Annotated in this window: 50 protein-coding genes (1 of these 50 only partly in view); 30 read left to right on the top strand and 20 right to left on the bottom strand. The window is 70.8% G+C overall.

Translation table 11 applies throughout. The features are described 5' to 3' along the window. A protein-coding gene (locus tag ACLBXX_RS00795) for a pyridoxamine 5'-phosphate oxidase family protein (RefSeq protein WP_447656410.1) crosses the window boundary here: on the top strand, nucleotides 1-226 show its 3' portion. The gene continues 374 nt to the left of window position 1, outside the view; only the last 226 of its 600 coding nucleotides appear in the window; its start codon lies beyond the left edge, outside the window; it ends in the stop codon at nucleotides 224-226. A gap of 27 nt (nucleotides 227-253) precedes the next feature. On the opposite strand, the gene ACLBXX_RS00800 is transcribed toward ACLBXX_RS00795, so the two are convergent. Continuing rightward, nucleotides 254-772: an adenine phosphoribosyltransferase gene (locus tag ACLBXX_RS00800; RefSeq protein ID WP_387142821.1), complete on the bottom strand. Its 519-nt coding sequence runs from the start codon at nucleotides 770-772 to the stop codon at nucleotides 254-256. A 74-nt stretch (nucleotides 773-846) separates the two neighbouring features. Here ACLBXX_RS00800 and ACLBXX_RS00805 point away from each other — a divergent pair, with 74 nt between their 5' ends. The 5 genes from ACLBXX_RS00805 (at nucleotide 847) to ACLBXX_RS00825 (ending at nucleotide 6,675) form a co-directional block, all read left to right on the top strand. Next, nucleotides 847-2,529: a glycoside hydrolase family 13 protein gene (locus ACLBXX_RS00805; RefSeq protein ID WP_447656411.1), complete on the top strand. Its 1,683-nt coding sequence runs from the start codon at nucleotides 847-849 to the stop codon at nucleotides 2,527-2,529. Between the two features lie 36 nt (nucleotides 2,530-2,565). Next, the gene (locus ACLBXX_RS00810) at nucleotides 2,566-3,585 is read left to right on the top strand and encodes a LacI family DNA-binding transcriptional regulator (protein WP_387142815.1); all 1,020 of its coding nucleotides are present in this window, start codon (nucleotides 2,566-2,568) and stop codon (nucleotides 3,583-3,585) included. A 154-nt stretch (nucleotides 3,586-3,739) separates the two neighbouring features. Continuing rightward, a complete protein-coding gene (locus ACLBXX_RS00815; protein ID WP_447656412.1) occupies nucleotides 3,740-4,123 on the top strand; it encodes a YciI family protein in 384 nt (127 codons plus the stop codon). Further along, nucleotides 4,120-5,364 carry an RNA polymerase sigma factor gene (locus tag ACLBXX_RS00820; RefSeq protein WP_447656413.1) on the top strand — a complete coding sequence of 415 codons (1,245 nt, stop codon included), beginning with the start codon at nucleotides 4,120-4,122 and terminating at the stop codon, nucleotides 5,362-5,364. Before ACLBXX_RS00815 ends, ACLBXX_RS00820 begins: the two co-directional genes overlap by 4 nt. An 84-nt stretch (nucleotides 5,365-5,448) precedes the next feature. Continuing rightward, nucleotides 5,449-6,675 (top strand): amidohydrolase, encoded by a 1,227-nt coding sequence (locus ACLBXX_RS00825; protein WP_447656414.1) that lies wholly within the window; start codon nucleotides 5,449-5,451, stop codon nucleotides 6,673-6,675. A gap of 61 nt (nucleotides 6,676-6,736) precedes the next feature. Here the strand turns inward: ACLBXX_RS00825 and ACLBXX_RS00830 are convergent, their stop codons facing one another. From ACLBXX_RS00830 to ACLBXX_RS00840, 3 genes are all read right to left on the bottom strand, one after another. After that, nucleotides 6,737-7,195 carry an SRPBCC family protein gene (locus ACLBXX_RS00830; protein WP_447656415.1) on the bottom strand — a complete coding sequence of 153 codons (459 nt, stop codon included), beginning with the start codon at nucleotides 7,193-7,195 and terminating at the stop codon, nucleotides 6,737-6,739. 17 nt (nucleotides 7,196-7,212) lie between these two features. Then, on the bottom strand, nucleotides 7,213-7,947 hold the full coding sequence (locus ACLBXX_RS00835; RefSeq protein ID WP_447656416.1) for a hemerythrin domain-containing protein: 735 nt from the start codon (nucleotides 7,945-7,947) through the stop codon (nucleotides 7,213-7,215). Between the two features lie 114 nt (nucleotides 7,948-8,061). Continuing rightward, nucleotides 8,062-9,162: a VanZ family protein gene (locus ACLBXX_RS00840; protein ID WP_447656417.1), complete on the bottom strand. Its 1,101-nt coding sequence runs from the start codon at nucleotides 9,160-9,162 to the stop codon at nucleotides 8,062-8,064. A 95-nt stretch (nucleotides 9,163-9,257) separates the two neighbouring features. Here ACLBXX_RS00840 and ACLBXX_RS00845 point away from each other — a divergent pair, with 95 nt between their 5' ends. From ACLBXX_RS00845 to sufU, 3 genes are all read left to right on the top strand, one after another. Further along, nucleotides 9,258-11,384, top strand: coding sequence for an APC family permease (locus ACLBXX_RS00845; protein ID WP_447656418.1), 2,127 nt, complete (start codon nucleotides 9,258-9,260; stop codon nucleotides 11,382-11,384). A 71-nt stretch (nucleotides 11,385-11,455) separates the two neighbouring features. Next, nucleotides 11,456-12,757, top strand: coding sequence for a cysteine desulfurase (locus tag ACLBXX_RS00850; protein ID WP_447656419.1), 1,302 nt, complete (start codon nucleotides 11,456-11,458; stop codon nucleotides 12,755-12,757). Beyond that, nucleotides 12,754-13,206 carry a Fe-S cluster assembly sulfur transfer protein SufU gene (gene sufU, locus ACLBXX_RS00855; RefSeq protein WP_387142794.1) on the top strand — a complete coding sequence of 151 codons (453 nt, stop codon included), beginning with the start codon at nucleotides 12,754-12,756 and terminating at the stop codon, nucleotides 13,204-13,206. The genes ACLBXX_RS00850 and sufU overlap by 4 nt, the downstream gene beginning before the upstream one ends. 1 nt (nucleotide 13,207) lies before the next feature. Here the strand turns inward: sufU and ACLBXX_RS00860 are convergent, their stop codons facing one another. Further along, nucleotides 13,208-14,068 carry a DUF4097 family beta strand repeat-containing protein gene (locus ACLBXX_RS00860; protein WP_447656420.1) on the bottom strand — a complete coding sequence of 287 codons (861 nt, stop codon included), beginning with the start codon at nucleotides 14,066-14,068 and terminating at the stop codon, nucleotides 13,208-13,210. Then, nucleotides 14,068-14,562, bottom strand: a complete 495-nt coding sequence (locus ACLBXX_RS00865; RefSeq protein ID WP_447656421.1) for a toxin-antitoxin system HicB family antitoxin — start codon at nucleotides 14,560-14,562, stop codon at nucleotides 14,068-14,070. Before ACLBXX_RS00865 ends, ACLBXX_RS00860 begins: the two co-directional genes overlap by 1 nt. 160 nt (nucleotides 14,563-14,722) lie before the next feature. Between ACLBXX_RS00865 and ACLBXX_RS00870 the strand changes: the two genes are divergently transcribed. From ACLBXX_RS00870 to ACLBXX_RS00905, 8 genes are all read left to right on the top strand, one after another. Continuing rightward, nucleotides 14,723-14,863: a hypothetical protein gene (locus ACLBXX_RS00870; protein ID WP_157005676.1), complete on the top strand. Its 141-nt coding sequence runs from the start codon at nucleotides 14,723-14,725 to the stop codon at nucleotides 14,861-14,863. Beyond that, nucleotides 14,860-14,949, top strand: a complete 90-nt coding sequence (locus ACLBXX_RS00875; protein ID WP_045302164.1) for a potassium-transporting ATPase subunit F — start codon at nucleotides 14,860-14,862, stop codon at nucleotides 14,947-14,949. The genes ACLBXX_RS00870 and ACLBXX_RS00875 overlap by 4 nt, the downstream gene beginning before the upstream one ends. Continuing rightward, nucleotides 14,949-16,631 (top strand): potassium-transporting ATPase subunit KdpA, encoded by a 1,683-nt coding sequence (gene kdpA / locus ACLBXX_RS00880; RefSeq protein WP_447656422.1) that lies wholly within the window; start codon nucleotides 14,949-14,951, stop codon nucleotides 16,629-16,631. The genes ACLBXX_RS00875 and kdpA overlap by 1 nt, the downstream gene beginning before the upstream one ends. Nucleotide 16,632: 1 nt before the next feature. Further along, nucleotides 16,633-18,837, top strand: coding sequence for a potassium-transporting ATPase subunit KdpB (kdpB, locus tag ACLBXX_RS00885; RefSeq protein WP_447656423.1), 2,205 nt, complete (start codon nucleotides 16,633-16,635; stop codon nucleotides 18,835-18,837). A gap of 18 nt (nucleotides 18,838-18,855) precedes the next feature. Then, nucleotides 18,856-19,464 carry a potassium-transporting ATPase subunit KdpC gene (gene kdpC / locus ACLBXX_RS00890; protein WP_447656424.1) on the top strand — a complete coding sequence of 203 codons (609 nt, stop codon included), beginning with the start codon at nucleotides 18,856-18,858 and terminating at the stop codon, nucleotides 19,462-19,464. A 71-nt stretch (nucleotides 19,465-19,535) separates the two neighbouring features. Beyond that, nucleotides 19,536-22,061: a DUF4118 domain-containing protein gene (locus ACLBXX_RS00895; RefSeq protein WP_447656425.1), complete on the top strand. Its 2,526-nt coding sequence runs from the start codon at nucleotides 19,536-19,538 to the stop codon at nucleotides 22,059-22,061. Further along, complete coding sequence (locus ACLBXX_RS00900) at nucleotides 22,058-22,738, top strand: response regulator (RefSeq protein WP_310287032.1); 681 nt, start codon at nucleotides 22,058-22,060, stop codon at nucleotides 22,736-22,738. Before ACLBXX_RS00895 ends, ACLBXX_RS00900 begins: the two co-directional genes overlap by 4 nt. A 187-nt stretch (nucleotides 22,739-22,925) precedes the next feature. Continuing rightward, nucleotides 22,926-23,888 (top strand): hypothetical protein, encoded by a 963-nt coding sequence (locus ACLBXX_RS00905; protein WP_447656426.1) that lies wholly within the window; start codon nucleotides 22,926-22,928, stop codon nucleotides 23,886-23,888. A gap of 130 nt (nucleotides 23,889-24,018) precedes the next feature. Here ACLBXX_RS00905 and ACLBXX_RS00910 read toward each other — a convergent pair whose 3' ends face one another. Next, on the bottom strand, nucleotides 24,019-24,921 hold the full coding sequence (locus tag ACLBXX_RS00910; RefSeq protein ID WP_387142770.1) for a TerC family protein: 903 nt from the start codon (nucleotides 24,919-24,921) through the stop codon (nucleotides 24,019-24,021). Between the two features lie 121 nt (nucleotides 24,922-25,042). Between ACLBXX_RS00910 and ACLBXX_RS00915 the strand changes: the two genes are divergently transcribed. Next, nucleotides 25,043-25,717: a GAP family protein gene (locus tag ACLBXX_RS00915; protein WP_447656427.1), complete on the top strand. Its 675-nt coding sequence runs from the start codon at nucleotides 25,043-25,045 to the stop codon at nucleotides 25,715-25,717. Nucleotides 25,718-25,772: 55 nt separating this feature from the next. Here the strand turns inward: ACLBXX_RS00915 and ACLBXX_RS00920 are convergent, their stop codons facing one another. Genes ACLBXX_RS00920 through ACLBXX_RS00930 form a run of 3 tightly spaced genes read right to left on the bottom strand, consistent with a single transcriptional unit; the run spans nucleotide 25,773 to nucleotide 28,048 of the window. Next, complete coding sequence (locus tag ACLBXX_RS00920) at nucleotides 25,773-26,651, bottom strand: alpha/beta fold hydrolase (RefSeq protein WP_447656428.1); 879 nt, start codon at nucleotides 26,649-26,651, stop codon at nucleotides 25,773-25,775. An 18-nt stretch (nucleotides 26,652-26,669) separates the two neighbouring features. Beyond that, nucleotides 26,670-27,650 (bottom strand): SRPBCC family protein, encoded by a 981-nt coding sequence (locus ACLBXX_RS00925; RefSeq protein ID WP_447656429.1) that lies wholly within the window; start codon nucleotides 27,648-27,650, stop codon nucleotides 26,670-26,672. Between the two features lie 2 nt (nucleotides 27,651-27,652). After that, nucleotides 27,653-28,048: an ArsR/SmtB family transcription factor gene (locus ACLBXX_RS00930; RefSeq protein WP_447656456.1), complete on the bottom strand. Its 396-nt coding sequence runs from the start codon at nucleotides 28,046-28,048 to the stop codon at nucleotides 27,653-27,655. Nucleotides 28,049-28,192: 144 nt separating this feature from the next. Between ACLBXX_RS00930 and purL the strand changes: the two genes are divergently transcribed. From purL to ACLBXX_RS00950, 4 genes are all read left to right on the top strand, one after another. Further along, nucleotides 28,193-30,526, top strand: coding sequence for a phosphoribosylformylglycinamidine synthase subunit PurL (purL, locus tag ACLBXX_RS00935; protein ID WP_447656430.1), 2,334 nt, complete (start codon nucleotides 28,193-28,195; stop codon nucleotides 30,524-30,526). A gap of 33 nt (nucleotides 30,527-30,559) precedes the next feature. Further along, nucleotides 30,560-30,697, top strand: coding sequence for a hypothetical protein (locus ACLBXX_RS00940; RefSeq protein ID WP_181911767.1), 138 nt, complete (start codon nucleotides 30,560-30,562; stop codon nucleotides 30,695-30,697). A gap of 73 nt (nucleotides 30,698-30,770) precedes the next feature. Beyond that, nucleotides 30,771-31,577 carry a hypothetical protein gene (locus ACLBXX_RS00945; protein ID WP_447656431.1) on the top strand — a complete coding sequence of 269 codons (807 nt, stop codon included), beginning with the start codon at nucleotides 30,771-30,773 and terminating at the stop codon, nucleotides 31,575-31,577. Between the two features lie 39 nt (nucleotides 31,578-31,616). Then, on the top strand, nucleotides 31,617-32,579 hold the full coding sequence (locus ACLBXX_RS00950; protein ID WP_447656432.1) for a hypothetical protein: 963 nt from the start codon (nucleotides 31,617-31,619) through the stop codon (nucleotides 32,577-32,579). Between the two features lie 14 nt (nucleotides 32,580-32,593). Here ACLBXX_RS00950 and ACLBXX_RS00955 read toward each other — a convergent pair whose 3' ends face one another. The 5 genes from ACLBXX_RS00955 to ACLBXX_RS00975 all read right to left on the bottom strand — a co-directional run bounded on the left by ACLBXX_RS00955 (nucleotide 32,594) and on the right by ACLBXX_RS00975 (nucleotide 37,874). Beyond that, nucleotides 32,594-33,661 (bottom strand): 1-acyl-sn-glycerol-3-phosphate acyltransferase, encoded by a 1,068-nt coding sequence (locus ACLBXX_RS00955; protein ID WP_447656433.1) that lies wholly within the window; start codon nucleotides 33,659-33,661, stop codon nucleotides 32,594-32,596. Next, nucleotides 33,661-34,506, bottom strand: a complete 846-nt coding sequence (locus tag ACLBXX_RS00960) for a patatin-like phospholipase family protein (protein WP_447656434.1) — start codon at nucleotides 34,504-34,506, stop codon at nucleotides 33,661-33,663. Before ACLBXX_RS00960 ends, ACLBXX_RS00955 begins: the two co-directional genes overlap by 1 nt. A 140-nt stretch (nucleotides 34,507-34,646) precedes the next feature. Beyond that, nucleotides 34,647-35,534, bottom strand: a complete 888-nt coding sequence (locus tag ACLBXX_RS00965) for a glycine betaine ABC transporter substrate-binding protein (RefSeq protein ID WP_447656435.1) — start codon at nucleotides 35,532-35,534, stop codon at nucleotides 34,647-34,649. 16 nt (nucleotides 35,535-35,550) lie between these two features. Next, a complete protein-coding gene (locus ACLBXX_RS00970; RefSeq protein WP_447656436.1) occupies nucleotides 35,551-36,525 on the bottom strand; it encodes an ABC transporter permease in 975 nt (324 codons plus the stop codon). Beyond that, nucleotides 36,522-37,874, bottom strand: coding sequence for a quaternary amine ABC transporter ATP-binding protein (locus ACLBXX_RS00975; protein WP_447656437.1), 1,353 nt, complete (start codon nucleotides 37,872-37,874; stop codon nucleotides 36,522-36,524). The genes ACLBXX_RS00970 and ACLBXX_RS00975 overlap by 4 nt, the downstream gene beginning before the upstream one ends. Nucleotides 37,875-38,203: 329 nt before the next feature. Between ACLBXX_RS00975 and ACLBXX_RS00980 the strand changes: the two genes are divergently transcribed. Continuing rightward, the gene (locus ACLBXX_RS00980; RefSeq protein WP_447656438.1) at nucleotides 38,204-40,234 is read left to right on the top strand and encodes a LuxR C-terminal-related transcriptional regulator; all 2,031 of its coding nucleotides are present in this window, start codon (nucleotides 38,204-38,206) and stop codon (nucleotides 40,232-40,234) included. A 65-nt stretch (nucleotides 40,235-40,299) separates the two neighbouring features. Here the strand turns inward: ACLBXX_RS00980 and ACLBXX_RS00985 are convergent, their stop codons facing one another. Together ACLBXX_RS00985 and ACLBXX_RS00990 are read right to left on the bottom strand one after the other, a co-directional pair. Continuing rightward, the gene (locus tag ACLBXX_RS00985; RefSeq protein ID WP_447656439.1) at nucleotides 40,300-42,696 is read right to left on the bottom strand and encodes an arylsulfatase; all 2,397 of its coding nucleotides are present in this window, start codon (nucleotides 42,694-42,696) and stop codon (nucleotides 40,300-40,302) included. 11 nt (nucleotides 42,697-42,707) lie between these two features. Next, nucleotides 42,708-43,835: an AI-2E family transporter gene (locus ACLBXX_RS00990; protein WP_447656440.1), complete on the bottom strand. Its 1,128-nt coding sequence runs from the start codon at nucleotides 43,833-43,835 to the stop codon at nucleotides 42,708-42,710. 173 nt (nucleotides 43,836-44,008) lie between these two features. Here ACLBXX_RS00990 and ACLBXX_RS00995 point away from each other — a divergent pair, with 173 nt between their 5' ends. From ACLBXX_RS00995 to ACLBXX_RS01005, 3 genes are read left to right on the top strand one after another with little or no spacing between them, the layout of a single operon-like run. Then, complete coding sequence (locus tag ACLBXX_RS00995) at nucleotides 44,009-44,401, top strand: GntR family transcriptional regulator (RefSeq protein WP_310286994.1); 393 nt, start codon at nucleotides 44,009-44,011, stop codon at nucleotides 44,399-44,401. Further along, entirely contained in the window at nucleotides 44,398-45,312 is a 915-nt protein-coding gene (locus ACLBXX_RS01000; RefSeq protein WP_447656441.1) for an ABC transporter ATP-binding protein, read from the top strand. Before ACLBXX_RS00995 ends, ACLBXX_RS01000 begins: the two co-directional genes overlap by 4 nt. After that, nucleotides 45,309-46,004, top strand: coding sequence for a hypothetical protein (locus ACLBXX_RS01005; protein ID WP_447656442.1), 696 nt, complete (start codon nucleotides 45,309-45,311; stop codon nucleotides 46,002-46,004). The genes ACLBXX_RS01000 and ACLBXX_RS01005 overlap by 4 nt, the downstream gene beginning before the upstream one ends. A gap of 79 nt (nucleotides 46,005-46,083) precedes the next feature. Here ACLBXX_RS01005 and ACLBXX_RS01010 read toward each other — a convergent pair whose 3' ends face one another. Further along, complete coding sequence (locus tag ACLBXX_RS01010) at nucleotides 46,084-46,377, bottom strand: chorismate mutase (RefSeq protein ID WP_045302127.1); 294 nt, start codon at nucleotides 46,375-46,377, stop codon at nucleotides 46,084-46,086. Nucleotides 46,378-46,511: 134 nt separating this feature from the next. On the opposite strand from ACLBXX_RS01010, the gene ACLBXX_RS01015 reads away from it, so the two are divergent. The 3 genes from ACLBXX_RS01015 (at nucleotide 46,512) to ACLBXX_RS01025 (ending at nucleotide 50,794) form a co-directional block, all read left to right on the top strand. Continuing rightward, nucleotides 46,512-47,747, top strand: a complete 1,236-nt coding sequence (locus tag ACLBXX_RS01015; protein ID WP_447656443.1) for an AI-2E family transporter — start codon at nucleotides 46,512-46,514, stop codon at nucleotides 47,745-47,747. 138 nt (nucleotides 47,748-47,885) lie between these two features. Then, nucleotides 47,886-49,493, top strand: coding sequence for a LuxR C-terminal-related transcriptional regulator (locus tag ACLBXX_RS01020; protein ID WP_447656444.1), 1,608 nt, complete (start codon nucleotides 47,886-47,888; stop codon nucleotides 49,491-49,493). A gap of 209 nt (nucleotides 49,494-49,702) precedes the next feature. Further along, nucleotides 49,703-50,794, top strand: a complete 1,092-nt coding sequence (locus ACLBXX_RS01025; RefSeq protein ID WP_447656445.1) for a flavin-containing monooxygenase — start codon at nucleotides 49,703-49,705, stop codon at nucleotides 50,792-50,794. A gap of 148 nt (nucleotides 50,795-50,942) precedes the next feature. On the opposite strand, the gene ACLBXX_RS01030 is transcribed toward ACLBXX_RS01025, so the two are convergent. Next, nucleotides 50,943-52,139, bottom strand: a complete 1,197-nt coding sequence (locus ACLBXX_RS01030) for a lactonase family protein (RefSeq protein WP_447656446.1) — start codon at nucleotides 52,137-52,139, stop codon at nucleotides 50,943-50,945. Between the two features lies 1 nt (nucleotide 52,140). Beyond that, a complete protein-coding gene (locus ACLBXX_RS01035; protein WP_447656447.1) occupies nucleotides 52,141-53,427 on the bottom strand; it encodes an adenylosuccinate synthase in 1,287 nt (428 codons plus the stop codon). A 166-nt stretch (nucleotides 53,428-53,593) separates the two neighbouring features. Here ACLBXX_RS01035 and ACLBXX_RS01040 point away from each other — a divergent pair. Continuing rightward, nucleotides 53,594-54,070, top strand: a 477-nt coding sequence (locus ACLBXX_RS01040) for an LLM class flavin-dependent oxidoreductase (protein ID WP_447656448.1), incomplete at its 3' end; no start/stop codon positions are given.

Genomic DNA, 54,070 nt, shown 5'->3' on the forward strand with positions numbered 1-54,070 from the left:
GAAGTTCTTCGTCATGAAGGTCGTCGCGAACAGCGTGACCGGGCGGCGGTTCCCCCAGCACGCGAGCCGCAGGGATCCGCTCATGCCGTTCGAGGGCGACGCCACGCTCCCGGCTCCACCCGAACCGCCGCGGCAGCCGCGCGCCGAACGCCCCGCACCGATCCCGCACTTCGGGCCGCGCACGGGTCCGCAGGACACGCTCCCGGAGCCCGGCTCCGACGGGTGACCGGCGATGCCGATCACGGACGCGACGTCAGGCGGTGAAGACCGTGTGCACGTCGCCGACGACCTCGCGGCCGCCGAGCGCCGTCAGCTCCATGAGCACCGCGGTGCCCACCACCACGCCACCCAGCGTCTCGACGAGCTCGTGCGCCGCGACGAGCGTGCCGCCGGTCGCGAGGACGTCGTCGACGAGCAACACCCGCACGCCCCCGGCGATGTCGTCGTGCGCCTCGATCGTGGCGGTGCCGTACTCGAGCGCGTAGGAGACGGATGCTGCGGGCAGAGGCAGCTTGCCCGCCTTGCGGATCGGCACCAGGCCCACGCCGGCCTCCATCGCGACGGCGCCCGCGAGCAGGAACCCGCGCGCCTCGACCCCGGCGACGACGTCGAACGACCCCTCGAACGGGGCGATCATCGCGTGGATGACGGTGCGAAGGGCCGAGGCATCCGCCAGCAGAGGCGTGATGTCGCGGAACTGCACCCCCGGCTCCGGGTAGTCGGGGATCGTGCGGATGAGGGATTCGGCGCGCGTGAGGGCTTCGGACAGCACCCGCCAACCCTACGCCCGGCCCCTGTGCGTCTTTCGTTACGAGGGAGTGTAAGCGCTTGCAGTATGCTGGCCGGATGACTTCCGCAGAGACCATCGAGCGCACGGACGCGTTCCTCACCACCGTCGGCGGCGAGTGGTGGCGCACCGCCGTCATCTACCAGATCTACCCGCGCTCCTTCGCAGACGCGTCGGGCGACGGCATCGGCGACCTCCCGGGCATCACCGCGCACCTCGACGACCTCGCGCACCTCGGCATCGACGCCATCTGGCTGAGCCCGTTCCAGCGCTCGCCCCAGAAGGACGCCGGCTACGACGTCAGCGACTACTGCGACGTCGACCCGCTCTTCGGCACCCTGGCCGACTTCGACGACATGCTGGCCGCGGCGCATGAGCGCAGCATCCGTGTCATCGTCGATCTCGTCCCGAACCACTCGTCCGACCAGCACGAGTGGTTCCAGCAGGCCCTCGCCGCTGCTCCCCACAGCACCGAGCGCGCGCGCTACATGTTCCGCGACGGCAAGGGCGAGAACGGCGAGCTGCCGCCCAACAACTGGGAGTCCGTCTTCGGCGGCCCGGCGTGGACGCGCGTGGTCGAGCCCGACGGCCGGCCCGGCCAGTGGTACCTGCACCTCTTCGACTCGTCGCAGCCCGACTTCGACTGGTCGAACGAGGAGGTGCGCGAGGAGTTCCGCCGCATCCTGCGCTTCTGGCTCGACCGCGGCGTCGACGGCTTCCGCGTGGACGTCGCCCACGGCCTGGTGAAGGCCGAGGGACTGCCGGACTACATCCCGAACCCCGAGGCCGGCTCGATGGGCGGCGAAGCGGAGAACGTGCCCTACTGGGGCCAGGACGCCGTGCACGAGGTCTACCGCGACTGGCGCAAGATCCTCGAGGAGTACCAGGGCGACCGGGCCCTCGCCGCCGAGGCGTGGCTGCCCACCGCCGCGCGCACCGCCGAGTGGGTGCGCTCGGACGAGATGCACCAGGCCTTCAACTTCCCGTACCTCGAGACGAAGTGGAACGCCGCCGACCTCCGCGAGGTCATCGACGTGTCGCTCGACGCGTTCCCGGGCGTCGGCGCTCCCTCGACGTGGGTCCTCTCGAACCACGACGTCGTTCGCCACGCGTCGCGTCTCGCCCTCACGGCCGAGAACCCCCAGGGTCACGGCATCGGCCCGGACTCCCCCGGTCAGCCGATCCGCGAGGTCGGACTCGCCCGCGCCCGCGCCGCCACGACCCTCATGCTCGCGCTCCCGGGCTCCGCCTACCTCTACCAGGGCGAGGAGCTCGGGCTGCCCGAGGTCATCGACATCCCGGGGGACGCCCGTCAGGACCCGACGTGGTTCCGCACGAACGGCGAGCGGTACGGCCGCGACGGCTGCCGCGTTCCGATCCCGTGGAACGCGGATGCCCCGGCCTACGGCTTCAACGAGTCCGGAGCGTCGTGGCTGCCCCAGCCCACCGAGTGGGCGACGCTCGCACGCGACGCGCAGACCGGCGTCGAGGGCTCGACCCTCGAGCTCTACCGCACGCTGCTCGCCGAGCGCCGGGCACGGTCGCTGGGTGCGGGTTCGCTCGAGTGGATCGACGGATACGGCACGGATGCTGTCGCATTCCGCAACGGGAATGTCACCGTCATCGCGAACACCGGTTCCACGCCGATCGCGCTGCCGGGCGGTATCGTGATCGCGTCCAGCGGTCCCGTCGCGGACGGCGAGCTCCCGGGCGACACGACGGTCTGGATCGAGACCGCCTGACACCCGCGCTGGTCTACGAGAAGGTACGGTGACGACGTGGTCAGCATCGACGAGGTCGCCCGCGCGGCGGGGGTCTCGACGGCGACCGTCTCGCGCGCGCTGAGCGGGCGCGGGCACGTCTCGGCGGGCGCGAAGGCGAAGGTCGAGGAAGCCGCCAAGAGCCTCGGTTACGTGGTGTCGGCGTCCGCGTCGAGCCTCGCCTCGGGGCGCACGCGCAACATCGGCGTGCTGGTGCCGTTCCTCGACCGCTGGTTCTTCTCGACCGTGCTGAGCGGGATCGCCTCGGCGCTCATGCGCCGCGGCTACGACATCACGCTCTACAGCCTCACCGCCGACCGCGGCGAGCGGCACGACATCTTCGACACGTTCCTGCGGCGCCAGCGCGTGGACGGGGTCATCGCGATCTCGCTCGAGCTCGGTCAGGAGGAGACCGAGCGTCTCGTCGAGCTCGACCTGCCGGTGATCGCGATCGGCGGACCCAATCCGCTGCTCACGACCCTCACGGTCGACGATGTCGCCGTGGCGCGGCTGGCCACCGAGCACCTGCTCGCGCTCGGCCATCGGCGGATCGCGCACATCGGCGCGAGCCCCGAGTTCGACATCGACTTCCACATCCCGACGCAGCGCCGGCAGGGGTTCGAACTGGCGCTGGCCGACGCCGGCATCGAGGTCAGCCCGTCCCTGTTCGAGCCCGCCGACTTCACCATCGAGGGCGGCTTCCGCGCCGCGAAGCAGCTGCTGGGCAAGCCCGGGAGCCGGCCGACCGCGATCTTCGCGGCATCCGATGAGATGGCGATCGGGGCGCTCCTCGCGGCCCGCGAGCTCGGCTATCGGGTTCCCGAGGACCTGTCGGTCATCGGCATCGACGGCCACGAGCTCGGCGAGTTCTTCCGCCTCACGACGGTCGACCAGTTCCCCCTCGGCCAGGGCGAGCGCGCCGCCGACGCCATCCTCGAGGCGCTGGAGTCGACCGATGCCGAGACTCCGACACACCGGCCGGGCGAGCTGCCCTTCGAGCTCATCGTGCGAGGATCCACGGCGCGCCTGCCGCAGTGACCACGTCGCGGTCTCCTCATCGACCTCGGGATCGATCTCGGGAATAGTGTCGTATCCGAGCCTCACCGTTCGTGGATCAGGTATGCGGGCCCTTTCGGGCACCGCGACGGAGGATCCATGACGGGGTCCTCGTCCCGATGAAGAGGAGACGACAATGCCGAAGTACCTGATCGCATTCAACGACGAGTGGGTGCCCCTGCACACGGCCGACCAGCTGCGGAGCAAGAGCGAGGCGTCGCGGGCGCTGCTGGAGGAGATGACGAGCGCGGGCGTCTTCCTCTTCGCGGAGGGGGGCATCGACGCCTCGACCGCGGTCTGCAGCGTCGTCAGCGAGAACGGCGAGCCGGTCTTCACCGACGGGCCGTTCGCCGAGACGAAGGAGCATCTCGGCGGCTTCACCGCGATCAACGTGCCCGACGACGAGGCTGCCCGCTACTGGGCGGGACGACTGGCCGTCGCCCTGGACTGGCCGCAGGAAGTGCACCGCTTCCCCTCCGACATGACGGAGATCGTGGAGCGGCACGCGTCCGATTCGTGACCAGCCCCGCCGTCGCTGAGGCGATCACCCGCGCCCACCGCGAGGAGTGGGCGCGGGTGGTGGCGGGCCTGGCCCGCCGCTTCGGCGACCTCGACCTCGCCGAGGACGCCGCCGCGGAGGCGTTCACGGTCGCCGTGGAGCGCTGGCCGCGTGACGGCGTGCCCCCGAACCCGGGTGCGTGGCTCACCACCACCGCGACGCGCAAGGCGATCGACCGGCTGAGACGTGAGTCGCGCCGCGACGACAAGCACAAGGCGGCGCAGATGCTGTCCGACGACTCTCCTCCCGAGCCGACGGGACCGGTCGACGACGACCGGCTCCGGCTGATCTTCACCTGCTGTCATCCCGTCCTCGGCATGCAGGCCAGGGTCGCGCTGACGCTGCGGCTGCTGGGCGGACTCACGGTCGCCGAGATCGCCCGCGCCTTCTTCGTCCCGGAGACCACGATGGCGCGACGGATCACCCGCGCGAAGGCGAAGATCGCGGCGGCACACGTCCCGTACCGGGTGCCGTCGGCGACCGATCTCCGCGAGCGGCTCGCCGGCGTGCTCGCGGTGGTCTACCTCATCTTCAACGAGGGCTACCTGGCGACCGGTGGCGACGACCCGATGCGGGCGGACCTGAGCGACGAGGCCATCCGCCTGGGCCGGCTGCTGCGCGCTCTTCTTCCCGATGAGGGCGAGGTGACCGGACTCCTCGCGCTGATGCTGCTGATCGACGCACGGCGGACCGCACGCGTGTCCCGCACGGGCGAACTCGTGACCTTGGAAGAGCAGGATCGCGGAGCGTGGAGCCGCGATCTGATCGTCGAGGGCCACGCGCTGGTCCGGGAGCGGATCGCCGCGGTCGCCGCCGGCGGCGATCCGCCGGGGCGCTACCAGCTGCTCGCCGCGATCAACGCGGTGCACACCGCCGCCCCGTCCGCCCGCGACACCGACTGGTCGCAGATCGTGACTCTCTACGACCGCCTGCTCGGCGCCGATCCGTCCGCCATCGTGCGACTCAACCGTGCCATCGCGGTCGCCGAGATCGACGGTCCCGACGTCGCACTCGCCGAGCTCGACCGGCTCGGCGGACCTCTCGACGGGTATCACGCCTTCCACGCCGCGCGCGCCGACCTCCTCCGCCGGCTCGGGCGGAGCGAGGAGGCGCGGTCGGCCTACGACCGTGCCGTGGATCTCGCCGGCAACCCCGCCGAACGCGCGTACCTCATCAGGCGCCGCGACCAGCTGGTGTGGTGATCCCGGCCCGCCCCGCCTCGCCCGGACACGATGCGGGGCGGCACCGATCCGAGGGGCCGGCACCCCGGGGATAGGCTCGACCGCATGACCCTCGACCTCGAAGCGATCTACGTCGATCTGCACCGGCATCCGGAACTGTCCTTCCAGGAGACCCGCACGGCGGGGGTGATCGCACAGCACCTGACCGGTCTCGGCGTCGAGTTCGAGGAGGGGATCGGCAAGACCGGCGTCGCCGGGGTGATCCGCAACGGCGAAGGTCCCGTCGTGTGGCTGCGGGCCGACATGGACGCGCTGCCGGTGCCCGAGCAGACCGGTCTCGACTACGCGAGCACCGCCCGCGGCACCGATCCGGCCGGCAACGACGTGCCGGTCATGCACGCGTGCGGACACGACATGCACGTCACCGCGCTGCTCGGCGCCCTCGAGCGCCTGGTCGCCACGAAGGACGAGTGGTCGGGCACGATCGTCGCCGTCTTCCAGCCCGCCGAGGAGTACGGCGCCGGCTCGCAGGCGATGATCGCCGACGGCGTGCTCGAGAGGTTCCCGAAGCCCGACATCGTGCTCGGTCAGCACGTCACCCCGCTCCCCGCCGGCACCATCGGCGTGCGCAGCGGCACGCAGATGGCGGCGTCCGACGGCCTCACGGTCACGCTGCTGGGCCGCGGCGGCCACGGCTCGCGCCCGCAGGCGACGATCGACCCCGTGGTCATGGCGGCGGCCACCGTCATGCGGCTGCAGACGATCGTGTCGCGCGAGGTCGACCCGCGCGACGTCGCAGTCGTCACGGTCGGGTCGATCCACGCGGGCCTCAAGAACAACATCATCCCGGCCGAGGCGAAGCTCGAGCTGAGCCTGCGCTACCCCGACGACGAGGCCCGTGCCCGCGTGCTCGAGAAGGTGGAGCGCATCGTCCGCGCCGAGGCGCAGGCCTCGGGCGCGGAGGAACCCCCCGTCATCGTCACCGACCACACGCTCCCCCCGACCATCAACGACGCCGACGCGACCGCGCGCCTGACCGCCGCGTTCGACGGGGCGTTCGGCGACGGCACCGTCATCGACCCGGGCATGTTCACCGGCAGCGAGGACGTCTCGTGGTTCGCCCGCGAGGCCGGCGTGCCGCTGGTGTTCTGGTTCTGGGGCGGCGTCGACCCGGCGAAGTTCGCCGAAGCCACCGCCGCCGGCACGGTCGAGCGCGACATCCCGACCAACCACTCGCCCTTCTTCGCCCCGGTGCTCCAGCCCACGCTGAGCCGCGGCGTCGACGCGCTCGTGGTCGCCGCGCGCGAGTTCCTCGGCACGCCGACGGCGTAGACGGCGGACGGATGCTGCGGGCCGCAGCATCCGTTCCCTCCGGCCCTTCTCGCGGAGCACGTCAGGCGGGTTCGGCGACGGCTCCGGCGCGGGCATCCTCGGCGTCGAGCAGTCGCTGGAGACCGCGGAAGTCGCGCATGAGGATGCGGGCAAGGACGAACGTGGGGAGCAGCGCAACCAGCCGCAGCCACCCCGCCACGTCGCCCCCGTAGTCGGCGCGCACGCGCGTGCCGCGATCCTCGGCAGTGCAGGCGTACTCGACGCGCGAGTTCCACGGCGAGGTGGAGTGCCACACGACCCGCTCGTCGGCCTCGACGACCTCGAGCACGTCCTCGAAGTGGACGCGGAACGGGCCGATGATGTGGTCGACCGCCGTCCAGCGGCTGCCCACGCTCGCCGGCCCGTCGCCGACGCGCCGGCGGAGCTCGACCGCGGGCGCCCAGTCGTGCCACGTGCCGGGGTCGGCGAAGTACGGGAACACGCGAGCGGGCGGGTGGTCGAGATGCACGTCCAGCGTCACGCGTCTCCACATGGCCGTCACACCATCGCGGGAACCGGGCGGTCGGGGTAGAGCTCCCGCATCGCCCTGTCGTACTGCCGCTTCATCAGCAGCTGGTACAGCAGCCGGATCGGCGCGGGGACGTTCGCGCGCATCCATTCGTCGCGCTCGGCCTCAGGCACGCTGGCCACCAGCAGTCCGAGCTGGAGCGACATGATGTCCTTGCCGAGCTCCTTCCGGTGCGCCATGAGCTCGGCCCGCGTGTGCTCCTCCATCCAGTCCCACTCCTGCTGGGAGAGGACGGCGCCGGCCACCGGCATGATGTCGTCCTCCTCCTGCCCCAGATGCACCACGAGGGTGTCGCGCAGATGCTCGATGTCGACGGCGAACGCGTCGCGGAGCGTGGCATCCGCCGTCCGGAGCCACGGCTCGAGCTGCGGCTCGATCCGGGCGAGCTGGGACGCGACCTCGGCGTGCTGCGCGCGCATCTGGTCGACGTGCAGCGCGCACCCGGGGTCACGTGAGACCAGCCTGTCCCACAGCGCCGTGTCCTCGGTCTCGTGGTGCATGTGCAGCGCGTAGAAGTCGAGGTGGGCGTACCGGCCGACGATCGCGGCCCGTTCGACATCTCCGGGTGGCACGCCGCGCACGAGCTGTGGCAGCTCGCGGTAGAGCCAGCGGAAGATCCTGTGGACCAGGATCAGGCCGGACGTGTCGCAGCCGGGTTCCTGCCCCTCCGGCATGGCTCCGGAGGAGGGCAGCTTGGTCGCCATATCGCACCCCCGATCCCCGCAGCTCGTCGACGTTGACGGCCCCAGGCGGTGATCAGCCGGATTCTACTCTCGCGCCGCGGGTCGCCCCAGGCCTGCGCGCGCCCGCCCCCGGTCTCAGCGGCCGGGGGCCGTCGCGGAACCGGGAGGCGCAGCATCCGGTTCCTCCAGCTCGCGCGCGTCGGTGAGGCGCTGACCCGACGCGAGACCGGGGAGGCCGCGACGCCCGTCGGTCGTGAAGACGAGGACGATCGAGACGACGGCGAACACCGAGGCCACGAAGGTCCAGGCGCCGGGGAGCGCGTTCAGCACGAGGTAGCCGCCGATGCCGGCGACGAAGCGCAGGAAGCGCGCGAGCCCCACCGGGAGCGGCCCGCCGGTGAAGCGCAGCTGCACGGCGTGATCGCCGATCGTGCCGCCGGTCGCGAGTGTCGCGACGAGCCACACGACGATCGGCACGGCGGAGCCGATGAGGTTCGCCGCGGATCCGTCGCGCACGGCGGCGTCCGCACCGAGGAGGTAGAGCACGAGCTGCACGGCGACGACCACCGTGAGGGTGAGCACCCAGGCCGCGAGCCCGTCGCACAGCATGCCCAGCAGGCGCCGGCCGCGCGTGACCGGCTGCGGCTGGTCCGCGTCGGGCAGGCGGGGCGACCCGCGGTAGCGCCGCGGCACGGCGAGCGCGAGCAGCGAGCCGAGCACCGCCCCCAGGGTGTTCGTGAGCAGATCGTCGACGTCGAACACGCGGTAGGCGCAGGGGTAGAGGCCCCAGACTCCGGTGAGCTGGGTGACCTCGACGAAGCCCGACAGCCCCACGCCGACGACCAGGGCGGTGATCACGCCGCGGCCTCCGAGCACGCGCAGGAAGAAGCCGAGCGGCACGAAGAGCAGGACGTTGAGCAGCAGCTGCAGGACGGCGGGGTCCGTCGCGAAGCCGCTGCCGCGGCGCACGAGGGCTCCGCGAAGGTCGTCGGCGATCGCCGTCACGTCGATGTTCACGCCCGCGCACGCGATCGTGTCGGGGTCGGGGAGCGGCAGGAGCGTGTAGGTCCAGATCGCCATCACGTAGACGAGCGCGGCGCCCCACACCACGAAGCGGCCGACGCCGAATCCGCCCCGGCGGCGGTAGCTGAGCGCGACGAAGGGGACGAAGAGCAGCACCCCCACGACCACCCCCAGGGTGATCGCGAGCACACCGAGGATGATCTGCTCGTCCACGCTACGAGTGTCCCAGAGAGGCACCCGTATGGATTTCGTGAGGATGGTCGTCTGGATGCATCCTCACGTTCTCCTCACGAGTAGCCTTACGGGCCGTGACGAACGAAAGCCGCGAGCAGTCGGTGGACGAGACGCCGATCGCCAAGCGCCTCATCCTCGGCGACCCGCTCGCGTCCACAGACTCCGACGAGCACCTGCTCCCGAAGAAGCGGGCGCTGCCGATCTTCGCGTCCGACGCACTGTCGTCGGTCGCGTACGCCCCGCAGGAGCTGCTGCTCATCCTCTTGACCGGCGGCCTCGCGTTCCTCGCATTCGCTCCGTGGGTCGCCGTCGCGGTGATCGTGCTCCTGATCGTCGTCGTGATCAGCTACCGGCAGCTCATCAAGGCCTACCCGTCCGGCGGCGGCGACTACGAGGTGGCGCGCAAGAACCTCGGCGAGGTCCCGGGCGTCATCGTGGCGTCCGCGCTGCTCGTCGACTACGTGCTGACGGTCGCCGTGTCGGTGGCGTCCGGCGTCGACAACATCATCTCGGCGCTGCCGGTGCTCAACCCCTGGCGCGTCGAGTTGGCCGTCGGTTTCGTCATCCTCATCGTCGTCATCAATCTCCGCGGAGTGCGCGAGGCGTCGAGCGCGTTCGCGATCCCCACCTACATCTTCATCGGGTCGGTCGGAGTGATGATCGTCGTCGGCCTCTTCCAGATCGTGACCGGCAACCCACCGGTCGCCTCCAGCGCCCAGTACGGGATCGAGACGCAGAGCCTCACTCAGGCGGCCGTCATCCTGTTGGTGCTGCGCGCGTTCTCGAGCGGCTGTTCGGCCCTGACAGGCGTCGAGGCCGTCTCGAACGGCGTACAGGCGTTCCGCAAGCCCAAGGTGCGCAACGCCCAGACCACCCTCGCCATGATGGGCGGGATCGCGATCCTGCTCTTCGCGGGACTCACCGCGATCGCGCTCGTCTCCGGCGTCCACTACGCCGAGAACCCGTGCGACCTCATCGGCTTCGACTGCTCCAATCCGCAGCCGAGCCTGATGGCGCAGGTGTCGTCGGCGGTGTTCGGGATGAACTCGATTCCGTTCTTCATCATCCAGGCGGCGACGGCGGTCGTGCTGCTGCTCGCCGCCAACACGGCGTTCAACGGCTTCCCCCTGCTCGGGTCGGTGCTCGCGCGCGACGGCTATGCGCCGAAGGCGCTCAACACCCGCGGCGACCGCCTGGTGTACTCCAACGGCATGATCATCCTGGGCCTCGTCGCGATCGGCGTGCTGATCGTGTATCAGGCGAACCTCACGAACCTGATCCAGCTGTACATCATCGGCGTGTTCGTCTCGTTCACGATCGGCCAGATCGGCATGATCCGGCACTGGATCCGGGGGATCAAGGGCATCCGCGAGCTCCCGCCCGAAGCACGCCACGGAAGTTCGGCGCGCGCCGAGCTGTTCGGCCTGCGCAAGGGTCTCGTCATCAACTCCCTCGGCGCCACGATGACGGCATCCGTCCTCGTCATCGTGACCATCACGAAGTTCACGCACGGCGCGTGGCTCGTGTTCCTCGCGATCCCGATCCTGTCGTTCCTCATGGTCGGTGTGCACCGCTACTACCGAGACGTCGAGCACGAGATCGAGATGGACGACCAGACGCACTTCGGGTCGACGGGCGACGTCGCCCTCATCCTCGTCAACCGGCTGCAGAAGCCCGTCGTGAAGGCCGTCGACTACGCCCTCGCCGCCAAACACGACAAGACCTTCGCGGTCCACGTCTCGGTGACGAAGGAGGATGCGGCGGCGCTGGAGGCGGAGTGGCGCCAGCACCGCATGCCGATCCCCCTCAAGATCATCGAATCGCCGTACCGCATGTATGCGAGCCCGATCGCCGAGTTCGTCAGGAAGTACCGCGAAGAGCACGGGTCGTCGGTGGTCACCGTCTACCTGCCGCAGTACATCGTCGGCCACTGGTGGGAGTCGATCCTGCACAACCGCCGCGCCCGCCGCATCGCGCAGCAGCTCATGCTCGTGCACGGCGTCTCGATCACGCTGGTGCCCTGGCTGCTCGACTCGTCCGAGCTGATCTACGGACGCCGGTCGCGCGCGCTCCCGGGCGATGACCGCGCCGGACGCGTCACCGCACCGGAGGTCCATCGTGCCGGCCGCCGGGTCGTCCGCCCCGCCGGGCCGCCCGAGAAGGCGGACGCCCCCGACGCGTCGATCTCGACCAAGCCCTGACCCCGGCGCCGGGCGCCCGACCCGAACGAGCACCCGGCGCCGAGTGGCGGCATCCCGCGTAGCCTTGAGGGGTGAGTTCTGCCGCCCCCGCCCCCTCCCAGGCCGCGCCCCTGGACGCCGCCACCCTGCGCGCGGACTTCCCGCTCCTCGGCCAGCGCGTGAACGGCGAGCGCCTGGTCTACCTCGACTCGGGTGCGACGAGCCAGAAGCCGCGGGCTGTCATCGACGCCGAGGTCGACTTCCTCACGCGCGCGAACTCCGCCGTGCATCGCGGCGCGCACACCCTCGCCGCCGAGGCCACCGAGTTCTTCGAAGACGCCCGCTCGACGGTCGCCGGCTTCGTCGGCGCGCGCCCCGAGCAGCTGGTGTGGACGAGCGGCGCGACCGCCGGCCTCAACCTCGTCGCCTACGCGATCGGCAACGCGTCGGTCGGACGAGGCGCCCCCGCCAGCGCGCGCTTCGCGCTGAAGCCGGGCGACGAGATCGTCATCACCGAGACCGAGCACCACGCGAACCTCATCCCCTGGCAGGAGCTGGCCGCCCGCACCGGCGCGGTGCTGCGCCACATCCCCGTCCACGACGACGGCACGCTGGACATGGATGCTGCCGCCACCCTCATCGGCGAGCGCACGCGGATCGTCGCGTTCACGCACGTGTCGAACGTGCTCGGCATCGTGAACCCGGTCGCCGAGCTCGTCGCCCTGGCGCAGGCCGTCGGTGCGGTGACCGTGCTCGACGCGTGCCAGTCGGCGCCGCACCTGCCCCTCGACTTCCCCGCGCTCGGTGTCGACCTCGCGGTCTTCTCGGGGCACAAGATGCTGGGACCCTACGGCGTCGGAGGCCTCTACGGCCGCGCCGACGTGCTCGAGGCCCTGCCGCCGTTCCTCACGGGCGGCTCGATGATCACGACCGTCACCCTCGAGGAGGCGTCGTACCTGCCGCCACCGCAGCGCTTCGAGGCCGGCACGCAGCCGGTGTCGCAGGCGATCGGGCTCGCGGCCGCGGTGCGATACCTGAACGGCATCGGCATGGACGCCGTGCACGCGCACGAGAAGGCGCTCGAGGCGCGCATGGGCGACGGCCTGCGTGCGATCCCCGGCGTGCGGCTGCTCGGCGACGCGCCGGGCGCGGAGCGCGTGGGCCTCTGGGCGTTCGATGTCGACGGCGTGCACGCGCACGACGTGGGCCAGTTCCTCGACGCGCGGGGTGTGGCCGTGCGGGTCGGGCACCACTGCGCGCAGCCGCTGCATCGGCGCTTCGGCCTCACGGCCTCGGTGCGCGCGTCGTCGGCGCTGTACAACACCGCGGACGACGTCGACGTGTTCCTCGACGCGCTCTCGGGTGTGCGCGCGTTCTTCGGAGCCGGCGCATGAGCGGCCTTGAATCGCTCTACCAGGAGCTCATCCTCGACCATTCCAAGCGCCCGCACGGCAAGGGCCTCGGCGCCGAAGAGGGCCGGGTCGCCACGTCGTACCAGCGCAACCCCATCTGCGGCGACGAGATCACGCTCCGCGTGCGCCTCTCGGACGACGGCACCACCGTCGACGAGGTCACGTGGGACGGCGCCGGCTGCTCCATCTCGCAGGCGTCGGCGTCCATGCTCGCCGCGCTCATCGAGGAGGAGGGACGGATGCCGCGGGCCGAGGCATCCGCTCTCGTCGAAGGCTTCCGCGAGGCGCTGCGCTCACGTGGCGAGATCGCGCTGGATGAAGAGGTCTTCGGCGACGCCGCGGCCCTGTCGGGCGTCTCGAAGTTCACCGCGCGCGTCAAGTGCGCGATGCTCGCGTGGGTCGCCTTCGAGGACGCGACCGCCCGGGCGTGACTCAGTCGCCGCCGGCGACGGGGTGCGTGCGGTGCACCGTGATGTCGCCGTACCCGGCACGGGCGTAGAGCTCGACCGACGCCTCGCCCTCGACCGGGCCTGCGGCCGCCGAGAGCTCGTTGCGCACGACGCCGTGCTGGCTCGACGCGTCGAGCCACGCCGCCGTGCCCGAGCGGATGCCGAGATCCACCGCGCCGTAGGAGGCCTCGATCCGCGCCGTCCCCCCGTTGAGGTCGCCGATGCGCACCGGGCCGTAGGCGGACCGCACCGTGAGCGCGGGACCCGGGTCGCCCAGGTGCACGACGCCGCTCGACGTCGCGATGTCGGCGACGCCCGAGACCGAGCCGACGTCGATGCCGGCGTCGGATCCTTTGAGCCGCAGCGCCCCGTCGACGATGCCGATGCGCGCACGGCCGGACTTGATGTCGACGTCGGCATCGCCGCGCACATGCTCGACGCGCAGTTCGCCGTGTCCGAGACCGAGGTCGGCGCGACCGGTGCGCTCGAGGGTCGCGTCGCCGTAGTCCAGCGCGATGCGCGCGGTGCCGACCGCGCCCGCGACGCGGATCGAGCCGTACTTGAGCGCGAGCGAGACGTCAGAACCGGTGGGGATCCGCACCGACACGTCGACGGAGTCACCGGAGCCGAACAGGTTGAACCGCACCGGGCCGACGATGCGCAGGTCGGAGCCTGCCTGGGTCACGCGCACCGCCTCGGCCGCACTGCGGTCGCCGGCGCGGTGCGGGTTCGCCGGCGCGACGTCGACGGCGAGGTCGCGGCGGCGTTCGGCGACGACGTCGATGCGGCCCATCTGCAGCTCGATGCGCACGGCCGCCGGGCCCGACACCGGGAACGTGGGCATCAGCGCACCCAGCCGGTGTAGGCGGAGCTCGAACCCCGAGCCGCGGCGGGTGCGGGTTCGACGGCCGCAGCGACGGCCCGCACCAGCCACGTGTTGAGCGAGAGCCCCTCGGCGGTCGCGGCCGCCTCGGCGCGCGCCTTGAGCGAGTCGGGCAGGCGCAGGGTGGTGCGTGCGGTGGCGTCATCGGGATCATCGGATGCCGCGGCCGCGAGCACGACGGGACCGCTGGGGTTCGCGGCGACCTCGGTCGCGGGCTCGGCCCGCGGCCGTGCGACGACGAAGTCGACGTCGCGCCCGCGCAGGCGCACGTCGACGGACCCTGGCGCGAGCTCCCGCGTGATCTCGCCCGCCGCCTCGGACAGCGCCTCGAGGATCACGAGCCGCACTGCGGGCTCGAGCGCCGCCGCGAGACGCGCCGCGATTTCGGAGTCATCGGGACTCGCGGCGGCGGCGAGTTGGCGCTGGAGCTCCTCGACATGGGTCGCGATCTGCATGACGTCAGAGTGACATCAGTGTGGTGTCATGTCAACGCCGCGTCAGGGACCCGTGAGCGTCGGGCGCGACGGCGTTCGTATTCCGTGAGGACGGCGGCTGCAGCATCCGTCCCGGAGTTGCATCGAATCCGCACCTGAACCGCACCCTCCAGGAGACCCTGTGCTCGATGTCATCTACCTCGCCCTGACCCTCGCGCTGTTCGCGCTCGTCGGACTCGTCGCCAAGGCGGTGGAGAAGCTGGGCCCACGCGCCCGAGGCTCCGCCCGGCGCGAAGCGACGAGCGGAGAGGCGTGGGGATGATCGTCTTCTCACTCGTCGGCGCGGCCCTCGGCCTCGCCGCGATCGTCTACCTCGTCGTCGCGCTCGTGAAGCCGGAGAAGTTCTGATGGACGCCGCCACCGTGTGGACCGGCGTCCTCCAGATCGCCACGGTCCTCCTGATCCTCGCGCTCCTCTACCGGCCGCTGGGCGACTGGATCGCCCGCGTCTACACCGCAGACAGGGACTGGCGCGTCGAGCGCGGCATGTACCGGCTTGTCGGCGTCGATCCGAAGTCCGAGCAGACGTGGCAGGCCTACCTGCGCGGCGTGCTCGCGTTCTCCGCCGTCGGCGTGCTCTTCGTCTACGCGCTGCAGCGCTTCCAGGCCGTGCTGCCGTACTCGCTGGGCCTCCCCGCCGTGCCGGAGGGCCTCGCGTTCAACACCGCGGTGTCGTTCGTGACCAACACGAACTGGCAGTCCTACTCCCCCGAGCTGACGATGGGCTACACCGTGCAGCTCGCGGGCCTGGCCGTGCAGAACTTCGTGTCGGCGGCCGTCGGCATCGCCGTCGCCGTCGCGCTCGTCCGTGGTTTCGCGCGGCGCGGGTCCGCGACGATCGGCAACTTCTGGGTCGACCTCACGCGTGGGATCACGCGGCTGCTGCTGCCGCTCGCCGTCGTCTCGGCGATCGCGCTGGTGGTCGCGGGCGTGGTGCAGAACGTCAACGGGTTCGTCGACGTCGGCACCGTCGCGGGCGGCACGCAGTCGATCCCGGGCGGGCCGGTCGCCTCGCAGGAGGCCATCAAGCTCCTCGGCACGAACGGCGGCGGCTTCTTCAACGCCAACTCGGCGCACCCGTTCGAGAACCCGACGCCGTGGTCGAACGTGCTCGAGATCCTGCTGATCCTCGCGATCCCCGTCGCGCTGCCGCGGGCGTTCGGTCGATTGGTGAACGACGACCGTCAGGGTTACGCGATCCTCGCCGTCATGAGCACGATCGCCGTCGTGTCGATCACGGCGGTGACGTGGCTCGAGTCGCTCGGGCTCGGCACCGCGCCGCAGCTCGCCGGCGCCGCGATGGAGGGCAAGGAGGTGCGCTACGGCATCTGGGGCTCGACGCTCTTCGCCGGAGCGACCACCCTCACCTCGACCGGCGCGGTGAACTCGATGCACGACTCGTACACCGCGCTCGGCGGCATGATCCCGATGATCAACATGATGCTCGGCGAGGTCGCCCCCGGCGGCGTCGGGTCGGGCCTCTACGGCATGCTCGTGCTGGCCGTCATCGCGGTGTTCGTCGGCGGGCTCCTCGTCGGGCGCACGCCCGAGTACCTCGGCAAGAAGATCGGGCCGACAGAGGTCAAGCTCGCGAGCCTGTACATCCTCGTGACGCCCGCGCTTGTGCTCGCGGGCACGGCGCTGAGCTTCGGCATCCCGGCGATCCGGTCCGACATGGAGTCGACCTCGATCTGGAACCCCGGCGTCCACGGCCTCGGCGAGGTGCTCTACGCGTTCACCTCGGCGGCCAACAACAACGGTTCGGCGTTCGCGGGGCTCACCGCGAACACCCCGTGGCTCAACACGGCGCTCGGCGTCGCGATGCTGCTCGGACGGTTCCTGCCGATCGTGCTGGTGCTCGCCCTGGCCGGCTCGCTCGCCGCCCAGACGCCGGTGCCCTCGACGGCCGGCACCCTCCCCACCCATCGCCCGCAGTTCGTCGGCCTCCTCGCCGTCGTCGCGGTCGTCATCACCGCACTCACCTACTTCCCCGTTCTCACGCTGGGTCCCCTGGCGGAAGGGCTCGTCTGACATGCCTACTGACGTTTCGTCTCGCTTCGCTCGCTCAACGACAGGGGAGGTGGAATCCACGGCGCATCCCATCGCGGGCACCGTCTCGCCGAAGCCGCCGAAGCCGTCCTCCCGGGCGTTCAGTGCGGCCCAGCTGTGGGCGGCCGTGCCCGGCGCGCTGCGCAAGCTCGACCCCGCGGCGCTGTGGCGCAACCCCGTCATGTTCCTGGTGTGGGTGGGCGCCGCCCTCACCACGGCGATCGCGATCGCCGAGCCGTTCCTGGGCGGCCCCGAGCAGTCCGGCGGCACTGCGGTGCCCTTCGGCTTCACGTGGGGCATCGCCGTGTGGCTGTGGCTCACCGTGCTCTTCGCGAACCTCGCGGAGTCGGTGGCCGAAGGCCGCGGCAAGGCTCAGGCCGCGTCGCTGCGAAAGACCCGCACGTCGACCATGGCGCGTCGCGTCACCGCCTACGACGGGACAACGGATGCTGCGGCAGACCGCGCCGAGACGGTCGAGGTCTCCTCGTCCGACCTGAAGCTCGGTGATGTCGTCATCGTGTCGGCCGGCGAGCTGATCCCGGGCGACGGCGACATCGTCGCGGGCATCGCGACCGTCGACGAGTCGGCGATCACGGGCGAATCTGCGCCGGTCGTGCGCGAGTCGGGCGGCGACCGCTCGGCCGTCACCGGCGGCACCCGCGTGCTGTCGGACCGCATCGTCGTGCGCATCACGTCGAAGCCGGGCGAGACGTTCGTCGACCGCATGATCGCGCTCGTCGAGGGCGCCGCGCGGCAGAAGACACCCAACGAGATCGCACTGAACATCCTGCTCGCGAGCCTGTCGATCGTCTTCGTGATCGTGGTGCTGACTCTCAACCCGATCGCGTCCTACGCCGCGTCGCCCGTGAGCATCCCGGTGCTGATCGCGCTGCTGGTGTGCCTCATCCCGACGACGATCGGGGCGCTGCTCTCGGCCATCGGCATCGCCGGCATGGACCGCCTGGTGCAGCGCAATGTGCTGGCGATGTCGGGCCGCGCCGTCGAGGCCGCGGGCGATGTCACGACGCTGCTCCTCGACAAGACGGGCACCATCACGTACGGCAACCGCCGCGCCTCGGACTTCGTCGCGATGCCGGGCGTCGGCGAGGACGAGCTCGCACGGGCAGCCGCGCTCTCGTCGCTCGCCGACCCCACGCCCGAGGGCGTCTCGGTGGTCGAGCTGGCCGCGGTGCGCAGCATCCATGTCTCTGAACCCGCCGGCTCCACCGTCGTCCCCTTCACCGCCCAGACCCGCATGAGCGGCGTCGACCTCGCGGACGGCACGCAGGTGCGCAAGGGCGCCGGCTCTGCCGTGATCGCGTGGCTCGCAGCATCCGGATCCGACGTCCCGACCGCGGCGCGCACCCAGCTGACGAGCGAGACCGACGCCATCGCGCAGTCGGGCGGCACGCCGCTCGTCGTCGCCGAGCTCGATCCCTCCGGCGCGGGCCGGGTGCTCGGGGTGATCCACCTCAAGGACATCGTCAAGGACGGCCTGCGCGAGCGGTTCGACGAGCTGCGGTCGATGGGCATCCGCACGGTCATGATCACGGGCGACAACCCCCTGACGGCCGCGGCCATCGCGAAGGAGGCGGGCGTCGACGACTACCTCGCCGAGGCGACGCCGGAGGACAAGCTCGCACTGATCCGCGCGGAGCAGGAGGGCGGCAACCTCGTCGCGATGACCGGCGACGGCACCAACGACGCCCCCGCGCTCGCGCAGGCCGACGTCGGCGTCGCGATGAACACCGGCACCTCCGCCGCGAAGGAGGCCGGCAACATGGTCGACCTCGATTCCGACCCGACGAAGCTCATCGACATCGTGCGCATCGGCAAGCAGCTGCTGATCACGCGCGGCGCCCTCACCACCTTCTCGCTGGCCAACGACATCGCGAAGTACTTCGCGATCATCCCGGCGATGTTCATGGGGGTGTTCCCCGGCCTCGCGGCGCTCAACGTCATGCAGCTCTCGTCGCCGGCCTCGGCCGTCACGAGCGCGATCATCTTCAACGCCGTGATCATCGTGATCCTCATCCCGCTGGCGCTGCGGGGCGTGAAGTACCGCCCCGCGAGCGCCTCGCAGATCCTCAGCCGAAACCTGCTCGTCTACGGGCTCGGCGGCGTGATCGCCCCCTTCATCGGCATCAAGCTCATCGACCTCGTCGTGAGCCTCATCCCGGGCTTCTGACCCGTTAGGAGAGTCTTCGTGTCCACTCGCACCACCGTCCGCACGACCGGCGTCGCCGTCCGTGCGATGCTCGTCTTCACCCTCGTGCTCGGCGTCGGCTACACCCTGCTCGTCACCGGCATCAGTCAGCTCGTCCTGCCGTGGCAGGCCAACGGCTCGCTCGTGCAGAACTCTGCGGGCGACACCGTCGGGTCGGCGCTCATCGGGCAGTCCTTCGCGGATGCCTCGGGCGCGGCGCTTCCGCAGTACTTCCAGTCGCGTCCCTCCGCCGCCGGCGACGGGTACGACGGCGGGGCGTCGAGCGGCTCCAACCTCGGCCCGGAGAACCCCGACCTCGTCTCCGCCATCGAGTCACGGAAGGCGGCCGTCGCGGAGCTCGAGGGCGTCGACCCGTCGCAGGTGCCCGCCGACGCGGTGACCGCGTCGGGCTCGGGCCTGGATCCCCACATCAGCCCGGCGTACGCGCTGCTCCAGGTGCGTCGCGTCGCGGCGGCCCGCGGGCTCACCGAGTCCGAGGTGCGGTCTCTGGTCGAGGCGCACGTCGAGCAGCGCGACCTCGGCTACCTCGGCGAGCCGCGGGTGAACGTCGTCGAGCTGAACCTCGCCCTCGACGCCCTGGGCCGGTGACCGTGCGCCCCGCGTTCGGATTCCGTGAGGACGGCGGTCGCGGCATCCGTCGCGGGTCATAGGGTGAGCACGTGAAGCGCGGCAAGCTGCGGGTGCTGCTCGGCGCGGCGCCTGGCGTCGGCAAGACGTACGAGATGCTCGAAGAGGGCCGTCGCCTCGCCGAGGACGGGCGCGACGTCGTGATCGCGGTCGTCGAGACGCACGGGCGCGCGGCCACCGCCGCGCTCTTGGACGGACTGCCCGTCGTGCCCCGCACACTGGTGTCGCACCGCGGCGTCGAGCTCAGCGACATGGACCTCGAGGGGGTCCTCGAACGCAGCCCCGAGATCGCCCTCGTCGACGAGCTCGCCCACACCAACGCGCCGGGCCTGCGGCATTCCAAGCGCTGGCAGGACGTGGCCGATCTGCTCGACGCGGGCATCGACGTCATCACGACGGTCAACGTGCAGCACATCGAATCGCTCGGCGGAGTGGTCGAGCAGATCACGGGCGTCGCGCAGCGCGAGACGGTTCCGGATGCGGTGGTGCGCGCCGCCGACCAGGTCGAGGTGGTCGACCTCTCGCCGCAGTCGCTGCGCGATCGCCTCTCCGCAGGGCTCGTCTACCCCGCCGAGCGGATCGACGCGGCCCTGTCGAACTACTTCCGGCTCGGCAACCTCACGGCCCTGCGCGAACTCGCGCTGCTGTGGCTGGCCGACGAAGTCGACAGTGCCCTCAAGACCTACCGCGCGGAGCATGGCATCGAGGGTGCGTGGCAGGCGCGCGAGCGCGTGGTCATCGCGCTCACCGGCGGCTCCGAGGGCGAGACGCTGCTGCGTCGCGGCGCGCGCATCGCGGCACGGTCGGCGGGCGGCGAGCTGCTCGCGGTGCACGTGTCGAGCCAGGACGGCCTGCGCTCGGGCGACCCGGGAGCCCTCGCGGCGCAGCGGACGCTCGTCGAGTCGCTCGGCGGCACGTACCACCAGGTGGTCGGCGACGACATCCCGCGCGCGCTCGTCGAGTTCGCGCGCTCGGTGAACGCGACGCAGCTCGTGATCGGCGTGAGCCGGCGCGGCCGCCTCGCGACCCTCTTCACCGGCCCGGGCATCGGGGCGACGGTCATCCGGGAGTCCGGCGACATCGACGTGCACATCGTCACGCACGACGCGGCGGGTGACCGGTTCCCGCTGCCACGCGTTACCGGCGGTGCCCTGAGTGTGCGCCGCCGCGTGCTCGGGTTCGCGCTCGCGCTCATCGGCGGCCCGCTCCTCACGTGGCTGCTGGTGTCGCTGCGCAGTGAGGACACGATCACCAGCGACGTGCTCGCGTACCAGCTGCTCGTGGTGCTGGTCTCGCTCGTCGGCGGCATCTGGCCCGCGGTCTTCGCGGCGGTGATGTCGGGCTTCACCCTGAACTACTTCTTCGTCGCGCCCTACTACACGGTGTCGGTCGCGGATCCGCGGAACGTCTGGGCGCTCATCCTCTACGTCGTGATCGCCGTGCTCGTGAGCTTCATCGTCGACCGCGCGGCACGGGCGGCGCGGTCCGCCCGGCGCGCCGAGGCGGAGGCCGAGCTGCTCGCGAACGTCGCGGGCAGCGTGCTGCGCGGCGAGTCCGCGGTGCCCGCGCTGATCAGCCGCACGCGCGAGTCGCTCGGGCTGGCCGGCGTGCGCCTGGTCGACGCCGACGGCTCCGTCGTCGCGACCGACGGCGAGCCCGTGCGCGACGGCCGCTACGAGGCCGTGACGGTCGCGCGCCGCAACGGGGGTCCGCCCGCGATGCTCGAACTGCACGGCCACGTGCTCGACGCCTCCGAGCGCCGGCTCATCGACGCCGTCGCCGCCCAGCTCTCGGCGGCCCTCGAGCACACCGACCTCACCGCCACGGCGCGGCAGGCCGGAGCTCTTGCCGAGACGGACCAGGTGCGCAGCGCGCTGCTGTCGGCCGTGAGCCACGACCTCCGCCGCCCGCTCGCCGCCGCGGTCGCCGCCGTCGGCGGGCTCCGCGCCGCGGGGCCTCACCTCTCGCCCGAGGACCGGGCCGAACTTCTCGCGACGGCGGATGAGTCGCTCACGACGCTGTCGGTGCTCGTCACCGACCTGCTGGACGTCAGCCGCGTACAGGCGGGGGTGCTCGCAGTGTCGCTGCAACCCGTCGACAGCGCGGGCGTCGTGCTGGCCGCGCTCGACGAGCTCGGCGCCGGCCCCGACCGGTTCGAGCTCGCGCTCGACCCCGACCTGCCGCTCGTCGAGGCCGACCCGGTGCTGCTGCAGCGGGTGCTCGTGAACGTGCTCGCGAACGCCGCGCGCCACAGCCCGGCGGGATCGCACGTGCGCGTCGCGACGAGCCGCCTCGGCCGCACCGCCGAGATCCGCGTGGTGGACCACGGCACCGGGGTGTCGCCGGAGCGGCGCGACGACATGTTCGTCCCGTTCCAGCGGCTCGGCGACACCGACAACACCGCGGGCCTGGGCCTCGGGCTCGCCCTGTCGAAGGGGTTCACCGAGGGCATGGGCGGTACGCTCGCCCCCGAGGACACCCCCGGAGGAGGCTTGACGATGGTCATCGCGCTGCCGGTCGCGGACGCGATCCTCGCCGACGAGGGGTCGCTGCCGTGAAGGTCCTGATCGCCGACGACGATCCGCAGCTCGTCCGCGCGCTGCGGATCACGCTGGCCGCGCACGGCTACGAGGTCGTCGCCGCTCCCGACGGCGCGGCGGCGGTGGCCCTCGCCGCCAAGGAGCATCCCGACATCGTGATGGTGGACCTCGGGATGCCGCGCCTCGACGGCGTGCAGGTGATCGAGGCGCTGCGGGGCTGGACGACGGCCCCGATCATCGTGGTCTCGGGCCGCACCGGCTCCGCCGACAAGGTCGAGTCGCTGGACGCCGGCGCCGACGACTACGTCACCAAGCCGTTCCAGATCGACGAGCTGCTCGCACGACTGCGGGCACTGTCACGACGCGTGACCGCAGCATCCGGTGTCCCCGTCGTCACGTTCGGGGACGTCGTGGTGGATCTCTCGACCAAGACGGTGACGCGCTCCGGCGAGCGCGTGCACCTCACGCCGACGGAGTGGAAGATCCTCGAGTTCCTGGCACGCAACCCCGGCTCGCTCGTGACACGGCAGGCGCTCCTCAAGGACATCTGGGGCACCGAGCAGGTGGCCGACACCGGCTACCTGCGGCTGTACATGTCGCAGCTGCGCAAGAAGCTCGAGTCCGATCCGGGCAACCCCGCGCACCTGCTGACCGAGTCGGGCATGGGCTACCGCCTCCTCGCCGACGCCGCCTGACCCCCGGGCTGCGCCGTTTCCGCCGCGCAACCGCTGCAGTTTCCTGCGACTGCTGCGTCGCACGACACCGCGGTTGCAGGAAAGTGCAGCAGTTGCCGCTCCTCCCCAGTCCGGCGCGACGAACGTGGACCCACCGATCGGACCACCTGCGGCTCGGCCGGCGTCGTGGTGCCGCCACCGTGGAGGGATGTGGATCCACGAGCCGCCGCTCCGGACGGTGTTCCGCCGGCGCGAGAACGACGGTGAACCGGTCAACGATCGACGGCTCCGCGCACGGATCGCCGACGGCGAGATCGTCCGGATCGCTCCGGGCGTGTACGTGGCACGTGCTGCCTGGGAGCGGCTGACACCGATGGCTCGCCACGCCCAACGCGTGTGGGAGGCCGGCGCTCGGGTCAGATCCGAGCTCGTCGTTTCTCACCACGCCGCAGCGGCACTCCACGGCATCGACCTCATCGGAGCATGGCCGGGTCGGATCGATGTCAGTATCAAGCTCGGGTCCGGAGGTCGCTCGAGTGGGGAATTCCGCCGACGCGGGCGGCAGACGACGGATATCGACACCGTGCCGTGGCAGCGCCACGCCGTGACGACTCCGCTGCAGACTGCCATCGATCTCATGGCCTGCTCGCGATTCCTCGACGGCGTGGTGGCGGCCGATCAGGTCCTCTGGGCCAAGCGGACGAAGGGGCCGCTTGTCGAGGCATCCGTCCTTCTCGATCGCACCGCAGGCATGACCGGGCGCGGGTCCGCCCGCGTCGCGCGTGCGGCGGAGTTCGCCACGAGCCTCGCTGACAGCGTTCGCGAGTCGCAGAGCCGTGTGCTGATCTCGACGATGGGGTTTCCGGCCCCCGAGCTGCAGGCGAGATTCGTGCTCGCTGACGGTCGGGACGCGTTCACAGACTTCTTCTGGCCACGGAATCGCCATATCGGCGAGTTCGACGGTGCCGGAAAGTACTGTGACCCTGCGCTCCTGAACGGGCGCACACCGGAGGAGGCGCTCCTCGCCGAGAAGGACCGTGAGGACGAGCTGCGCCGGCAGGTTGATGCCTTCTCGCGGTGGCGCCTTCCGGCTCTTCGGTCGCCGCGCATGCTCTACGACATCCTCCACAGCGCCGGTCTGCCGAGTTCACGGCCCCGCCCCGGACGGTGAAGCGCTTGAGTGCGTCCAACCGCTGCAGTTTCCTGCGACTGCTGTGACGGACGACGCAGCGGTTGCTGGAAAGTGCAGCACTTGCGCGACGACGCGTCGCCGCGGTGCGCCTGGATGGCGGGGTCGGCGGCTACCCGAGGCCCTGGCGCTCCTCGGCGGCGGACGGCACCGCGTCGCCCGCCACGGGCTTCGAGGACAGGCCCACCGAACCCGAACCGGGGTCCTTCGACAGCGCGGCGGCCACCGCGACCGACTCGTCGACGTCGGGGTACTGGGGGCGCAGCTGCACGGGAGTGCGGCGGCGCTGCTCGCGCTTCGCCTTCGCGGCGGCGGCCCAGAGGTTGAGCGCCTCCACGAAGATCGCGAACGCCATCGGGCCGTAGATGAACGCCTTGTCGATGTGGAATCCGAAGCCCTCGGCGATGAGGAACACACCGATCAGCAGCAGGAACGACAGGGCCAGCATCTTCACCGTGGGGTGCTTGTTGACGAACGCGAAGATGAAGCGCGACGCGAAGAGCATGATGCCGAACGACAGCACGACGACGGTGATGATGATGACGAGGTTCGTGGTCATGCCGACCGCGGTGATCACCGAGTCGAGCGAGAACACCAGGTCGAGGACCAGGATCTGCGCGATCACCGACCCGAAGGTCACGGCCTTGCGGCCGCCGCCGCCGTGCTCCTCCTCGGAGCCCTCGAGCTTGTGGTGGATCTCGGTCACGGCCTTGTAGACGAGGAAAAGTCCACCGGCGATGAGGATGATGTCCTTCCACGAGAAGCCCATCTCGCCGATGAAGAACACCTCCTCCTTGAGCGTGATGATCCAGCCCGCGAACAGCACGAGCACGACGCGCATCAGCATCGCCAGCGTGAGGCCGAGATTGCGCGCCTTGGCCTGCTGCTCCTTGGGGAGCTTGGACGCGAGGATCGAGATGAAGATCACGTTGTCGACGCCGAGCACGACCTCGAGGACGAACAGCGTCAGGAACACGGCGATCAGATCGGGCGTGAAAGCGAAGGAGAAGTCCACGTCGCCATCGTATGAGGCGGCGGTGAACGAGCCGCGACCTCTCGGCGCGCGGCGCTCCCGTGCGGCAGGATGATCTCGCACCCTCGTCTCGCCGCGAGGGGGACGGGAGTCGAGGCCGCACATGGGCACGGTGCTCTGGTACACGATCCCGATCGCGCTGGCGATCGCGCTGAGCGTGTTCCCCATCGTCTCCGTGCTGGTGCTGCTGCTCGCCCCCGATCCGATGCGGCGCAGCGTGCTGTTCACCGGCGGGTGGTTCGGGGGCCTGCTCGTCCTCGTCGCCGCGTTCACCATCGGCGCGGCCCTCGTCCCCGACGCGGCGCGGGGTCCGTTCCCGCCGTGGACGCATGTCGCCGAGATCGCGATCGGCGTCGTTCTGATCGTGATGACGCTGGTCATCGGCCGGCGGGCCCGACGGTCCGACTCGGCGAAGACCCTCGACCTCCAAGGCCTCACGACCCGGATGACGGGACCGCGCGCGTTCGCATTCGGCGTCATGATGAACGTCCGGCCGAAGAACATCGTCCTCACGATCGCCGGCGGCCTCGCGATCGGAGCCGCCGCACTCGATCTCGTCGCGACCTCGACGATCGTCGTGATCTTCACGGTCGTGGCAGCGTCCACCGTCGTCGGCCTGGTCGTCGTGTACACCGTCGGCAGAACCCGGGTGCGCCCGGGGCTCGACCGTCTGCGCGTCTTCCTCGTCGATCACGCGTCGATGGTGCTGCAGATCTTCGGCGTCCTCGTGGGCGTGCTGCTGATCGTCATCGGAACCGTGCGGCTGATCGGCATGTGAAAGAGAGAAGACGGATGCCGCTGCATCCGTCTTCTCTCACCCCTCGGGCGCGCCCTCAGTCGAGGATCTCCCCGAGACGTGCCGCGAAGCCGGCGGGGTCGCCGGGATACCCCGGCTGATCCGCGAAGCCGCCGTGGTGGCTCGGGAAGTCGGTGACCGGCCGGTCGAGCACCGCGGCGACTCCGCGGGCGCCGCGCGCGGGCAGCGTGTCGCCGGACTCCACCCCCGCCGCGATCACGAGCCGGTCGCCCAGCGCCCGGAGCCGGTCGGCGTCGACGCGGTAGACGATCGTCGCCGGCATGTTCCGCAGCAGCGGGTTCGTGCGGGTGCCGTCGTCGTCCGCCGACATGCCGAACATCGCGGGGTCGGGCGCGGGCTGATCGAGGTAGTCGTCCGGCACCGGGCCGTCGAGCATGACGAACGGGATGAAGGTCGCCATCGCGGCGCCGTCGCCCTTCTCGGCGTACGTGCGCTTCATGTGGTCGACCACCGTGAGCACCGCCTCCCGGTCGGGGAGCACGTTGGCGAGCGGCGGCTCGTGCACGACGGCGATGCGCACGTCCTCAGGGTGGGCCGTGACCAGCTCGAGCAGGTTCACCGCCCCGCCACTGGTGCCGAACGCGTCGACGGGCCCGCAGTCCAGTGCCGCGATCACGCGATGCAGGTCCGACGCATGCTGCTCGACCGTGATGTCGGCCGTGCCCACCGGGTTGCGCCCGGCCCCGCGCGGGTCATAGGTCACCACGGGGCGATCCGCGAACTGCCCGGCGAGCTGCGCCAGTCCGCCGGCGTCCATCGGCGCCGCGAAGAGGAACAGGGCCGGCCTCTCGGCGGTGGCCGCCGCCAGGTCCCCGTGGATGTCGTACGTGATCGCGTCGTCGCCCTCACCCACGACGTGGGTGGTGACGGTCCGCTCGACGGTGTTCTCGGTCATCTCGGCTGTTCCTCCGACTCAGACCTGGGCCAAGACGCCCTCGAGGCGGCCGTAGCTGGCTTCCATGCCGTCGGTCATGCCGGTGGCGAGGACGATGTCGCGCGTCTCCTTGTCGGGGTACTCGATGAGGAGCGTGATGAGGGTGGCGCCGTCCTCCTCGTAGAGGTTCAGGTCGTTGAGCGTCGAGGGGAACTCGGTTCCGGTCATGTGCTCGGTGGTGACCGCGCGGCGCGGCGCCTCGGAGAGGAGGGTCTCGCCGTCGAAGCCGAAGGTCTCGCCTTCGGTCCCTTCGAGCGGCTCCCACTGGTACTGGTACTTCCCGCCCACGGACGGGTCGATCTCGCACACGGACATCCGCCAGCCGTCGGGGCCGAGCAGCCACTGCTGCATGAGCTCGGGCTCCTGGTGCGCCCGCCACACGAGGTCGACCGGCCCCTCGATGAGCCGCGTGATGCGCACGTGGGTGTCGTCGAGGATCTCGGTCTGCGTGCCCTTGCCGGCCGAGTAGGCGCGCAGCCCCTCGAGCACACGATCGAGCTGGTTGATCGCCATCGTCGAGCCCTCGACGGCGCCCATCGCGACAACCTTCTCGAGCGCCTCGACGGAGTCGAAGTACGTGGTGTTGACCAGCCGCGACCCGGTCGGCGTCTGGGTGAACGCGAACACCATGCGCGAGGTCGGCATCTCGGCCAGCACCGTGCCCTCGGCGTCGGCGAACGAGTCGAGCGCGGTGAACGTGCGGGGTCCGTCGATCTCGAGGAACTCCCAGACCCCGTGGTACTCCTCCCCCTTCGGACTCGTCATGTGGTACCTGGCGCGGCCGCCGGCGGTGAGGTCGAACTCCGTGAAGGTGGCGGGGTACCCGGGAGGGCCCCAGAACCGCTCGAGCTGTCGCGGTTCGGTGAAGGCCTCCCACAGCCGCTCCACCGGAGCGGCGAAGTCGGCCGTGAGCGTCATCGTGAGCGCTTCGGGATCGGTGGTGACGTCGGTGACGGGCATCGTCATTCTCCTTCGTTCCTGCGGTGATCGTTCTTCGGTTCTTCGGTGGTGCCTGGCGTGCCGGCGGGTTCGGCGAGCAGCGCATCGAGCCGGCCGATGCGTGCGCGCCACAGTTCCTCGTAGCGGGCGAGCAGCGCGCGGGCGCGGGCGATCATCTCGGGGTCCGCCCGGACGAGGCGCTCACGGCCTTCGGCGCGCTTGACGATGAGGCCTGCGGCCTCGAGCACGGTGACGTGCTTCTGCACCGCCGCGAACGACATGTCGTACTCGCGAGCGAGCGTCGATACGGAGTACTCGGCCGAGAGCGTCCGACGCAGGATGTCGCGCCGGGTCGCCGCCGCCAGTGCGTGGAACACACGGTCGATCTCGTCATCGCTGAGCTCAATTCCTACAACCATTTGGTTGTACGTTAGCCCTGGCCGCGGCATCCGTCAACCCCTTTTCCGGTGACGGATGCTGCAGCCGCCGCGATCCGTCACCCCATCGCGGGCCGAACTAGACTGTTCAGGTCCGGCATCCCCGAATTTCTGGAGCTGAGCCGCGTGACCACCCCCGCTTCGACCTCTGTCGCCGACACCGTCGAGAACGCCACCGCCACGCCCGAGAAGGAGCAGCCGTACGCGGCGCTCGGTCTCAAGCCCGACGAGTACGAGAAGATCCGCGAGATCCTCGGCCGCCGCCCCACGTCGGGCGAGCTGGCGATGTACTCCGTCATGTGGTCGGAGCACTGCTCCTACAAGTCGTCGAAGATCTATCTCCGCAAGTTCGGCGAGAAGGTCTCGGACGAGATGAAGGAACGGCTCATGGTCGGCATGGGCCAGAACGCCGGCGTCGTCGACATCGGCGAGGGCTGGGCGGTGACCTTCAAGGTCGAGTCGCACAACCACCCGAGCTACATCGAGCCGTTCCAGGGCGCCGCGACCGGCGTCGGCGGCATCGTGCGCGACATCATCTCGATGGGCGCACGCCCGGTCGCCGTCATGGACCAGCTGCGGTTCGGCGCGATCGACAACCCCGACACCGCGCGCGTCGTGCACGGCGTGGTGAGCGGCATCTCGTTCTACGGCAACTGCCTCGGGCTGCCGAACATCGGCGGCGAGACCGTCTTCGACGCGGTGTACCAGGGCAACCCGCTCGTCAACGCCCTCGCGGTGGGCGTGCTCCGCCATGAGGACCTCAAGCTCGCCAACGCCACCGGCGCCGGCAACAAGGTCGTCCTTTTCGGTGCCCGCACCGGCGGCGACGGCATCGGCGGCGCATCGATCCTCGCGTCCGACACGTTCGCCGACGGCGGCCCGACCAAGCGCCCCGCGGTGCAGGTCGGCGACCCGTTCGCCGAGAAGGTGCTCATCGAGTGCTGCCTCGAGCTCTACCGTGACGAGCTCGTCGAGGCCATCCAGGACCTCGGCGCCGCCGGCATCTCGTGCGCGACCTCCGAGCTCGCCGCGAACGGCGGCTCGGGCATGCGCGTCGACCTCGAGAAGGTGCTGCTGCGCGACCCCACGCTCACGCCGGAGGAGATCCTCATGAGCGAGAGCCAGGAGCGCATGATGGCGATCGTCGCGCCCGAGAAGCTCGACGCGTTCCTCGAGGTCGTCGGCAAATGGGACGTCGAGACGAGCGTCCTCGGCGAGGTGACCGGAGACGGCCGCCTGCAGATCTTCTGGCACGGCGAGCAGATCGTCGACGTCGACCCCTCGACCGTCGCGGTCGACGGCCCGGTCTACGAGCGCCCCGTGGCCTACCCCACGTGGATCGACGCGCTGCGTGAGGACTCGGCATCCGCTCTCCCGCGTCCGACCGACGCCGAGACGCTGCGCGAGCAGTTCACGAAGCTCGTCGCGAGCCCGAACCTCGCCGACACGTCGTGGATCACGAACCAGTACGACTACTACGTCATGGGCAACACGGCGCTGTCGTTCCCCGACGACGCCGGCATGATCCGCGTCGACGAGCACTCCGGCCTCGGCTTCGCGATCGCCACCGACTGCAACGGCCGCTACTGCCAGCTCGACCCGTACCAGGGCGCGAAGCTGGCGCTGGCCGAGGCGTACCGCAACGTCGCCGTCACCGGCGCCGAGCCGACCGCCGTCACCGACTGCCTCAACTTCGGCTCACCCGAGAACCCCGAGGTCATGTGGCAGTTCTCGCAGACCGTCGACGGCTTGTCGGACGCCTGCCTCGAGCTGGGCGTCCCCGTCACCGGCGGCAACGTGTCGTTCTACAACCAGACGGGCGACCAGCCGATCTTCCCGACGCCCGTCGTCGGCGTGCTGGGAATCATCGACGACGTCGCGCGCCGCATCCCGTCGGGCTGGCAGGACGCGGGCGAGAACATCTACCTGCTCGGCGTGACCTCGACCGAGCTGTCGGGTTCGCAGTGGGCCGGCACGATCCACGACCACCTCGGTGGTCGCCCGCCGGCGGTCGACCTCGCGCAGGAGAAGAAGCTCGCCGAGCTCATCCACGCCGGCTCGCAGCAGTCGCTCATCTCGTCGGCGCACGACCTCTCGTCGGGCGGCCTCGCACAGGCCCTCGCCGAGGCCACCATGCGCTTCGGCGTCGGCGCGCGCGTCTGGCTGAACGAGATCATGGAGCGCGACGGAGTGGATGCTGCCACCGCCCTGTTCTCGGAGTCCACGGGTCGCGTCATCGTCTCGGTCCCCCGCGAGGACGACGTGAAGTTCCGTGGTCTGTGCGAAGGCCGGGGCTACCCTGTGCTGCGCATCGGCGTGACCGACGCGGCCGCGGACGGCGACGAGCCCGCGCTCGAGGTGCAGGGTCTGTTCACGGTCCCGCTCGCGGAGCTGCGGGGCCTCTCGACCTCGACGCTGCCCGCCGCCTTCGGCCCGATCATCACCGAGCACACCGCCTGATCCGCGGTCGACACGAACAATAGGATGGGTCGCATGGCGGCGGAAGACGACGAGTACAGCGGTTTCAACGACACCCGGCAGCGGCGCGTCAAGATCATCGCGTGGGTGACGATCGTCGCCCTGATCCTCGTCGGCGGCGGCGCCACCGTCTTCGCCCTCCTCTTCGGCTGAGGTCGCGGCGGGTGGCCGAGGTGTCAGCAGACTCCCGGCGACAACCGCGCTATATCGCGTTTATCATGGCAGGGTGGAGCCCATCCTCCTCATCGTCTCGAGCTGGTGGTGGATCGGTCCGGCGGCCGTGGGCGCCGGGGCGGCCACCTATGCCGGCATGACTACGCGCAGCCGCCGGGCACGACGCCTGGAACTCGATGCCGCCCGCGCGGAGGAGTCGCAGGCCTACCGCGACCTCGTCGCCGCGAAGGCGCGCCTGCATACGGCGCAGGCTGATCTGCTGACCGCCAAGTCGCGCTCCTCGGTCCCGCCCGCGCATGCCGCCGAGGCGCGGCGCGAGCTGCAGGCCGCGAGGCAGGAGGAGAAGACCGCCTCCCTCGCGCTGCGCGCGAGCCGTACGCGAGTGAAGGCCGGCTACGCCCAGTACCGCGCCGCCTCCACCCACGACCCGCTTCCGATCGACCGCCTCTACGCGGCGCACGACAGCGTCAACACGCGATGGCTGGCCTACGAGACGGACGTGGACAAGGCGCTGGCGTATCCGCAGATGACCGACCCGCGGCATCCGGCGACCGTCGTCTTCCTGCGCGCTCAGCGCGAGGCCCTCGCGAAGCGCCCGACCCTGCGCGACCGCGTGACGCCGCAGCAGTTCCTCGAGTACCGGGTGGCCGTGCGCCACCTCGAGGCGACCTTCGCGGAGGCGGAGCGCCAGTCAGGCGTTCCCGGGGCACCGCGTCCGTCGTCGGCTGGAGCGACGGCGGCCGCCGGGCTCACCGCCGCGGCAGCGGTGCTGTCGGAGATCGCCGACCGCCTTCCCGCGCTGATCGCCCGGATCCCCCCGCCTCGCCAGAGCGAACCGCCCGCTGGCAGGGTGCCCTGAGCCGACCACGCGGCGGCGACCGGCCGTTAGCATGACAGTGTGCAAGCGTTCTGGGAGTTCGCGGGCAACTTCTGGTGGCTCGTCTTCCCACTCATGGGTGTCCTCGGCATGGTCGGCAATGCCTGGGAGCGTGGCGCGCGCATGCGCCACAAGCGACGCCTGGAGATGATGCACGCGAAGGCCGAGCTCAAGGCCGCCCAGGCTGCGGCGCGCGGCAAGGCGGTGCCGGCGGCATCCCTCCCGCCGATCACCGCGGCGACGGCGACCGCGGCGTCTGCGCAGGGTGCACCTGCGTCTCGCGAGACGCAGGTCACCCAGCTCGAGCGCCTGTTCGCCGAGCACGACGCCGTGACGACCCGCTGGCTGGAGTACGAGCTCGACGTCGCCAAGATCATCGCGTTCCCCGCCATGAGCGACGGACGCCAGCCGCTCACCGCAGCGTTCCTGCGCGCGAAGCGCATCGCCGACGGGCTGCGTCCCGCGTCGGCGAAAGCGCGGCTCTCGAAGGAGCAGCTCGCCGAGTACCGCAACGCGGTCGCCGACTTCGAGGTGGCCTTCGACGTCGCCGAGCGCGACGCACGCCGCCTGCGCGACTCGAGCTTCACCGACGACGAGCGCAAGCGCCTCGACACCGCGAAGAAGCTGCTCACCGTCGCGATCGATGAGGCAGCGACGCCCGCGGAGCGCCAGCTCGCCTACCGCCGCGTGCGCGAGGAGCTCGACGGGCTCATCTCCATCTCGGACGAGGCCATCGAGGTGCTCGAGAAGAAGGTGATGCTCGAGCTCGGGCCTGTCACCTCATCGACGACGACGGTGACGGATGCTGCGGCCCCGCCTCGTGCGGAAGCCCCGGCCGCACCGGAGCCCGAGCTCATCGCCGACCCACTGCCCGCACCGAAGCGCCCCAGCACGACGCCGCCTCCCGGCGCGACGTGGCCGGTGCCCTCGCGCACGAACGGCGATTCGCCCGGCCGGGTGACACACCCCAAGCCCCACCGCTGAACACCGGTTCGAGGTCAGGCGGCGAGCTCGGGGTGGGCGTCGATCCAGCCGTCGATGCGGGCGAACCAGTCGAACAGCCACGCGGCGCGTGCGTCGAGGTCGTCGGGGATCTCCGACCGGGGCACGCGCCAGGCGCGCATCGTGATGCCCTTGTCCATCGGCAGCTCGCGCCAGATGTCGCGCAGGGTGTGAAGTCGCTCGAGGCCGGTGTGGGCGATGAACACGACGTCGGCGTCGGGTGAGGCCTCCAGCGCCGCGTGCATGCCGCCCGGCTGCGGGGCCATGACGTGCGTCATGGCCTCCGCCCGTTCAGCCATCGCCTCGCGCCCCGCGTCGCGCAGGCGCTTGATGCGCGAGCGCCGTCGCTTCGGACTCACCTGACCGCCCTCGGGGAAGATGACGAACGCGTCTTCCGGCCCGAGCCCGGTGGCGAGGTCGCGAAGCGCCGCCTCCACCGAGGCGCCGCCGCCCTTGCGACCGCCGCCGAACCCCGACGGGACGATGAAGCGCGCCGGGATCCGGTGCAGCAGGATGTCGATCGCCGGATCCCACTGCAGCGTGTACTTGAGCACGATCCGCGGCCGGCGCGCGACCTCGTTGAGCAGGGTGTGGATGAGGATGAACGAGTCGCCGGGACCGCCGTGACGGCTCGCCACCACGAGCGGGGTGCCGGGGGCGAAGAGCGCGTCGAAGGCAGCGCGGCCGGTCGCAGCATCCGCGTCGTCGGAGCCCGTCGTCGTGATCGTGAGCCGCAGCACGCCGCCGAAGATCCAGAAGAGCACGCGCAGCGCCCAGGCGCCGAGGCGGTAGTGCGCGGTGACGAAGCCGGGCCGGCGCAGCGCGTAGCCGAAGCCCGAGGCGATCCAGAGGGCGAAGAGGGCGATCACGAGCATCGCGTCCCACAGCAGGTACACGGTCACGAGCCACAGCACGCGCGGCAGTCGGAACCGTCCGGGCACGAGCGAGGTCAGCGCGAGGGCGACCAGCAGCCACAGCGGAGTGAGCACCAGCATGACGAGCGCCGTCACGATCACGAGCGGGGCGAGGAGGATGCGGCGCACCCAGGTGGGCAGCATCCGCATCACGAATCCCCTCTTTCGGTGCCGAGGCCGCGCTCGGCGAGGAACGCGCGGCTGGCGTCGTAGGCGGCGTCGATGCGGCGGCGGACGGTGTCCATGCGACGGTACGACATGAGGGAGTCGTCGCCGTCGAGCCCGCCGCCGCTGGGCAGCACATGCAGGGCGACCCCTTCGGGAAGCGTCGCGACATCGCGGGCGTAGCGGTGGCGGCGGGCGATCTCGAAGGCGACGCGTGCGGTGTCGACCGCCGACTGCGGGGCGACCAGCGGCGTCTCGATGCGGCCGACCTGCAGCACGTAGACCGTCGTCGCGCCGACCTCGACCGCCTGCTCGATCGGGATCGAGTTGACGATGCCGCCGTCGATGAAGTGCTCGTCGCCGATACGGGTGGGCGGCAGGAGTCCCGGCACCGAGGCCGATGCGAGGATCGCCTCGATGAGCGGCCCCGACTCGAACACGTGCTCCGCCGCGCGCTCGATGCTCGCGGCGACCACCCGCAGGCGCACCGCCAGGTCGTCGAAGGTCGTGTCGGCGCCGAGGGACCGCTCGAGCAGGTGCCGCAGCGGCGCCGGCGAGTTCAAGTGCGTCTTGGTCTTCACGAGGCGCGTGAACTGGGCGAACAGCGAGTCGCCGTAGACGGCGTTCGCCTCGGGCGAGGTCCAGGCGTCGAGCAGGCGCTCGATCACGGCCGGCGTCGGGTCGCTGGCGACCAGAGCCCCGTTGATGGCGCCGATCGAGGTGCCGACCACGACATCCGGACGGATGCCGGACTCGAGCAGGGCCCGCAGCATCCCGATCTCGACGGCGCCCCGCACCCCGCCGCCGCCGAGAACGAAGGCCACCGTCATGCCCACACCCTATTGCGAGGTTGTGCCAGGGCGATCGCTCCCACCCGCCGCATCACGAACTCCGCAGATCCGCACCGATCTCGCAGGAAAACCGTCGGAACCTGCGGTCGTCGCTGAAATCTGAGGAGTTCGTGCGCGCGTCAGCGGGTGAGACTGTCGACGTAGTCCTGGTTGTCGGCGACCCACTTCGCCACGACGGGGCCGTAGTCGTCGCCGTCGTAGGCGCCGAACATGGCGTCCTCGAGCGAGTACAGCAGCTCGTTGTCCATGCGGAACGCCTCGAGCCAGTCCGAGATCTCGGGGAACTCGCCGGCGAACGAGGTCGACGCCACGGTGTGGATGCCCTCGGCGTCGCCGAGCAGGCCGTCGGGGTCTTCGAGGTCCTTGAGCGGGAACGCGTTGTACGCCCAGTGCGGTCGCCAGAGGGTGACGGCGACGTCGCGTCCGGCGTCGGTCGCGGCCTGCAGCTCCGTGAGCATCGCGGGCGTCGATGACGTCACGAACTCCATGCCCTCGAGGCCGTAGCCCGGGATCACGTCGTTCTGCGTGACGGTCACGAGCCCCGACCCCGCTTCGATCCCGACCAGGCGGTTGCCGAACACGTCGGCGTTCGCGGCGAGCTCGGTGAGCGAGTCGATGGGGGCGTCCTCGTTCACGGCGATCGTGAGCTTGGCCTCGTCGTTCCAGGCGCCGAGGTCGACGAGCTGGTCGCCGTACGTCTCCATGTAGTCGGCGTGCGTCAGCGGCAGCCACGTGTCGAGGGTCAGGTCGTAGTCGCCCTTCGCGATGCCGGTGTACGCGGCCGCGGGGTCGGCGTACGCGAGGTCGACGGTGTAGCCCTTCTCCTCGAGCACCGCCTTCCAGAGCTCGGACGCGGCGATGCCCTCGTCCCAGCCGTTGAACACGGCGATCGTCAGGTGCCCCTTGTCGGAGCCGCCGACGCCCGTCTGCACGAGCGCGCCGTTGACGAGCAGTCCGGCGGTCCCCGCCAGGGCGAGTCCGGCGGCGATGATGCGTCGCGTGGTCATGTCAGTTCCTCTCGTGTCAGGCCGGGACGGGCTCGGGTCGCTCGGCGGGAGCATCGGGAACGGATGCTGCAGCCTCGGTCTGTGCGGGCTTCGCGGTCACGGATGCCGAGGCGGCAGCATCCGTGTCCGCGTTCTTTACGGTCGTGGCGCGCGGCTTTCGGGCACGCGGCTGGGAGAAGCCCGACGTGACGCGGTCGAGGATCATCGCGAGGATGACGACCGAGAGGCCTGCTTCGACGCCGAGGCCGATGTCGATGCGGCTGAGGCTCTGCACGACCTGCCCGCCCAGTCCGCCGGCGCCGACCATGCCCGCGATGACGACCATCGACAGGCTGAGCATGATGACCTGGTTGACCCCGGCCATGATGCTCGGGAGCGCGAGCGGCAGCTGGATCTGGCGCAGGATGCGCCCGGGCGAGGCGCCGAAGGCGTGGCCCGCCTCGACGATCTCGGGGTCGACGCCGCGGATGCCGAGCTCGGTGAGGCGCACGCCGGGAGCGAGCGCGAACGCGATGGTCGCGACCATGCCCGGCACCGGGCCGACGCCGAAGATGAGCATCGCGGGGATGAGGTAGACGAAGGCGGGCATCGTCTGCAGGAAGTCGAGCACCGGTCGCAGCGTCTTCGAGACCCGGTCGCTGCGTGCGGCCCAGATGCCGAGCGGCACGGCGATCGCGATCGCGACGACGGCGGCGAGGATCACGAGCGCGAGGGAGTCCATCGCGTTGGACCACTGGCCGACCGCGACGATCACGAGCAGGCCGAGGGCGCTGCCGACGGCGAGCACGAGACCCTTCGACCAGTAGGCGAACGCGGCGATCACGAGGATCACGGCCCAGAACGGCGGCGTCGACAGGGAGGCGTCGAGCCAGTCGTAGAGACCGCGGAAGATCACGGCGACCACGTCGAAGAAGCCGCCGAGCGCGTCGATCACCCAACGGACTCCGGTCTCGACGACGTCGCCCAGCGGGAGGCGGATCAGGTCGTTCATCGCAGAGCTCCTTCCACCGCGGCGTGTTCGTGAGCGCCGACCTCCGTCGGCGGCGCCGCGCGGCCGGCCGGCACGGCACCCGTCTGGTCGACGACTTCGAGGGTCTCGGTCATGACGCTCGCCGGAACGGTGGCAGGCACGTCGATGATCGGGTTCTCGCGAGTCACCGGCGGCACGTCACCGAGGGCCGCGAGCAGCGTCACGCGCGGGATGGTGCCGACGAGGCGTCCGGCGTCGTCGATGACCGCGACGGGCACGGGGCTCTCGACCGCGCGCTCGACGACGTCGGCGAGCGGATCGTCGACGTGCACGGCCGGCCGGCCGTTGCGCACGAGCGAGCGCAGGTCGGTGCGGCCGTCCTTGACGGCGCGGATGACCGCGCGGTCCGTCACCGAGCCGAGGAAGCGCCGGTTCTCGATGACCGACACCGAGCCGACCTGCAGGTCGCGCATGACACGCAGCGCGCCGCGGACGCCGGCGCTCACCGGCGTCGTGGCGACCGGCGGCGCCATGACCGATCCGGCGGTGAGCACGCGGGCGCGGTCGACGTCCTGCACGAACTGGGCGACGTAGTCGTTCGCCGGGTCGGTGAGGATCTCTTCGGGCGTGCCGTTCTGCACGATGCGGCCGTCGCGCATCACCGCGATGCGATCGCCGAGGAACATCGCCTCGTTGAGGTCGTGCGTGATGAAGACGATCGTCCGACCGAGCTCGCGCTGCAGCTCGATGAGCTGCTCCTGCATCTCGCGCCGGATGAGGGGATCGAGCGCGGAGAACGCCTCGTCCATGAGCAGGATGTCGGTGCCCGACGTGAGCGCGCGGGCAAGGCCCACGCGCTGGCGCATGCCGCCCGAGAGCTCGTCGGGCATCGCGTCGGCGCGATCGCCGAGGCCGACCTTGTCGAGGATCTCGCGCGCCCGCGCACGGCGCTCGTCGCGTCCGACGCCCTGGATCTCGAGGGCGTACGCGGCGTTGTCGAGCACGGTGAGGTGCGGCAGGAGCGCGAAGTGCTGGAACACCATCGAGATGGAGCGCTGACGGATGCCGCGGAGCGCCTTGGCAGACGCCTTGGTGACGCTCTGCCCCTGCACGAACACGTCGCCGGCGGTCGGCGGCAGCAGCCCGTTGAGCATGCGCAGCACCGTGGACTTGCCCGAGCCCGAGAGGCCCATGATGACGAAGATCTCGCCGGGCTGAACGGTGAAGCTCGCGTCGATCACGGCGGCCGAGCCCGAATCGGCGACGTCGGCGCGCGTCGCGCCGGCACGGAGCCGTTTGACGGCGTCCTTGGGATTGCGTCCGAAGACCTTGAAGAGGTTCCTCGCCTCGATGGCAGGCGGAACGGTCACTGTGCACCTCGGCAGCTCCGGTGCAGGAGCTGCATCGGTCGCGCCCGGGTGGCGGCCGTTCCTGCAGCGGATGTCGGACCCGCGCCGCGGCCGCCGACCATACGCTCACCGGTCTGACGCTCAGGCATCACCGGAGACCGCGGACTGGTCGGGAGGGCCCGTGACGGGCCTCAAACACGGTTTCATGTGGCCGCACGGGCTGCAAATTCGACACAGATCGGCCGTTTCGGTACCTCGCGCACGCGCGATAGCACGCTGTGGCGCGGGCGAGGCGGGCGGCCGCCGCGCCCGTCGGCGCGTGATCGATGGTCGGGCGCTAGGTTTGCTCCGTGGGGTCAGAAGCGGTCCGCCTGGGGGGTCGGGTCTCTGTCGCGCGCCCGGAACTCGTGGCTCGCCTCGGCACGGCCCCGATCGCACTGGTCATCGCTGCCGCCGGATACGGCAAGACGCGCCTGCTGCAGGAGTGGGAGACGACCGATCCGCGCGAATTCCGCTGGCTGTCACCGCAGGAGGCCGTCGAGTGCGCCGGCGGCACGCTCCCGGCTTCGACCGTGTTCGTCATCGACGACCTCGATCAGGCGGTCTCTGCGGCGCCGGAGCTGCAACGGGCGATACGTGTCCTCGCGGACGCGCCGGGGACGTCGCTGGCGCTGGCGGGCCGCTCCATCGACGCCCGATTGGCCACCAGCCTGCGCCTGGACGCCGACGTCGTCGAGATCGACGAGGACGACCTCGCGTTCGACGACGTGAGTGCCCGCAGCCTCCTCGACGGGCGCTGCGACGACGAGACGGTCGCGGTGCTGGTCGATCGCACCGAGGGATGGCCGGCCGGGCTGCGTCTCGCCGCCCTGGCTCTCGACGAGGGCATGGCGCCTGACTCGTTCTCCGGCAGGGACCGGAGCGTGGAGGAGTACCTCCGATCGACGGTGCTGCGAAAGCTGGATGCCTCGTCCCTCGCGTTCCTGCGATCCTGCGCGGTCTTCGACACCCTCGACGCGGGGCTCTGCGACCATGCGCTCGATCGACGCGACTCGTACGCCGTGCTGTCGGCGCTCGAGGGGTCCCACCTCTTCGTGCGCGCGCTCGATCGCTCCCGTGAATGGTTCACCATCCACCCCCTCGTCCGCGCGAGCCTCGCGACGCAGTTGGAACGCATCGACCCGAGCGCCGCCTCGATGCTCCGCCGGCGCGGCGCGGACTGGCTCGCCCGGCACGGTAGAAGCCGAGAGGGGCTCGTCCTGCGCCTCACGGACGGCGATGCAGACGGGGCGGCGCAGCTTCTGGCCGACGTCGTCCTGCCCATGTTCTCGGCAGGTGACCTGGACCCCCTGATCGGCCTCATCCACCGGATCGGCCCGAACGTCGCGATCCGCAACGGCTTCCTCGCGACGATGTTCGCGTACGCCGGCGTCATGACCGGTGACACCGTTTGCGCCACCCGATGGTGCCTGACGGCGCAGCGCCTGTACGCGGCCCACCGGTTCGCATCCACCGAAGAGGAGGTCGCGTACTTCACGCTGCGCGCGCACCTCGCGCCCGACGGGTTCGAGGTGATGGCCGACGACGCACGACACGCGCTGGCCATCGCCGACGAGGCGAGCCCCTGGCGGGTGCCGGCGCTGATGCTCGTCGGGATCTCCGCGCTGCTGCGCGGCGACGCCGCGACAGCATCTCCCCTGCTCGACGAAACCGTGCATCGCAGCGCCGAGACCGGGATCCGCCCCTCACTCGTGCTCGCGCTCGCGGAGCGCGCGCTGCTGCAGTCGCGCGACGGCCGTCCGAGCCGGATCAGGGACGATCTCGACGCGGCGCAGGTGGCGATCGGCGACGAGATGCGGCACTACCCGCACGCAGCACTGGTCTGGGCGATGACGGCGCTCTACCGCCACCACGACGGAGACGTCGAAGCCGCGCGCGCCGCGTTCCACACCGCCAACGCGCTGCGCCCGATCGCGGGCGGCACGATGCCGTGGCTGGGCGTGCAGTTGCGCACGGTCCTCGCTCGCGTCGCGGTCGCGCTCGGCGACATCGAGATGGCCCGCGGCCTTCTGGGCGAGGCGCGGGTGCTCCTGGAGGCCCTGCCCGACGCTGTCGCGCTCCGAAGCGAGATCGCGACCGTGGGGCAGGCCGTCGCCCCCCTTCCCTCGGGGCGCGCAACGCTGCCCCTCCTCACGGCCGCCGAGCTGCGCGTACTGCCGCTGCTGTCGAGCCATCTGTCGTTCGAGGAGATCGGCGCCCGCCTCCACCTCTCCCGCCACACGGTCAAGACGCAGGCGATCTCGGTCTACCGCAAGCTCGGCGTGACCTCACGTTCGGACGCCGTCGTCCACGCCCGCGAGCTGGGCCTGCTCGAGGTCTGAGCCTTCGGCCCTCGCAGACCCCCCTGCTCGGACGCGGGCGAGGGTCGCGCCCGAGCAGGGGTTGATCAGGACTCGATGTGGCGCGCGTGCCGTGCCGCCGTCTCTCTCGCGTGCAGCGCCGAATCGTCGTCGGGCTGGCGCACGTCGAAGTCGACGCGGTGGATCTCGCCCGCGAAGGCGAACGGTGCGAGGTGCTCGTATGCGACGTCCACGACTTCGCCGTTGTCGCGTCCGATGTCCATGCCGGCGTAGAAGCTGAACATGATCGGCACGGTGCGCTCGAGTCTGCCCTGGGCGACGATCCCGCCGTCGATCCGGAGCGTGACCTCGCCGCCGGGAGCCATGGTCGGAGCGTCCGCGTCGAAGTCGAGCCGCAGGAGGTGCCGGCCCGTCGGCACTGGGCGGTCCGAGACCTGCCGGGAGATGTCGATCCCCATGAACGAATACGTGTGCCGCAGCAGCCCGTCCTGCACGAAGAGGCTGAAGCCGCCGAGGTGGTCGAACGCTCCCACCACGACGCCGTCCGCGCCGCCGTCGGGGATCGTCACGTCCGCCGTGATCGTGTACGAGCGGTTCATGATGGGGGGCATGACCCCCGGTGGCGTGTTCAGGACGTCGTTCCCCCAGTACGTCCAGCGGGTCTGCTCGCGCAGCGGCGGCACCATCCCGAAGAATGCCGACATGCCCGCCAGCATCGGCAGCACGCGGTTCTCCTCGGCCTCTGCCCACCACAGCTCGGCGAGCTCGGCGACCTTCTCTGGGTGCTCTGCGGCGAGGTCGCGGGCCTGCGAGAAGTCGTCGGGCAGGTAGTAGAGCTCCCACTCCAGCGCGTCCGGATCGAAGAGGCCGGGGGCGAACCTGCGGACGGTGGCGGGCGTCGCGTCCCACGGGATGCGCGGCAGCATGCACGAGGCCCACCACCCGTCGCGGTAGATCCCGCGGTTGCCGTAGATCTCGAAGTACTGCGTGGTGTGCTGCTCGGCAGCGTCCGCGTCGTCGAACGCGTACGCGAAGCTCGTGCCCGCCATGGGCGCCTGCGCGATGCCGTCGACGGTCTCCGGCAGCGGGATGCCCGCAATCTCCAGGATGGTCGGGCCGAGGTCGTTCACGTGGGTGAACTGCGTGCGCAGTCCCCCGGCATCCCTGATGCCCGCCGGCCAGTGGACGACCATCGGATTGCGGGTGCCGCCGAGGTGCGAGGCGTCCTGCTTGCCCCACTGGAACGGCGTGTTGCCCGCCCACGCCCATGCGGCCGAGCAGTGCGGTGAGCTCTCGGGGCCGCCCCATCCCTCGAGGCCGCCGTGCTCCTCGATCAGCCCGAGCTGCTGTGCGGCGGTCAGCGGGATGCCGTTCTGCATCGTGATCTCGTTGAAGGTGCCTGTCAGCGTGCCTTCGAGCGAGGCGCCGTTGTCGCCCCAGATGTAGAGGATCAGCGTGTTCTCGAGCTCCCCCATGCGCTCGAGCTCATCGATGAGGCGGCCGACGTTGTGGTCGGCGTTCTCCTGGAAGGCCGCGAACACCTCCATCTGGCGGGCGTAGAGGCGCTTCTCCGCGGCGCTCAATGAGTCCCATGCAGGGAAGGCGGGGTCGCGCACCGTCAGCTCGGTGTCGGCGGGAATGACCCCCAGCTCCTTCTGACGCGCGAACGCCTTCTCCCGGTAGACATCCCAGCCCTCGTCGAACCGGCCGGCGTACTTCTGAGACCACTCCTCGGTCACGTGGTGCGGAGCGTGCGCGGCGCCCGTGGCGTAGTACAGCAGCCAGGGCTTGTCGGCCTGGTGCGCGCGTACGCCGTGCAGCCAGCCGATCGCGCGATCGGTGAGGGCGTCGGGCAGGTAGAAGTCGCGATCCTCCGGCCCGCCGTAGACCCGATCGACGGCCTGGTTCTCGTAGATGACGGGGTCGAACTGGCCAGACTCGCCGCCGAGGAAGCCCCAGAAGTAGTCGAAGCCCCAGCCGTTCGGCCACCGGTCGAACGGACCGGCCTGGCCCTGCTGACGACTGGGGGTCAGGTGCCACTTGCCGAAGGCTCCCGTCGTGTACCCGTTCTCCTGCATGATCCTCGGGAACGGCGCGCAGTCACGGGGCAGGACGGCCGAGTATCCGGGGAAGGGCCCGGGCAGCTCGCCCACCGAGCCGAAGCCCACGCGATGGTGGTTGCGCCCCGTCAGCAGCGCCGCGCGAGTCGGCGAGCACAGAGCGGCGGTGTGCAGGCCGGTGAAGCGCAGGCCGCCCGCGGCGAGGCGATCGAGGGTGGGCGTGGCGATCGGGCCGCCGAACGTCGAGGCCTGACCGAAGCCGGTGTCGTCGATGAGCACGACGAGGACGTTGGGCGCGCCGGCAGGGGCGGCGACCTCGGCGACGATCGACCAGTCGGGTGCGGATTCGGCGAGCGTCCGTCCCGCGGTGCCGCCGAAGACGGCATCGCGGATCGGGAGGTGACGGCGGTCGGGGGCGGTCATGGTGACTCCGTTCACTGGTCGTGGGGCATGGCGTGGTCCTGCCGGGGCAGCACGACCTCGCGGATGATCAGCGTCAGCGCCGCCGTCACGGGCACGGCGACGAGCGCTCCGAGCAGGCCGAGCAGCGCCGCGCCGATGAGGGCGCCGACGAGCACGAGGATGCCGGGGATCTGGATCGTCCGTCCCATCAGGCGGGGGGTGAGGACGTAGGACTCGATCTGCATGTAGACGAGGTAGAACAGCGCGAACAGCAGCGCGGCGGTCGGGTCGGCGAACAGCGCGACGGCTGTGCCGACGATCCAGAACAGGACCGAGCCGACGACCGGGATCAGGGTGAGGAAGAACGCGACGACCGCCATCAGCGTGGGGAACGGGAGACCGAGCACGACGTTCAGCAACAGCACGACGGCGGCGTTGCAGGCGCCGAGGACGATCATCGTCATCACGAAACCGCCCATGGAGTCGGTGATGGTCTCGGTCAGCCGCTGCACGGTCGGCCGTGAGGGCGCGGCCACCAGGCGATAGAACGTACGCTTCATCGCCTCGAGCGACGCGAGGAAGTACAGCGTGAGGACGACGATGACGAAGGTGCTCGATATCGCGCCGGCCACGCCGCTCGCGGCGGACAGGACGCCGCCCGCGAGGGCGAGCAGGCGTCCGGGGTCGGCGAGCTGGTCGACGACGGCGGCCCGGATCGCCTCGGGATCCGCGCCGATCGTCGATGTGGCGGTCTGGAACCACTCCGTGCGGCTCATCGCGAGCATCGCATCGGGGATGGACTGCGCGAGCGCGATCACCTGCGCGATCGCACGAGGCAGCACGAAGCCGACGAAGGCGGCCACGATGACGGCGAAGACCGTGAAGACCAGCCCGATCGACCAGCCGCGCCCGACGCCTTTGCGGCCGAGCCAGGCGACGACGGGATCCAGGCCCAGCGCGAGGAACAGGGCGAGCATGAGGGCGAGCAGGACGGTGGCCACCTGCACCACCGCGAACGCCAGGGCGAGCGTGAGCAGCACCCCGAGGGTGGCGACGACGGCACCCCCGAACGGATGCCGCGCCCGTGTCACCACCGACAGGCCGCGGCGTCGGCCCACCGCCGCCTCGGGCGAGCGCTCCTCGATCTCGAGCCCCATCATCGTCCGGAGTCCTTTCGCACACGGCGCCACCCGCCTCTGCGAGGGCGATGGCTCCAGCGTGGCGGCGTGCGAATCCCCCGCGCATCGTCCCGACGGGATGAAACGGAGGGGTTGACGGCATCCACGTTCCGTGGTTACTTAGTCAAGTAACTAACCGACCAAGCGGAGTTGATGTGATCGAAGAAGGCCGGGCGCTGTTCCTCCAGATCGCCGAGAGCGTGGAGGACGCGATCATCGACGGCAGCCTCGCCGAAGAGGCGCAGGCGCCGTCGACGAACGAGCTCGCCGCCTTCTACCGGATCAACCCCGCCACCGCCGCGAAGGGAGTCGCGATGCTGACCGACAAGGGCGTGCTGTACAAGCGGCGCGGCATCGGCATGTTCGTGGCGCCGGGTGCGCGCGAACTCCTCATGAACGAACGCCGCACCGCATTCGCCGACCGCTTCGTCGAGCCGCTGCTCGCCGAGGCCCGCAAACTCGGGCTCGGGCCCGAAGACCTGGAACTGCTCATCCGCGACCGCGCCGGGGCGCACGTCGCGACCACCACGGAAGGGAACGCACGATGACGACCGGGAACCACGTCATCGAGGTGAAGAACCTCACCAAGCGCTACCGCGACGTCGTCGCGGTAGACGACGTGAGCTTCACCATCGAGAAGGACACCATCTACGGCCTGCTCGGCCGCAACGGCGCCGGCAAGACGACGGTCATGTCGATCCTCACGGCGCAGAACTTCGCGACGTCGGGCGACGTGCGGGTGTTCGGCATGCAGCCGTACGAGAACGTCAAGGTGCTCTCGCGCATGTGCTTCGTGCGCGAGAGCCAGAAGTATCCGGACGACGCGCTGCCCAAGCACGCGTTCGGCGCCGCGAAGCTCTTCTTCCCCCACTGGGACGACGAACTCGCCGCGCAGCTCATCGACGACTTCCAGCTGCCTCAGAAGACGCGCATCAAGAAGATGTCGCGCGGACAGCTCTCGGCGGTCGGCGTGATCATCGGCATCGCCTCGCGCGCCGAGATCACGTTCTTCGACGAGCCGTACCTCGGCCTCGACGCCGTCGCGCGGCAGATCTTCTACGACCGGCTGCTCGAGGACTACACCGAGCACCCGCGCACGGTGATCCTCTCGAGCCACCTGATCGACGAGGTGTCGAACCTCATCGAGCGCGTGCTCGTCATCGATCGGGGACGCATCGTCATGGACGAGGCGACCGATGCCGTGCGCGACCGCGCCGCGAACATCGTGGGCGACGTGAGCGCCGTCGACGCGTTCGTGACGGGCCGGCAGGTGATCCACCGCGAGAGCCTGGGGAACGTGGCATCCGTCACCGTCCTCGGCGCGCTGTCGCTGGCAGACCGCGAGCGGCTCGCGGCCGCCGGCCTCGACGTCGCGCCGGTCTCGCTGCAGCAGCTGATCGTACGCACCACCCAGAACGCGGCCGGGTCCGCGGCATACGAGGAAGGAGCGCTGCGATGAACCGCACCGTCAACGTCGTGCGCATGCAACTGATCAACAAGCAGACGTTCGTCTGGGTGCCGCTGATCGTGCTCGGCGCATCGTTCGCGATGTCGATCGCGATCTACGCGATCCTCAACTCGTCGGGTCTTCCCGGTCCCTTCTACGGCGGCGGCTCGCAGGCACCGTTGTGGGTGCTGCTGTTCGTCGGGATCTCGTCGCTGACGCTGACCTTCCCGTTCTCGCAGGCGATGAGCGTCACGCGCCGGGAGTTCTTCTTCGGCACGATGCTCGCCGCGGCGATGTGCGCGGCGCTGCTGGCGGTGGTGTTCGCGGTCGGCGGGCTGATCGAGGAGGCGACGAACGGCTGGGGCATCAACGGGTACTTCTTCGCCCTGGACTGGGTCGTCGAAGACGGCGCGCTCGGCGCGGCCTTCTTCTACTTCGTGATGGCGATGCTCATCTTCATGCTCGGGTTCTGGTCGGCCACGGTCTACAAGCGGTGGGGCGCCCTCCTGCTGACCCTCATCTGGGTCGGCATCGGCGCGCTGCTGCTCGTCGCGATCTGGGCAATCACCCGGTTCGAGGTGTGGGGCGAGGTCGTCTCGGGGCTGGTCGGCCTGGGCGCCGTCGGCCTCGCGGCCTGGGGCCTGGTCCTGACGGTCGTTCTCGGCGGGGTGTCCTACCTCACGCTCCGGCGCACGGTTCCCTGATCAGCCAGGAATAGTGGATGCTGCCACCCGGCGATCACGCCGGGTGGCAGCATCCATATGTTCCACGTGAAACGGAAGCTCAGCGGGAGTCGGCCGCCTCGGTGTGATGGCGGATGACCTCGGCGACCACGAAGTTGAACCACTTCTCGGCGAAGGCCGGGTCGAGGTCGGCCTGCTCGGCGAGGCTGCGCAGGCGCGCGGTCTGCTGCTCCTCGCGGGCCGGGTCGGAGGCGGGCATGCCGTGCTCGGCCTTCAGATGGCCGACCTGCTTGGTCGCCTTGAAGCGCTCAGCGAGCAGATACACCAAGGCGGCGTCGATGTTGTCGATACTGCTGCGCAGCCGGGCCAGCGTCGTCGTGGGGTCTTCGGTCATGGCGCTCCTTCTCGCCCCTCGACGATACCCGAGCGACCGGACGCCTCCGGCGGGATGACGCCTACTCACGCGATCCGCATGAAGTTGCCGCGCGCACCTCGTCGCGCGCACCCCCCAGTCCTAGAGTGTGTCCCATGACCGATGCCTCGCCCACCCTCGGTGCCACCGCCGCCGAGGCTGCTGAACCGCTGTCCGTCGACGCTGCGGCGGGCACGGACGCCCAGACCCCCACGACCACGTCCGTCAACGGCGCCGCCGTCGACACCGCACCCGACGACGCCCCGGTGTTCACCGGCGAGGCGCCCGCGGGCAAGACGTTCTGGGCGAACCTCAACAGCCCGTTCCGATTGGGCCTGGTGCTCACGCTGGGCGGACTGGCGGCGATCGCGCTCGGCCTGGCGTTCTGGAACCTCTCGACGATCATCATCTACGTCGTGTTCGCGCTCTTCGCGGCGCTCGGCCTCGACCCCGTCGTCCGGTGGTTCGGGCGGCACAACGTGTCGCGGCCGTGGGCGATCGTGATCGTGTACACCGCGTTCGCGCTGGTGCTGACCGGCATCCTGCTGCTCGTCGTTCCGACCCTGATCAAGCAGATCAGCGCGTTCTTCACCGACCTGCCGACGACCATCGCGAACTTCCAGAAGTCGGACTTCTACAGCTGGCTGAGCGACACGTTCGGCTCGCAGGTCGGCCAGATCACCGACCAGGTGGAGAAGTTCCTGACGAACCCCGCGAACATCGCCGCGATCGGCGGCGGTGTCGTGAACTTCGCCGTGAGCGTGGGCACGACCATCTCGGGGCTGATCATCGTGCTGGTGCTGAGCCTCTACTTCCTCGCGGGCTTGCCTGCGATGAAGGTCGCGTTCAACCGTTTCGTCGCGGCACGCAACCGCAAGAAGGCCGCGGCCATGACCGACCAGATCACCGACTCGATCGGGGCCTACCTCATGGGCATGGTCGTACTGGCGTTCTGCAACTCTGTCATCGCGTTCCTGCTGCACCTGTTCCTGGGGTTGCCCTTCCCGGCACTGATGGGCGTGCTCGCCTTCCTCATCACGCTGATCCCGCTCATCGGTTCTGTCCTGTACTGGCTGACGGCGACGACGATCGCGCTCTTCACCGGCGGCTGGGTGCCGGCACTGATCTTCGCGATCATCTACCTCATCTACATGCAGCTCGAGGCGTACGTCCTGACCCCGAAGGTGATGAACAAGGCGATCTCGGTGCCCGGCGCCCTCGTCGTGATCGGCGCGATGGTCGGCGGCACGCTGCTCGGCCTCCTCGGCGCGCTCGTCGCGATCCCGGTGACGGCGTCGATCCTCCTCATCATCAAGCAGGTCTTCATCCCCAAGCAGGACGCCAAGATCTAGTAGCGCCCCGTCGGCGCGAGACCGCACGAATGCGCCGAGGCGCGATGCGCGCCGGTGCTGTCGTGCGGTCTCGTTGCGATCGCACGGAAGGTGGGCCGCGGGCTTGTCGGCGCCTCGGGCCGCGCCCATACTGTGCGCATGGCGATCCGGGAGGCCGGCGTCGTGGACTGGACGGGCCGGTACGAGGAGCTCACCGCACGCGAGGCCGCACTGGCCGGCGATGAGCTGGACGAGCTCGGCCAGGCGGCGTGGTTCGTCGGCCGCGACGACGTCTCGGTGAGGGCGTGGGAGCGGGCGCACCTGCGCTATCTCGACGACGGCGATCTCACCGCGGCGGTGCGGTGCGTGTTCTGGCTCGGCTTCACCCTGAGCGAGCACGGCGACGAGGTGCGCGCCGGCGCCTGGATGGCCCGGCTCATCGAACTGTGCGGGCGCGCCGATGCCACGCCCGCGACCGACGCCGCCCGCGCGCTGTGCGTCGCCGTCGGGACGTTCGCACGAGGCGAGGCCGCAGCATCCATCCCGCTCTTCCACGCGGCGATCGAGAGAGCGGATGCTGCGGCCGACGCCGATGCGGTCACCCTGGGGACCATGGGGCTCGGCCGCGCGCTCCTGGCGACGGGAAGGATGGAGGAGGCGTTCGCCGAGATCGATCGCGTGATGCTGCTGATCGCCGACGGGCAGGTGAGCGACCGGGCGGCCGGACCCGCCTACTGCGCGGCGATCGCCAGCCTGCTCGGGCGCGGCGACATCGAGCGCGCCCGCGTATGGACGCGGGAGCTCGGCGACTGGTGCGACGCGCAGCGCGGGCTCGAGCCGTTCCGCGGCGAGTGCACGCTGCATCGGGCGGGCGTCCTGCAGCTGGGCGGCGAGTGGCAGGCTGCGGCGAGCGCGGCCGACGAGGTCTGCGCGACCGAGAAGCGCGGCGAGACTCTCGCGAACGCCTGGTACCGTGCCGCGGACCTGCACCGGGTCACCGGGCGAGCGGGGCCCGCGCGCGAGGCGATGCGCCGTGCCGCCTCCCTCGGCCGCGAGGTGCAGCCCGGGCTCGCTCTGCTGCACCGAGACACCGGAGACCTCGGCGGCGCGTGGGCAGGACTCGAGGCCGCGCGGACGGCATCGCACGAACCTGCGGTACGCGCGGAGTTGCTGGCGGCGACTGTGCGCGTGGCGCTCGACCGTGGACGGGTGGCCGACGCGGCGGCCGCCGCCGAGGAACTCCGGGCATGCGCGACGACGTTCGACACCCGCTACCTGCGGGCGCTGTCGTCGCGGGCCGACGGCGAGGTCGCGCTGGCGGAGGGTCGTGCCACCGAGGCGCTGGCGCTCCTGCGCGCGTCGTGGGCGGCATGGCGGCGGCTGGACGCACCGTACGACGCGGCCCTCACACGCATCTCGATCGGCGCCGCGATCCGCGACATCGGCGATGCCGAGGGCGCCGAGCTCGAGTTCGACGCGGCACGCGGGGTGCTCGAAGGGCTCGGCGCGATCCCCGATCTCGCGCGCCTCGAGCGCGTCGCCGCGGCGCGGGGCGCAGCATCCGATCCCGGACTCAGCCGGCGGGAGCGGGAAGTGCTCGCCCTCGTCGCTCGCGGTTGGTCGAACCGGCGCATCGCCGAGCACCTGTTCCTCAGCGAGCGCACGGTCGCGCGGCACGTCGGCAGCATCCTCGCGAAGCTCGGGGTGCCGAGCCGGTCGGCGGCGACGGCCTACGCCTTCGAGCACGGGCTGGCCGTCGCCACCTGAGCCCCCGACGCGGTCCTCAATTGAGGATCTGCGCCGAGATGAGGAGCGGGGCCCGGCGTGTCGCTCCGCATTCCGGCAACGCTCCTCAACTGAGGATCCGCGACGACTCAGACGGAGGGGCGGACGGATGCTGCGGCCCGCGGAATTGGTCATTTCTGCCGATGCCGGCCCGGCCACCCCGCTCCTACCGTGAGGGTCAGGAGGTCATCATGGACACCACAACACTCGACACCGTGGTCATCGGCGCGGGGGTCGCCGGTCTTCACACCGCACGTCTGCTCGCCGCCCGCGGCGTGAACTTCGAGATCATCGAGGCCGCTGATCGCGTGGGCGACACCTGGCGGGAGCGCTATCGCTCGCTGCGGCTGTTCACGCCGCGGCGCTGGGCGGAGCTGCCCGGCATGCGTCTCGACATCGGATTCTTCGAATACCCGACCGGCGTCGAGTTCGGCGACTACCTCGAGCGCTGCGCCGCCGCGATCGGTGCGCACGTGCGGCTGTCGACGCGCGTCGAGCGGCTCGCGCTCGACGCGGACGGCAGGTTGCGGGTCGCCCTGTCGACCGGGGACGAGATCGTCGCCGCGCACGTGGTCGTGGCCACCGGGGCTCATCACGTACCGCTCGTCCCGCCGTTCGCCGGGGAGCTCGACCCCGCGATCCACCAGCTGCACTCCCTCGACTACCGCGGTCCCGAAGACCTCGAGCCGGGATCGGTGCTCGTCGTCGGCGCCGCGAACTCGGGCACCGACATCGCGCTCGAGGCGGCAGCATCCGGTCATGAGACCAGGATCTCGGGGCGGCACCCGGGACAGATCCCGCCCGACATCGACACCGCGATCGGCAACCTCATGTCGGGACTGTTCCTGCGGCGGCTTCGTGCGACGACGATCGACACCGAGCGCGGGCGTGCGTTCCTGGCGGCGAACCGCGGCCACGGCGTCAACCTCGTCCGCAACAAGACCCGCGACCTCGAGAGGGCCGGGATCGCGCAGGTCGCCCGCGTAGCCGGGGTGCGTGACGGGATGCCGCTGCTCGAATCGGGCGAGACGCTCGACGTGGCGAACATCGTGTGGTGCACCGGCTCGACGCCGGACTTCGGCTGGATCGACATCCCCGGGGTTCTGCGCCCCGACGGGGTCGCGCACCGGCGCGGAATGGTCGACGCCGTTCCCGGGCTCGCGTTCGTCGGCCTGCCGTTCCAGTACTCCGTGATGTCGCCGACCCTCGTCGGCATGCGCCCCGACGCCGAGTACGTGGTCGAGCAGCTGCTCGCCCCGGCGGCGGTGCCGCAGGCCGCCTGAGGTCGGAGGGTGTTCCTCAGTTGAGGAGCATTGCCGAGATGCGCGCCGAAACCGCCGTCCCGCTCCTCATCTCGGCCCACGTCCTCAATTGAGGAGCGAGCCGACAGGCGGCGAGGCGACCACGGGGCGCGGCCGACCTCGGCCCGGATCAGCGGACGGGGAGCAGGCAGGTCGGCGACGGGGCCTCGGCGCGGTGCCGCACGCGTCCCGGAACTCCCGTGCGCACGTCGAGCGTGAGCGACGCGACCTCGTTCGACAGCTGCCCGGCGACGAGCAGGGTGTCGCGGACCACCACGTGGTGCCGCGGCCAGTCGACGCCGGCGTCGACGAGGGCGACCGGCTCGACGTACTCGCCGGCGCCCCGCACGCGGAGCGTCGCGAGGGTGTTGCTGCCGCGCACGCCGGCGTACAGGAACTCTCCGTCACGCGACGCGGCGAGCTCGGCGGCGCTGTCGCCCGGGAGGGTTCCGGCGCCCAGCGGCGTGCCGCCCACGAGGCTCCACGTGCCGTCGACCGCCGGCACGAGCACGAACAGCTCGCACGAGAACTCGGTCACGACGTAGAGGTGCCCGCTCGGGTGCCACACCATGTGCCGCGGCCCGCTGCCCTTCGGCAGCGCGACCTGCTGCACCTGGCGCAGCCCGTTCGCGCCGTCACGCCAGAACCGCACGACGTCATAGCCGAGATCGGTCGTCGCGATCAGCCCGCCCGGCAGGAAGGCCGCCTGGTGCGCACGGGAGGGGCGGACCTCGGATGCTGCGTCCTCGGCGCCCGGTGCCGGCTCGGCCTCTTCGCGGTCGTGGTCGGGCACGAGGTGCGCGTACTCATCGCCGGCGGCCTCGCGCAGCGCACGGGCGGCCGCAGCGAGGTCGATGTCGCCGGCCCGTTCCGCCGCGCCGTCGGGTCCGTACGGGTCGGTCGCCGCCGGAGCGATCGCCGGCGACGAGGGACGGCCCGAGGCATCCAGGTTCATGCGGACGACGCGCCCATCGCCCCAGCAGCTCGCGATGAGGAAGCGACCGTCTGGCGACACCGCCACGTGGCACACCGCCTCACCGGCGGCGACGGGAGCACCGAGCGGCACGAACGTCGTCTCGCCGGTACGACGGAACGCCTGCACCTGCTGCCGTGCTTCGAGCGCGGCGTAGACGACGTCCCCCGGCGCGACCGTCAACGAGCCGGGGTGCGCCGCCAGCCACGACGGCGAGTCGATCGTCGCGACCTCGCCGGCGAACGCCAGCGCGCCGCCCGCGGAGGCGTCGTCGGCGGCGCCGGCGAGCAGCATCCCGAATCCGGACGCGCTGCCGCCCATGTCGGCGGTGTACCCGCCCAGCCAGAACCTCACGTCAGTCGACGAGGTCGTGGCGCACGATGACGGCGTCGCGGGCAGCGCCCACGCCGATGACCGAGATGCGCGTGCCGCTCATCGCCTCGAGCGCGAGGACGTACTCCTGGGCCTCGCGCGGCAGCTCGTCGAAGGTGCGGGCGCCCGAGATGTCCTGCTTCCAGCCGGGGAAGTACTCGAGGATCGGCTTCGCGTGGTGGAAATCGGACTGGTTCACGGGGACCTCGTCGAACCGCTCGCCCTCGACGTCATATGCGACGCAGACCGGGATCTGGTCGAGGCCGGTGAGGATGTCGAGCTTGGTCAGCACGAGGTCGGTGATGCCGTTGATGCGGGTCGCGTAGCGCGTGATCGGCGCGTCGTACCAGCCGACGCGGCGCGGACGGCCCGTCGTGGTGCCTAACTCGAAGCCGCGCGAGCGCAGGAAGTCGCCGTTCTCGTCGAACAGCTCGGTCGGGAACGGTCCCGAACCGACGCGCGTCGTGTACGCCTTCACGATGCCGACGATGCGGTCGAGGCGGTTGGGTCCGACGCCCGCGCCGGTCGCGGCGCCACCGGCGGTCGCCGACGACGACGTGACGAACGGGTAGGTGCCGTGGTCGACGTCGAGCATCGTCGCCTGGCCGCCCTCGAAGACGACCACGTCGCCCGCGTCGAGGGCGTCGTTCAGGAGGAGCGACGTGTCGGCCACCATCGGGCGCAGGCGCTCGGCGTACGACAGCAGGTCGTCGACGATCTCATCGGCGGTGATCGCGCGGCGGTTGAAGATCTTGACCAGCAGGTGGTTCTTCTGGTCGAGGGCGCCCTCGACCTTCTGACGCAGGATGTTCTCGTCGAAGAGGTCCTGCACGCGGATGCCGACGCGGTTGATCTTGTCGGCGTAGGCCGGCCCGATGCCGCGACCGGTGGTGCCGATCTGGCGCTTGCCGAGGAAGCGCTCGGTGACCTTGTCGAGCGTGCGGTGGTACTGCGTGATGATGTGCGCGTTCGCACTCACGCGCAGGCGCGAGGTGTCGAGACCGCGGGCGTGGAGCGCCTCCAGCTCGTAGAAGAGCACCTCGAGGTCGATGACCACACCGTTGCCGATCACGGCGTTCACGCCGGGAGACAGGATGCCGGACGGCAGCAGGTGCAGCGCGTACTTCTCGTCGCCGATCACGACCGTGTGGCCGGCGTTGTTGCCGCCGTTGAACTTGACCACCCAGTCGGTGCGCTCACCCAGGAGATCGGTGGCCTTGCCCTTGCCCTCGTCTCCCCACTGGACTCCGACGATCACGATGCCTGGCATGGGCTACTCCCCCGTTATCGGACGGTTACACCCCATCCTATCCGGATGCTTCGTTACGCCTTCTGGCGCCGCGAGTCCTCCCGTGACGACCGGGGTTGGACGCACGCACGACCCCGCGGGAATCGTGAAGAGCGGATCGCCTCGTGCGAAGAAAGGACGGGTTCCCGTGACCGATCAGGTTCACCTCGCCATCGCCCTCGAACGGGCCGGCTGGCACCCCGCCGCGTGGCGCGAGGCGACGGCCCGCCCGCACGAGCTGACGTCGGCGCGTTACTGGCGCGACCTGCTGCGCGCGGCGGACGACGCCGGCATCGCCCTCGCCACGATCGAGGACGCCCTCGCGCTCCCCGACCGCTTCGAGCCCGCCGAGGGACTCCGCCGCGACCGCGTTCGCGGCCGCCTCGACGCCGTGCTCATCGCGTCGTACGTCGCGCCGCTGACGCGCCGGATCGGCCTGGTGCCGACCGTCACGACCGCGCACCCCGAGCCGTTCCATGTCGCCACCGGCATCCAGACGCTCGACTTCGCCAGCCGCGGCCGCGCCGGGGTGCGTCTGGTCGCGGGCGCCTCGTCCGCCGAGCGCGCCAACTTCGGCCGCCGCGACTCGGGCGGCGGGGCGCGGCCCCCCCCGCGGCCCCGCGGC

This window comes from Microbacterium sp. C23T (assembly GCF_053345975.1).

Excerpts from the sequence above, each read along its gene's own strand:
- ACLBXX_RS00805 (WP_447656411.1), top strand. The coding sequence starts at position 847 with ATGACTTCCGCAGAGACCATCGAGCGCACGGACGCGTTCCTCACCACC.
- ACLBXX_RS00815 (WP_447656412.1), top strand. The coding sequence starts at position 3,740 with ATGCCGAAGTACCTGATCGCATTCAACGACGAGTGGGTGCCCCTGCAC.
- ACLBXX_RS00825 (WP_447656414.1), top strand. The coding sequence starts at position 5,449 with ATGACCCTCGACCTCGAAGCGATCTACGTCGATCTGCACCGGCATCCG.
- ACLBXX_RS00835 (WP_447656416.1), bottom strand. The coding sequence starts at position 7,947 with ATGGCGACCAAGCTGCCCTCCTCCGGAGCCATGCCGGAGGGGCAGGAA.
- sufU (WP_387142794.1), top strand. The coding sequence starts at position 12,754 with ATGAGCGGCCTTGAATCGCTCTACCAGGAGCTCATCCTCGACCATTCC.
- ACLBXX_RS00860 (WP_447656420.1), bottom strand. The coding sequence starts at position 14,068 with ATGCCCACGTTCCCGGTGTCGGGCCCGGCGGCCGTGCGCATCGAGCTG.
- ACLBXX_RS00865 (WP_447656421.1), bottom strand. The coding sequence starts at position 14,562 with ATGCAGATCGCGACCCATGTCGAGGAGCTCCAGCGCCAACTCGCCGCC.
- ACLBXX_RS00875 (WP_045302164.1), top strand. The coding sequence starts at position 14,860 with ATGATCGTCTTCTCACTCGTCGGCGCGGCCCTCGGCCTCGCCGCGATC.
- kdpA (WP_447656422.1), top strand. The coding sequence starts at position 14,949 with ATGGACGCCGCCACCGTGTGGACCGGCGTCCTCCAGATCGCCACGGTC.
- kdpB (WP_447656423.1), top strand. The coding sequence starts at position 16,633 with ATGCCTACTGACGTTTCGTCTCGCTTCGCTCGCTCAACGACAGGGGAG.
- ACLBXX_RS00905 (WP_447656426.1), top strand. The coding sequence starts at position 22,926 with ATGTGGATCCACGAGCCGCCGCTCCGGACGGTGTTCCGCCGGCGCGAG.
- ACLBXX_RS00915 (WP_447656427.1), top strand. The coding sequence starts at position 25,043 with ATGGGCACGGTGCTCTGGTACACGATCCCGATCGCGCTGGCGATCGCG.
- ACLBXX_RS00920 (WP_447656428.1), bottom strand. The coding sequence starts at position 26,651 with ATGACCGAGAACACCGTCGAGCGGACCGTCACCACCCACGTCGTGGGT.
- ACLBXX_RS00925 (WP_447656429.1), bottom strand. The coding sequence starts at position 27,650 with ATGCCCGTCACCGACGTCACCACCGATCCCGAAGCGCTCACGATGACG.
- ACLBXX_RS00930 (WP_447656456.1), bottom strand. The coding sequence starts at position 28,048 with ATGGTTGTAGGAATTGAGCTCAGCGATGACGAGATCGACCGTGTGTTC.
- ACLBXX_RS00940 (WP_181911767.1), top strand. The coding sequence starts at position 30,560 with ATGGCGGCGGAAGACGACGAGTACAGCGGTTTCAACGACACCCGGCAG.
- ACLBXX_RS00955 (WP_447656433.1), bottom strand. The coding sequence starts at position 33,661 with ATGCGGATGCTGCCCACCTGGGTGCGCCGCATCCTCCTCGCCCCGCTC.
- ACLBXX_RS00960 (WP_447656434.1), bottom strand. The coding sequence starts at position 34,506 with ATGACGGTGGCCTTCGTTCTCGGCGGCGGCGGGGTGCGGGGCGCCGTC.
- ACLBXX_RS00965 (WP_447656435.1), bottom strand. The coding sequence starts at position 35,534 with ATGACCACGCGACGCATCATCGCCGCCGGACTCGCCCTGGCGGGGACC.
- ACLBXX_RS00970 (WP_447656436.1), bottom strand. The coding sequence starts at position 36,525 with ATGAACGACCTGATCCGCCTCCCGCTGGGCGACGTCGTCGAGACCGGA.
- ACLBXX_RS00985 (WP_447656439.1), bottom strand. The coding sequence starts at position 42,696 with ATGACCGCCCCCGACCGCCGTCACCTCCCGATCCGCGATGCCGTCTTC.
- ACLBXX_RS00990 (WP_447656440.1), bottom strand. The coding sequence starts at position 43,835 with ATGATGGGGCTCGAGATCGAGGAGCGCTCGCCCGAGGCGGCGGTGGGC.
- ACLBXX_RS01000 (WP_447656441.1), top strand. The coding sequence starts at position 44,398 with ATGACGACCGGGAACCACGTCATCGAGGTGAAGAACCTCACCAAGCGC.
- ACLBXX_RS01005 (WP_447656442.1), top strand. The coding sequence starts at position 45,309 with ATGAACCGCACCGTCAACGTCGTGCGCATGCAACTGATCAACAAGCAG.
- ACLBXX_RS01010 (WP_045302127.1), bottom strand. The coding sequence starts at position 46,377 with ATGACCGAAGACCCCACGACGACGCTGGCCCGGCTGCGCAGCAGTATC.
- ACLBXX_RS01015 (WP_447656443.1), top strand. The coding sequence starts at position 46,512 with ATGACCGATGCCTCGCCCACCCTCGGTGCCACCGCCGCCGAGGCTGCT.
- ACLBXX_RS01020 (WP_447656444.1), top strand. The coding sequence starts at position 47,886 with ATGGCGATCCGGGAGGCCGGCGTCGTGGACTGGACGGGCCGGTACGAG.
- ACLBXX_RS01025 (WP_447656445.1), top strand. The coding sequence starts at position 49,703 with ATGGACACCACAACACTCGACACCGTGGTCATCGGCGCGGGGGTCGCC.
- ACLBXX_RS01035 (WP_447656447.1), bottom strand. The coding sequence starts at position 53,427 with ATGCCAGGCATCGTGATCGTCGGAGTCCAGTGGGGAGACGAGGGCAAG.